Source organism: Pseudarthrobacter sp. MDT1-22, from assembly GCF_054511035.1.
The window spans coordinates 1-47422 of record NZ_JBTNDK010000027.1 but is presented as its reverse complement, the minus strand read 5'-3'; the positions used below and the strand labels follow the sequence as shown (position 1 = coordinate 47422).

The 47422-nt window shown below is 64.1% G+C and carries 47 protein-coding genes and 4 pseudogenes; 36 read left to right on the top strand and 15 right to left on the bottom strand.

The features are described from left to right. Positions 1-540: 540 nt before the first annotated feature. The 3 genes from ACX80M_RS17595 to ACX80M_RS17585 all read left to right on the top strand — a co-directional run bounded on the left by ACX80M_RS17595 (position 541) and on the right by ACX80M_RS17585 (position 2271). Positions 541-669: a glycosyltransferase family 2 protein gene (locus ACX80M_RS17595; protein WP_459310079.1), complete on the top strand. Its 129-nt coding sequence runs from the start codon at positions 541-543 to the stop codon at positions 667-669. A gap of 43 nt (positions 670-712) precedes the next feature. Next, positions 713-1324, top strand: a complete 612-nt coding sequence (locus tag ACX80M_RS17590) for a glycosyltransferase family 2 protein (protein ID WP_459310078.1) — start codon at positions 713-715, stop codon at positions 1322-1324. Between the two features lie 422 nt (positions 1325-1746). Further along, positions 1747-2271: a universal stress protein gene (locus ACX80M_RS17585; RefSeq protein ID WP_459310077.1), complete on the top strand. Its 525-nt coding sequence runs from the start codon at positions 1747-1749 to the stop codon at positions 2269-2271. Between the two features lie 3 nt (positions 2272-2274). On the opposite strand, the gene ACX80M_RS17580 is transcribed toward ACX80M_RS17585, so the two are convergent. Further along, complete coding sequence (locus ACX80M_RS17580; protein ID WP_459310076.1) at positions 2275-3030, bottom strand: hypothetical protein; 756 nt, start codon at positions 3028-3030, stop codon at positions 2275-2277. Positions 3031-3480: 450 nt separating this feature from the next. Between ACX80M_RS17580 and ACX80M_RS17575 the strand changes: the two are divergent. Then, a pseudogene (locus ACX80M_RS17575) lies at positions 3481-4277 on the top strand (dioxygenase family protein). A gap of 14 nt (positions 4278-4291) precedes the next feature. On the opposite strand, the gene ACX80M_RS17570 reads toward ACX80M_RS17575, so the two are convergent. After that, positions 4292-4966: an acVLRF1 family peptidyl-tRNA hydrolase gene (locus ACX80M_RS17570; RefSeq protein WP_459310075.1), complete on the bottom strand. Its 675-nt coding sequence runs from the start codon at positions 4964-4966 to the stop codon at positions 4292-4294. 75 nt (positions 4967-5041) lie between these two features. On the opposite strand from ACX80M_RS17570, the gene ACX80M_RS17565 reads away from it, so the two are divergent. From ACX80M_RS17565 to ACX80M_RS17460, 22 genes and pseudogenes are all read left to right on the top strand, one after another. Beyond that, positions 5042-6457 (top strand): replication-associated recombination protein A, encoded by a 1416-nt coding sequence (locus ACX80M_RS17565; RefSeq protein ID WP_459310074.1) that lies wholly within the window; start codon positions 5042-5044, stop codon positions 6455-6457. Between the two features lie 265 nt (positions 6458-6722). Further along, positions 6723-7349 carry a 30S ribosomal protein S4 gene (gene rpsD / locus ACX80M_RS17560; protein ID WP_058932352.1) on the top strand — a complete coding sequence of 209 codons (627 nt, stop codon included), beginning with the start codon at positions 6723-6725 and terminating at the stop codon, positions 7347-7349. A gap of 145 nt (positions 7350-7494) precedes the next feature. After that, entirely contained in the window at positions 7495-7869 is a 375-nt protein-coding gene (locus tag ACX80M_RS17555) for a DUF948 domain-containing protein (protein ID WP_111907697.1), read from the top strand. A 17-nt stretch (positions 7870-7886) separates the two neighbouring features. Next, positions 7887-8144 (top strand): hypothetical protein, encoded by a 258-nt coding sequence (locus ACX80M_RS17550; RefSeq protein WP_459310073.1) that lies wholly within the window; start codon positions 7887-7889, stop codon positions 8142-8144. 115 nt (positions 8145-8259) lie between these two features. Beyond that, positions 8260-10938 carry an alanine--tRNA ligase gene (alaS, locus tag ACX80M_RS17545; protein WP_459310072.1) on the top strand — a complete coding sequence of 893 codons (2679 nt, stop codon included), beginning with the start codon at positions 8260-8262 and terminating at the stop codon, positions 10936-10938. Between the two features lie 7 nt (positions 10939-10945). After that, on the top strand, positions 10946-11557 hold the full coding sequence (gene ruvX, locus ACX80M_RS17540; RefSeq protein ID WP_459310071.1) for a Holliday junction resolvase RuvX: 612 nt from the start codon (positions 10946-10948) through the stop codon (positions 11555-11557). Next, on the top strand, positions 11541-13097 hold the full coding sequence (gene mltG / locus ACX80M_RS17535) for an endolytic transglycosylase MltG (protein WP_459310070.1): 1557 nt from the start codon (positions 11541-11543) through the stop codon (positions 13095-13097). The genes ruvX and mltG overlap by 17 nt, the downstream gene beginning before the upstream one ends. Continuing rightward, positions 13094-13954, top strand: coding sequence for a shikimate dehydrogenase family protein (locus tag ACX80M_RS17530; RefSeq protein ID WP_459310069.1), 861 nt, complete (start codon positions 13094-13096; stop codon positions 13952-13954). The genes mltG and ACX80M_RS17530 overlap by 4 nt, the downstream gene beginning before the upstream one ends. A gap of 26 nt (positions 13955-13980) precedes the next feature. Beyond that, a complete protein-coding gene (gene aroC, locus ACX80M_RS17525; RefSeq protein ID WP_459310068.1) occupies positions 13981-15180 on the top strand; it encodes a chorismate synthase in 1200 nt (399 codons plus the stop codon). Between the two features lie 23 nt (positions 15181-15203). Further along, on the top strand, positions 15204-15749 hold the full coding sequence (locus ACX80M_RS17520; protein ID WP_459310067.1) for a shikimate kinase: 546 nt from the start codon (positions 15204-15206) through the stop codon (positions 15747-15749). Then, the gene (gene aroB, locus ACX80M_RS17515; RefSeq protein WP_459310066.1) at positions 15746-16837 is read left to right on the top strand and encodes a 3-dehydroquinate synthase; all 1092 of its coding nucleotides are present in this window, start codon (positions 15746-15748) and stop codon (positions 16835-16837) included. Before ACX80M_RS17520 ends, aroB begins: the two co-directional genes overlap by 4 nt. Continuing rightward, the gene (locus ACX80M_RS17510; RefSeq protein WP_459310065.1) at positions 16837-17355 is read left to right on the top strand and encodes a tetratricopeptide repeat protein; all 519 of its coding nucleotides are present in this window, start codon (positions 16837-16839) and stop codon (positions 17353-17355) included. The genes aroB and ACX80M_RS17510 overlap by 1 nt, the downstream gene beginning before the upstream one ends. A 178-nt stretch (positions 17356-17533) precedes the next feature. After that, positions 17534-18097: an elongation factor P gene (gene efp / locus ACX80M_RS17505; protein WP_459310064.1), complete on the top strand. Its 564-nt coding sequence runs from the start codon at positions 17534-17536 to the stop codon at positions 18095-18097. Beyond that, the gene (gene nusB, locus ACX80M_RS17500) at positions 18097-18507 is read left to right on the top strand and encodes a transcription antitermination factor NusB (RefSeq protein WP_056340263.1); all 411 of its coding nucleotides are present in this window, start codon (positions 18097-18099) and stop codon (positions 18505-18507) included. Before efp ends, nusB begins: the two co-directional genes overlap by 1 nt. Positions 18508-18632: 125 nt before the next feature. Next, on the top strand, positions 18633-19367 hold the full coding sequence (locus ACX80M_RS17495) for a GntR family transcriptional regulator (protein ID WP_459310063.1): 735 nt from the start codon (positions 18633-18635) through the stop codon (positions 19365-19367). A gap of 159 nt (positions 19368-19526) precedes the next feature. Further along, positions 19527-20528, top strand: a complete 1002-nt coding sequence (locus ACX80M_RS17490; protein ID WP_459310062.1) for a sugar phosphate isomerase/epimerase family protein — start codon at positions 19527-19529, stop codon at positions 20526-20528. 9 nt (positions 20529-20537) lie between these two features. Continuing rightward, entirely contained in the window at positions 20538-22328 is a 1791-nt protein-coding gene (locus ACX80M_RS17485; RefSeq protein WP_459310061.1) for a dihydroxyacetone kinase family protein, read from the top strand. Next, positions 22325-22807 (top strand): ribose-5-phosphate isomerase, encoded by a 483-nt coding sequence (locus ACX80M_RS17480; RefSeq protein ID WP_459310060.1) that lies wholly within the window; start codon positions 22325-22327, stop codon positions 22805-22807. Before ACX80M_RS17485 ends, ACX80M_RS17480 begins: the two co-directional genes overlap by 4 nt. 2 nt (positions 22808-22809) lie before the next feature. Next, positions 22810-23778 (top strand): 3-hydroxyacyl-CoA dehydrogenase family protein, encoded by a 969-nt coding sequence (locus ACX80M_RS17475; protein WP_459310059.1) that lies wholly within the window; start codon positions 22810-22812, stop codon positions 23776-23778. A gap of 11 nt (positions 23779-23789) precedes the next feature. Then, positions 23790-24554 carry an SDR family NAD(P)-dependent oxidoreductase gene (locus tag ACX80M_RS17470; RefSeq protein WP_459310058.1) on the top strand — a complete coding sequence of 255 codons (765 nt, stop codon included), beginning with the start codon at positions 23790-23792 and terminating at the stop codon, positions 24552-24554. Positions 24555-24710: 156 nt separating this feature from the next. Further along, the gene (locus tag ACX80M_RS17465; protein WP_459310057.1) at positions 24711-26069 is read left to right on the top strand and encodes an MFS transporter; all 1359 of its coding nucleotides are present in this window, start codon (positions 24711-24713) and stop codon (positions 26067-26069) included. A 78-nt stretch (positions 26070-26147) separates the two neighbouring features. Continuing rightward, positions 26148-26722 (top strand): annotated as a pseudogene (locus ACX80M_RS17460) (triose-phosphate isomerase). A 25-nt stretch (positions 26723-26747) separates the two neighbouring features. Here the strand turns inward: ACX80M_RS17460 and ACX80M_RS17455 are convergent. After that, a complete protein-coding gene (locus tag ACX80M_RS17455; protein ID WP_459310056.1) occupies positions 26748-26870 on the bottom strand; it encodes a hypothetical protein in 123 nt (40 codons plus the stop codon). A gap of 158 nt (positions 26871-27028) precedes the next feature. On the opposite strand from ACX80M_RS17455, the gene ACX80M_RS17450 reads away from it, so the two are divergent. Beyond that, complete coding sequence (locus tag ACX80M_RS17450) at positions 27029-27247, top strand: IS3 family transposase (RefSeq protein WP_459310055.1); 219 nt, start codon at positions 27029-27031, stop codon at positions 27245-27247. Positions 27248-27310: 63 nt separating this feature from the next. Here the strand turns inward: ACX80M_RS17450 and ACX80M_RS17445 are convergent, their stop codons facing one another. The 8 genes from ACX80M_RS17445 to ACX80M_RS17410 form a co-directional block, all read right to left on the bottom strand. Beyond that, positions 27311-28165 (bottom strand): aldo/keto reductase, encoded by an 855-nt coding sequence (locus ACX80M_RS17445; RefSeq protein WP_459310054.1) that lies wholly within the window; start codon positions 28163-28165, stop codon positions 27311-27313. A gap of 512 nt (positions 28166-28677) precedes the next feature. Continuing rightward, the gene (locus tag ACX80M_RS17440; RefSeq protein WP_459310053.1) at positions 28678-29838 is read right to left on the bottom strand and encodes a Gfo/Idh/MocA family protein; all 1161 of its coding nucleotides are present in this window, start codon (positions 29836-29838) and stop codon (positions 28678-28680) included. Then, positions 29823-30521 carry a ThuA domain-containing protein gene (locus ACX80M_RS17435; RefSeq protein ID WP_459310052.1) on the bottom strand — a complete coding sequence of 233 codons (699 nt, stop codon included), beginning with the start codon at positions 30519-30521 and terminating at the stop codon, positions 29823-29825. Before ACX80M_RS17435 ends, ACX80M_RS17440 begins: the two co-directional genes overlap by 16 nt. A 56-nt stretch (positions 30522-30577) precedes the next feature. After that, on the bottom strand, positions 30578-31582 hold the full coding sequence (locus tag ACX80M_RS17430; protein WP_459310051.1) for a sugar phosphate isomerase/epimerase family protein: 1005 nt from the start codon (positions 31580-31582) through the stop codon (positions 30578-30580). Between the two features lie 38 nt (positions 31583-31620). Beyond that, positions 31621-32799 (bottom strand): Gfo/Idh/MocA family protein, encoded by a 1179-nt coding sequence (locus tag ACX80M_RS17425; protein WP_459310050.1) that lies wholly within the window; start codon positions 32797-32799, stop codon positions 31621-31623. Positions 32800-32827: 28 nt separating this feature from the next. Continuing rightward, positions 32828-33733 (bottom strand): carbohydrate ABC transporter permease, encoded by a 906-nt coding sequence (locus tag ACX80M_RS17420; RefSeq protein WP_459310049.1) that lies wholly within the window; start codon positions 33731-33733, stop codon positions 32828-32830. Position 33734: 1 nt separating this feature from the next. Further along, positions 33735-34673: a carbohydrate ABC transporter permease gene (locus ACX80M_RS17415; RefSeq protein WP_459310048.1), complete on the bottom strand. Its 939-nt coding sequence runs from the start codon at positions 34671-34673 to the stop codon at positions 33735-33737. Further along, positions 34670-36001 carry an extracellular solute-binding protein gene (locus tag ACX80M_RS17410; protein WP_459310047.1) on the bottom strand — a complete coding sequence of 444 codons (1332 nt, stop codon included), beginning with the start codon at positions 35999-36001 and terminating at the stop codon, positions 34670-34672. Before ACX80M_RS17410 ends, ACX80M_RS17415 begins: the two co-directional genes overlap by 4 nt. A 234-nt stretch (positions 36002-36235) precedes the next feature. Here ACX80M_RS17410 and ACX80M_RS17405 point away from each other — a divergent pair, with 234 nt between their 5' ends. After that, positions 36236-37285 carry a LacI family DNA-binding transcriptional regulator gene (locus ACX80M_RS17405; RefSeq protein WP_459310081.1) on the top strand — a complete coding sequence of 350 codons (1050 nt, stop codon included), beginning with the start codon at positions 36236-36238 and terminating at the stop codon, positions 37283-37285. 165 nt (positions 37286-37450) lie between these two features. On the opposite strand, the gene ACX80M_RS17400 is transcribed toward ACX80M_RS17405, so the two are convergent. Together ACX80M_RS17400 and ACX80M_RS17395 are read right to left on the bottom strand one after the other, a co-directional pair. Further along, positions 37451-38047, bottom strand: a complete 597-nt coding sequence (locus tag ACX80M_RS17400) for a glycoside hydrolase family 3 protein (protein ID WP_459310080.1) — start codon at positions 38045-38047, stop codon at positions 37451-37453. Beyond that, on the bottom strand, positions 37942-38847 hold the full coding sequence (locus ACX80M_RS17395; RefSeq protein WP_459310046.1) for a glycoside hydrolase family 3 N-terminal domain-containing protein: 906 nt from the start codon (positions 38845-38847) through the stop codon (positions 37942-37944). Before ACX80M_RS17395 ends, ACX80M_RS17400 begins: the two co-directional genes overlap by 106 nt. A gap of 102 nt (positions 38848-38949) precedes the next feature. On the opposite strand from ACX80M_RS17395, the gene ACX80M_RS17390 reads away from it, so the two are divergent. Together ACX80M_RS17390 and ACX80M_RS17385 are read left to right on the top strand one after the other, a co-directional pair. Next, the gene (locus ACX80M_RS17390; RefSeq protein ID WP_459310045.1) at positions 38950-39174 is read left to right on the top strand and encodes a hypothetical protein; all 225 of its coding nucleotides are present in this window, start codon (positions 38950-38952) and stop codon (positions 39172-39174) included. A 24-nt stretch (positions 39175-39198) separates the two neighbouring features. Next, entirely contained in the window at positions 39199-39321 is a 123-nt protein-coding gene (locus ACX80M_RS17385) for a hypothetical protein (RefSeq protein ID WP_459310044.1), read from the top strand. 154 nt (positions 39322-39475) lie between these two features. On the opposite strand, the gene ACX80M_RS17380 is transcribed toward ACX80M_RS17385, so the two are convergent. Further along, positions 39476-40567, bottom strand: coding sequence for an ROK family protein (locus ACX80M_RS17380; protein WP_459310043.1), 1092 nt, complete (start codon positions 40565-40567; stop codon positions 39476-39478). A 49-nt stretch (positions 40568-40616) separates the two neighbouring features. Here ACX80M_RS17380 and ACX80M_RS17375 point away from each other — a divergent pair, with 49 nt between their 5' ends. After that, complete coding sequence (locus ACX80M_RS17375; RefSeq protein ID WP_459310042.1) at positions 40617-40769, top strand: hypothetical protein; 153 nt, start codon at positions 40617-40619, stop codon at positions 40767-40769. Here ACX80M_RS17375 and ACX80M_RS17370 read toward each other — a convergent pair. Next, the gene (locus tag ACX80M_RS17370; RefSeq protein WP_459310041.1) at positions 40743-41999 is read right to left on the bottom strand and encodes an FAD-binding protein; all 1257 of its coding nucleotides are present in this window, start codon (positions 41997-41999) and stop codon (positions 40743-40745) included. The genes ACX80M_RS17375 and ACX80M_RS17370 overlap by 27 nt on opposite strands. Before the next feature lie 258 nt (positions 42000-42257). Between ACX80M_RS17370 and xylA the strand changes: the two genes are divergently transcribed. From xylA to ACX80M_RS17345, 5 genes and pseudogenes are all read left to right on the top strand, one after another. Continuing rightward, a complete protein-coding gene (gene xylA, locus ACX80M_RS17365) occupies positions 42258-43448 on the top strand; it encodes a xylose isomerase (RefSeq protein WP_459310040.1) in 1191 nt (396 codons plus the stop codon). Between the two features lie 4 nt (positions 43449-43452). Next, positions 43453-44973 (top strand): xylulokinase, encoded by a 1521-nt coding sequence (locus tag ACX80M_RS17360; RefSeq protein WP_459310039.1) that lies wholly within the window; start codon positions 43453-43455, stop codon positions 44971-44973. Then, positions 44957-46033, top strand: coding sequence for a Gfo/Idh/MocA family protein (locus ACX80M_RS17355; protein ID WP_459310038.1), 1077 nt, complete (start codon positions 44957-44959; stop codon positions 46031-46033). Before ACX80M_RS17360 ends, ACX80M_RS17355 begins: the two co-directional genes overlap by 17 nt. Positions 46034-46327: 294 nt before the next feature. Continuing rightward, a pseudogene (locus ACX80M_RS17350) lies at positions 46328-46573 on the top strand (aldo/keto reductase); the annotation flags it as partial. 110 nt (positions 46574-46683) lie between these two features. Then, positions 46684-47316 (top strand): annotated as a pseudogene (locus ACX80M_RS17345) (aldo/keto reductase); the annotation flags it as partial. Positions 47317-47422: the final 106 nt, after the last annotated feature.

Genomic DNA, 47422 nt, shown 5'->3' with positions numbered 1-47422 from the left:
AACCGTGGATTCCGACGCGGAAATACACCTATGTCGAGATCACGCCGACACGCATTAGTGGTCGCCATTTTGAACTGGGAGACGAACCTGAGCGGTACTGAGCGCTGCGGCCCGTCGATGCCTCGGCCGAGCTTCGGTCCCGTGCCCGCCGCCGCCTCAACGTTGTCTGGGCCCGCCGGACAGCCGGCTGCATGGCAGACGCCTAGAATGCCATCTGGGCTGGATCCGACGCTCGACGGCGGCTGGTCGGCCGTGCTGACAATGACGGCGCAAGTGATCGTTGCCTTCCTCGTGATCCCGCTCCTCGTGCATTTAGTGGGCAACGAGTGCCGCTTCGCTGGCAGTGGGGCGGGCTCTCGCTGTTGGACATTGTCGAGTTCCTGATCGAACGGATCGAGGAGGACGAGGCGGCTCCCCGGAAGCTGCTGGAGGACATTCCAGGAATACCCGATCGCCCTGACGTACCCCGACCCCGACCATCGGGATTTCCAGGCCGGCCGGCGCCCGGCTTGCCGGTTGACCGCCAAAGGAGGCCGCGCCATGCCCACCGTCTCGGATATCATCCCCACCCGCAATGACGCTCCAAAGCTGAAAACGTGCCTCGCCCTGCTGTCCCAACAGAGCAGGCCTGCCGATGAAATCATCGTGGTGGACAACGCAAGCAGCTGACACATCTGCCATCTGCGCCACGGCCGGCGTGAGGCGCATACCTGTGGACCTGCCAGGCATTCCGGCAACGGCTGCTGCCGGTTTTGATGCCGCAGCGGGGGAGATCATCGCCAGGCTGGACACCGACTCCAGGCCGCCCCAAGACTGGCTTGAGCACGTGGAGCGGATCCTTCAGGCATCCGGGCCGCTCACGGCTGTCACTGGACCCGCTGATTTTTACGGCGGGAACCTCTTGGTCCGCTGGACGGGCCGGTACCTGTTCCTGGGAGGCTATTTCACTGTCGTTGGCTTCCTGATGGGCCATCCGCCGGTGTTTGGTTCCAACTTTGCGCTGCGGCGGGGTGTCTGGGCGGCAATCCGCACCATCGTGGTCCGGGACAACGCCGATGTCCATGATGACTTCGATATTTCCTACCGCCTGCGACCGGACATGACGGTTATCTACGACCCCACCTTGCGGGTCGGGGTTTCCGCGCGGCCCTTCGCCAGCTGGTCATCGTTTCGACGCCGCGTTGCAATGTCCCTGGTGACGTTCCGCGTCGAGTTCGCGCATGAACCGCCCCTCCGGCGCCGCTTGGACCGCTTCCGGTGGGGGTACTGGCAACGGCACCAAAACGGTCCCCACCGGGACGAAAGCCCGGTTGAAGACAGGTAGAGCACGACGCTGGTCAGTCGGCTTAGGGGCAGGGCACTTTGCAGAGTCGGCAGGGCGGCCATGCGCCGGCTGGTTCCGGCGCCGAACGGCGCCTGGCCATGGATCGGGCCCGAACAGAGACCGCGACCCAATCGCTTTCATTTCTGTCCGGCACTCTGCGGGCTCGGTAACGTGTCAACACCCCTGCCGACGGCTGCGGGAATACGGTCCCGGCCCGACTCCTGCAGCGCAGCGGCCTCACGGCTTGCCTGTTCCAACAACCGTGTGTCCTGGTCGCAGGCTTCCTGCTCAACCCGGGCTGCGGACCTCGCGCGCTCCACACGTGCGTCGTGCCGGCCTGAGGCAGGATCGCAGCCGCCTGCGAAAGCGCGTCCATGGTGGTCATCGGATCACACACTCGGAACTGGGCAGACGGAGGACCCATGACGGACCGCGCGCTGCAGGTGGTCATGCTATCGGATAGCCCGGTAGCCGTCATTCCGCAAGGCCAGGGCCCGGAGGGTCGGGGAGTTGTGGTCGGCGTGGACGGCTCTGAGGAATCACTCCAGGCTGTTGCACTGGCAGCGGCAGAAGCGGACCGCGAGGGGGACGAGCTCACCGCGGTGCTGGCTTTCCGGCGCCCCGCCTGGTGGATTCAGCGTGGGATGCCTGGCAGAGGCCTGGCCGAGGCGATTCAAGAAGAGGACAAGATCGTCCTGGCTGAATCAGTCGCGGGCCTCACGGACAAGTATCCGGACCTCGTAGTACATCAGCGGCTCGAAAATGACGAGGATCCCGCGAAGGCGCTAGTGGATGCGGCAGCCAGCGCACGGTTGCTGGTCCTAGGCAGCCGTGGACGCGGCGGGTTCAGCAGGCTCTTGCTGGGTTCCACCGCTCATGCGGTCCTGCAGCGGGTACCCTGCCCCACCGTTGTTACCCGCGTTCACAAGGTTAAGCACGAGGAATAACCGCTACCGGTGCGGAGGGAACCCTCCTAGGGATTGCCTTTTCGCTCTTTGCGGTCCCGGGCCGTCCATCCTCGCGGCTTTGCGCAGGGCAGTTCTTGCGCGGCGCCGGCTCAGGGCTGCGGCATGCGGCCGAGTGTCCGGCACACGGCCAGAGTGAACCACAGTTGTAAGTCGTGGTAACGGGTCCCGCAACAGATGTCCCGTGAACAATCCATTAGGCTCCTGGTGGTCGATCAACCAGGTCTGAGCCTGGCTGATCTTCTCTCCGCGTAGATACCCCCAGAGGGCGTTGCCGAGGAGACCCACACCCGAGCTGTCCGGTGTGGCATTCTGCCAACTATTCCCGCCGTCGGTGGAGGAGAAGGCGCGTGAAAATGGTGGACGGCTGGGATCGTTTTCCTGCCCCACGAGAAGCACGGCTGCTGGGCCCGCGGCCATGTTCAGGGGATGGAAGGTGCAGTGCGGACGGGGCAGCCCGGCAGCTGTCCCGTCCCGGGCGGTCCAAGCTGATCCGTCGCTGCTCTGATAGAGCGTAATGGCCGTGCCGCCGGATTCGCGGTCGGGTGTTGTGGCGAGGAGCCAGCCCTGGGCCATGCCCACGGCTGCGTTCAGGCTGGTGGCGGAGGTTTCAAGAATTGGTTCCGGCTGAAGGCTAAAGTCCGTGCCGTTACTGCTGGTGAAGGCGAAGACCTCTCCATTGCGGTGCCCGAGCAGGAGCCATTGGCCCTGGCGGGCGGTGGGCTTGTTGGCCAGCGCCATGCCGGGATCTGTCTGGCCATCAAACAAGACTGGTTGCCAGGAGGCGCCGTTGTCTGGGGAGTAGGCAGCGCGGTGGCCGTCGAAGTTGACGTGGTGATGTCCAGGACGGCGAGGACTTCTTGCCCCCGGCTAGCCATTGCTGTCAGTGAATTCCTGGTGCGGTCTTCGCTGGCCAGTGCGGTGTCGATGCCCCCGGTGTGGAACGACAGGCGGGTCCGGTCCAGCCAGCTGCCGTCGGTGCAGGCGGTGCAAAACAGTGTCAGCGCTGCCACAACGGCAGCCAGTCTCATTCGTAAGTTCATATCTTCCCCGGCAGCTGACCCGGGCCGCGGCAGCGGCCCCTTGCTGGGGAGTCTAGGCAGGAAGGGGTGGCCGGCGCTTGTCACCGCCGGCCGGTTGTGGATAACTATTAATGCTTTAAGATTCAATAAAAAAAGGTAGCATGGTTCCGTGACACAAACACTTGGCCTGTCTCCGGTTCTCTTTCTCAGCCACGGTGCTCCGCCGCTTGCCGACGACGCTACCTGGACACGGCAGCTTCACGACTGGTCCGGCACCTTTAACAAGCCCAAGGACATCCTGATGGTGTCAGCGCACGGGAACACGCCCCCGTTACGCTGAGCGCCACCCAGCGGGATCCAGGCCTTGTTTATGACTTTGGCGGCTTCGCGCAGAAGTACTACGACGTCACGTACGACGCACCGCAGGCTCCGGGGCTCGCTACGGAGGTGGAACGGCTGGTGGCCGGGCATGGCCATCATGTCGAACGCGATGAGAGCCGTGGGCTGGACCACGGAGCCTACGTGCCTCTCAAGGAGATGTTCCCCGAAGCAGATGTTCCGGTGGTCCAGATGTCCATACCCACCCTCGATCCGCAGGGTCTGTTTAACCTCGGCATGTCGCTGGCACCGCTGCGCGAACGCGGCACCCTCATTGTCGGTTCCGGGTTCACCACTCACAATCTCCGCTGGTTCAGCCCGTCCGGAGGGCCAGACGTTGCGCCGCCGGCAGCCTCGAGCGAGTTTGACCACTGGGCCGAAGAGGCCATGGCGCGCGGCGACGTCGACGCCATCCTCGATTTCCTGAACAAGGCCCCAGCCGCCCGGCAGGCTCACCCGCGCAGCGAGCACTGGGCGCCGCTCTATGTTGGGCTCGGCGCAGCCTATGGCTCCGGTGAACTGCACGCGAAGACTGCAATCGACGGGTTCTGGTACGGGTTGTCGAAACGCTCCTGGACCCTGACCTAGGAAGCAGGCCCGTTTCAATCCGGCGCGTCCGCTACCTGGATCCGCGCGGCACAGACATCCGCTGCTGCCTTCCGCATCACCGCGCCGTTGGGATCAGGCACGTCCAGGAAGTCCAGCCGGGGGACTGAGGCATAGAGCCTCAGGGCCGGGTGGTCCATGACCAGCCCGGCCAGGGTCCGGTCTCCGCCGGGAGCAAGGTACTCGACGGAGTGGCCGCCGAAGATCGCTGCTGCGTGGCCTGCCACCTTCTCCACCAGTTCATCTGCCTGGTTGGCCCGACGGCGCGCGAACCGCTGCTGGGACTGGCCTCCCGCAGCAGTCCGGGACTGCACGTAGCGGGATCCGGTCTTGGACGCCGTCAAGGTGCCTTCCCTGGCCACGGCCACCGCATAGCCTCCGCGCCGCACGAGCACCAGGCCCGCGGTCCGGGGCTGGGCTGCAACAGACGCCAGGCGTTCCAGGGGATCGGCACCACGTCCGGGCCGCCCGTCGGGTGGCCACGGCGCCTGGAGCAGCGCGATGGTGCCGTCGGCTGCGACAAGCCGCACGCCGTCGTCGTCATCGCTGAGCCGGAAGCCGCCGTGCGCGGCCCCGAAGCGGTCCGCCCATCCGGCCAGGCGTTCGCCGGACACAAACGCGGTCCTGACGGACCCCGGACGGCCGGCGCCGGGGGTGCTGCGTGCGCTCATGGCGGGATCCCTTAGGTGGCGGGCGGAAAATGGAGGGCGGAAGTGGGGCGGTGAACTAATGAGTAGCCTATCTATGTGGATGATCTCTTCGCCCAAGGGCATGGCAATGACGACGACGACAGTGACGAACCGTCGTCGGCTGGCCCCGCCGGGACCGGCCGTACCGCCGCGCCGCGCAGCCCCTTGGCCGTCCGGATGCGGCCGCGCACCTTGGATGATGTGGTGGGACAGCAGCACCTGCTGGGGCAGGGATCGCCGTTGCGGCAGTTGGCGGCCGGCACCGACGCCCTGGGTCCAGCAGGCCCCAGCTCGCTGATCCTCTGGGGACCGCCCGGGACCGGAAAAACCACGCTCGCCCATGTGATCGCGAAGGGCAAGGGGCGGAAGTTCGTGGAGTTGTCCGCCATCACCGCGGGCGTCAAGGACGTTCGGCGGGTCATGGACGAAGCCCTCACGGCGCGGGATCTGTACAAAACCACCACGGTGCTTTTCCTCGACGAGATCCACCGCTTCAATAAGGCACAGCAGGATGCCCTGCTGCCCGGCGTGGAGAACCGCTGGGTGGTACTCGTGGCGGCAACCACGGAAAACCCGTCCTTTTCGGTGGTCTCGCCACTGCTGTCCCGTTCCCTCCTGCTCACCCTGAAACCGCTGACGGAGGCGGACATTGAAGGGCTCCTGCAGCGCGCCGTGTCGGACGATCGCGGCCTGAACGGGAAAGTGGAGCTCAGTGCCGAGGCCCTGGCGCACCTCGTCAGGCTCGCCGGCGGCGACGCGCGGCGCGCACTGACGGCCCTCGAGGCCGCATCGGGTGTGGCCTTCGGCGATGCAGACGACGCCGATGCCGACTCGCTGGTCACCGTCGAGCTGAAACACACCGAGCGCGCCCTGGATGTGGCCGCCGTGCGCTACGACCGGGCCGGCGACCAGCACTACGACGTAGTCAGTGCCTTCATAAAATCGGTCCGCGGCTCTGATGTGGACGCAGCACTGCACTACCTCGCCAGGATGCTGGAAGCTGGGGAGGACCCGAAGTTCATTGCCCGGCGGATTGTGATTTCTGCAGCGGAGGACGTGGGAATGGCGGACCCTACAGCGCTGCAGACGGCGGTTGCCGCCGCGCAGGCGGTACAGCTGATCGGCATGCCCGAGGGGCGGATCGTCCTGGCCGAGGCCGTGGTGCATCTGGCCACCGCACCGAAATCCAATGCCGCGTACATGGGAATCAACAAGGCCGTCGCGGATGTCCGTGCCGGTCTGGGCAACGGGATACCGGCGCACCTGCGCGATGCGCACTACCCGGGGTCCAAGCAGCTGGGCCACGGGCTCGGCTACAAGTACGCCCACGATGCCCCCCATTCCGTGGCCAGCCAGCAGTACCCGCCGGATGACCTCGTGGGTCGGGACTACTACGAGCCCACCGCTAACGGCGCGGAACGGGACATCGCCGTGCGCCTCGAACGGCTGCGGAAGATCATCCGCGGCAACTGACCGGCGTCGGCGGTGGAGTGACCCCGGCAGCTATGCCATCGGAGTGACGCGGGGGAGCGGCGGCCGGAGTGTGGGATTGCAGGCGAATCCTGCTATGATTGTTCGTTGTCTGGCAAGGCGCGGACGCAATCTCCCCATCCTTCAGTATTTTCTGCTGTTTCGTTGGGGTAGCCCTGTGCCCAGTAGCAAAAGGCAGCGGTTGGCCGATGCTCTCCATCGTGGAGGCCAGTAACACTGACACACCGCAGATATTGGAAGGACACAAGTGGCTAACAACACTCGTGCTCGCCGTACAGCACGCCTCTCGCGTGCACTCGGCATTGCTCTGACCCCCAAGGCCGCCAAGTACATGGAGCGCCGCCCGTACGGCCCCGGTGAGCATGGCCGTGCCCGCAAGAAGCAGGACTCCGACTACGCCGTACGTCTGCGCGAAAAGCAGCGTCTGCGCGCCCAGTACGGCATCCGCGAAGCCCAGATGACCCGCGCCTTCGAAGAAGCCCGCCGCACCAAGGGCCTGACTGGTGAAAACCTGATCGAACTGCTCGAAATGCGTCTTGACGCCCTCGTGCTGCGTGCCGGCTTCGCCCGCACCATCGCCCAGGCCCGCCAGCTCGTTGTGCACCGCCACATCATGGTTGACGGCATCCGCGTTGACCGCCCGTCCTTCCGCGTCAGCGAAGGCCAGCTTGTCCACGTCCACACCCGCAGCGAAACCATGGTTCCGCTCCAGGTTGCAGCAGCCGGCGCACACCGCGACGTCCTGCCCCAGGTTCCGGCCTACCTGGACGTCAAGCTTGACGCCCTGCAGGCCCGCCTGGTCCGTCGCCCGAAGCGCTCCGAGGTTCCCGTAACCTGCGAAGAGCAGCTCGTCGTCGAATTCTACGCACGCTAAATCCCAGCAGCGTATCCAAAGAAGCCCGTGGCAAGCGCCACGGGCTTCTTTGTATGTAAGGTACTTGGGGGACATCTGTGGAACGCATCAAGGCAGCGTGCGCGCAGGTAACGGATCCACGTCAGTTTCAAGGAGATGAACGTCTATGTCTGGTGGCGATATTGCCGGCCTGATCGCAGCCGGGGTGTTCGCGCTGCTGGTGCTGCTGCTCGCCGTGCCCATCCTGAAGCTCGGCAGTGTGCTGGAGGAAATCCGGACCTCCATCCGCTCCCTCAGCGACGGGGCCACGCCCCTGATGGACGAAGTCACCGCGACTGTGTCCACCACCAACCAGCAGTTGAAGAAGGTGGATGGCATCGCCTCCAACGTTTCAGATGCGTCGGCAAACCTCTCAGCGCTGTCATCACTCGTTGCAGCGACCGTCGGTTCACCGCTGATCAAGGTGGCAGCCTTCAGCTACGGCGTGCGCTCCGCCCTCGCCAACCGCAAGAAGCCGGCCCCCGGCCGCCGCAGCCGCTAAGCCACCGGAGAACTGAAATGAAACGATTTGTCTGGATGGGAATCGGCGTGGCCATCGGAGTCATCGCGTTCCGCAAGATCAGCGAAGCGCAGTCTAATATGCAGGCGAACCTGGGGCCGGAAGGCCTGAACCGCGCCGTGGGCCGGTTGGCTGACGGCGTGTACGACTTCGCCGATGCCGTGCGTGCCGGAATGCATGAGCGGGAGACGGACCTCCGGGCCGCCCTCGGGATCGACTCCCCGGCCGTCCCATCGCGGGATCCAGCCCGCCGCTGAACGCGCGGGAAAACGCGCGAGAATTAAACCAGCAGCCGCTTGCCGGCACTGCCGTCTGAATCAATAAGTCATGCGTGGCACAACGCGTGAACCGAGAAGGGTATGTAATCAGCTCATGAAGTCGCAGGAGATCACAAAGCGCTGGGTGGACTTTTTTGTCAGCAAAGGGCACACCGCGGTTCCCTCCGCCTCGCTGGTCTCCAGCGACCCCTCCCTCCTGTTCACCGTGGCCGGCATGGTCCCGTTTATCCCCTACCTGACTGCCCGTGAAGAAGCCCCTTTCGACCGGGCCACCAGCGTTCAGAAGTGCATCCGCACCGGTGACATCGAAGAGGTGGGCAAAACCGCCCGCCACGGCACCTTCTTCCAGATGTGCGGCAACTTCTCCTTCGGCGATTACTTCAAGGAAGACGCCATCAAGTACGCCTGGGAGCTGCTCACCAAGAGCGTGGACGACGGCGGCTACGGCCTTCCGCCGGAACTGCTGTGGGTGACGGTTTACGAAGAGGACGACGAAGCCAAGGAGCTGTGGCTGACGCACACCGGCGTTCCGTCCGAGCGCATCCAGCGTATGGGCAAGGCCGACAACTACTGGCACACCGGCCAGCCGGGCCCCGCAGGCCCGTGCTCGGAGATCTACTACGACCGGGGCCCTGCCTACGGCGTCGAGGGCGGTCCCATCGCCGACGAAAACCGGTACGTTGAAATCTGGAACCTGGTATTCATGCAGTACCAGATCGACAACGTCCGGTCCAAGGACGACTTCGACGTCGTCGGCGAGCTGCCCAAAAAGAACATCGATACCGGCCTCGGCATGGAGCGCCTCGCGATGATCCTGCAGGGCGTCGAGAACATGTACGAGACCGACCAGGTCCGGCCTGTGATCGACAGGGCTGCCGAGCTGTCGGGCCGGGAGTACACGTCGGCCGAAACACCTGAGGATCCGCACCACACGGACGACGTCCGCATGCGGGTTGTGGGTGACCACATCCGTTCGGCTCTTATGCTGATCGCCGACGGCGTGACGCCGTCCAACGAGGGCCGCGGCTACGTCCTGCGCCGGCTGATCCGCCGCGCCGTGCGTTCCATGCGCCTGCTCGGCGTCGAAAAGGCCTGCCTGCCGGACCTGCTCCCCGCCTCACGCGATGCCATGAAGGGTGTCTACCCCATCGTGGCGACGGACTTTGACCGCATCAGCAGGATCGCCTATGCCGAAGAGCGGGCCTTCCTGCGCACCATCGCGTCAGGTACCGCCCGGCTTGAAGACGCCGTAATTGATTCCAAGGCCGCAGGCACGCCGCTGTCCGGCGCCGACGCCTTCGCCCTTCACGACACTTACGGTTTCCCGATCGACCTCACCCTGGAAATGGCCGAGGAAGCCGGACTCAAGGTCGATGAACCGGAATTCCGCCGCTTGATGCTCGAACAGCGCCAGCGCGCGCAGGCCGACGCCAAGGGCAAGAAGGGTGGCCACGCCGATCTAAGTGCCTTCCAGGAACTTCTGGCCCAGGGCGAGACTGTCTTCACCGGATACACCGAGCTGGATGGTGAGTCCCGGGTCCGGGGCATCCTCAACCGCGGACAGAATGTGGGGCACGCCGCCACCGGCGACGAAATTGAACTCGTCCTGGCGGAGACGCCGTTCTACGCTGAAGCCGGCGGGCAGTCGGCTGACACGGGCCTCATCACCGGTGACGGATTCGTCGTCGAAGTCCTGGACGTCCAGCGCCCCATCAAGGGACTGAGCGTCCACAAGGCAATCGTCCGCGAAGGCGAGATCGGTTCCGACTCACTGGTCCGCGCAGCCGTGGACCGCGAGCGGCGTCACGCCGCCGAGCAGGCCCACACCGGCACGCACATCGTCCACGCCGCCCTGCACCAGATCCTTGGCCTCGAAGCCACCCAGCGCGGTTCCTACAACAAGGCCGGCTACCTGCGCTTCGACTTCGCCTGGGGCGAAGGCCTCAGCACCGCCACGCGTTCGGAAATCGAGGAAGTTTCCAACCTCGCCATCCGCAACAACTTCCGCGTGGACACCAAGGTCATGGGCCTGGCAGAGGCCAAGGCGCTGGGTGCCATGGCGCTCTTCGGCGAAAACTACGGCAGCGAAGTCCGAGTTGTGGAGATCGACGGCGCGTGGTCCCGGGAACTCTGCGGCGGCACGCACGTAGCAAACACGTCCCTGATCGGCAGCCTGTCGCTGCTCGGTGAGCAGTCAGTCGGCTCAGGCAACCGCCGTGTTGAGGCGTTTGTGGGCATGGATGCCTTCCGCCACCTGGCCGCCGAACGCGCCCTCGTGACCGAACTGACTGAGATGCTCAAAGTGCCTTCCGGCCAGCTCGCCGACAGGATCGCCAGCACGCTGAACAAGCTCAAGGCAACGGAGAAGGAACTCGACCGGCTGCGCAAGGAACAGATGGCCGCAGCGGCCGGAAACCTTGTGGGCACCGCCCGGGACACAGCCGGCATCCAGGTCATCGCCCACGACGCCGGCCAGATCGGCGGGGCCGACGACATCCGCAACCTTGCCCTTGACTTGCGCAACCGCCTCGGTTCGGGCGCGTCCACCGTGGCGGTTGCCGGCGTCAGCAATGACCGGCCCATGATCCTCGTGGCCACCAACGAGGCAGCCCGGGAAGCCGGCGTGAAAGCCGGCGCCCTGGTCCGGCTCGCGGCGGGAATCCTCGGCGGTGGCGGCGGCGGCAAGGACGACGTCGCCCAGGGTGGCGGCACGGACGCCGCCAAGGTCGCACCGGCGCTGGCCGCCGTTGTGGACGCCATCTCCCGGCGCTAGGGAACCCGTGACAGAATCCGCTGGCGCCGCCGTCTACCCCCAGGGCATCAAACTGGGGGTAGACGTCGGCACCGTCCGCGTGGGCGTCGCCATCTGCGACCGGGACGAAATCCTGGCCACTCCGTACAAGACCCTGGACCGCAACGCCAAGAAGAATTCCGACGTGCGTGTCATCGCGTCGCTCGCTGGGGAACTTGGCGCCGTCCAGGTTTTTGTGGGGCTTCCCCGCACCATGAAGGGCGAGGAGCACGCCTCTGCCAGGATGGCAACCGACTACGCCGAACTGCTGGCTGCGGAGCTCGCTGCCCGCGGAATGGATGTTCCGGTCAATCTGGTAGACGAACGCCTGAGCAGTGTTACGGCGCACCGTAACCTGCACGAAGCTGGCATGAGCAGCCGGAACCACCGTAAAGTGGTGGATCAGGTCGCGGCGGCAGGCATCCTCCAGCACGCCATCGACATGCAAAAAGCCAGGGGAACGGACGTTGGCAGCCGCGTGACTGCGCCGCCCCGTACTCGGCCATCCGGAGCAGGTTCGGCAGTCCAGCCCGACCATGCGGCCCCGGAAGGCACGACTCGATCTCAGAACACGGAAGGCTACAGTGAGCCCGTCCAATAACGACGACGCCTCAGGCGCCACGAGCAACGATGGCGCCAGGCCGCTGACCCGCAAAGAGCTCCGCGCCCGGGAGAAGCACACGGGAAGCAGCGATGTGGTTCCCGAACAGGCCTATGAGACTGGGCAGGATGCGCCTGTTCCTGCTCCTGCTCCTGTTCCGGAGCCGCAGCCGGTTATTCCCACAGCGCCGGACACCCCGCCTTCCATCCAGGACGCTGGTCCGGCCGCAGCCCAACATCCGGATGACGCCCTGGTCCAGGAATACCTCCCCGATGACGAGCACTTTTATGAAGCGCACGACGCCGGCCACCACCATCCGGACGAAGCCTTCCACGACGCCGGGCACCACTATCCGGACGAAGCACACCACGATGCAGGCCACCATGATGATCACCACCCCGATGATGAACACGTCGATGATGACCACCGCGACGCCGGCCTGTTCGCCGGTGCAGCCGCGGTTTCGGTAGTGGCGAAGCCGTCAAAAAAGGTACGGCGCCGGCGGCGCCTCCTCGCCCTGTTCCTGACTCTCGTGGTCTTCGTGGCTGCCATTGCCGTGGGTGCGCAGTTCATCAAACCACTGCTTGGAAACGACAAAGCGGCCGACTACCCCGGTCCCGGCACGGGCGAAGTCGTGGTTTCAGTCCAGCCCGGTGAAGGTACGCGTTCCGTGGCCACCAAACTCGAGAGCGGCAAAGTCGTGGCCAACGCTGACACTTTCCTGCAGGCATTTGCGTCTTCCGGCGGAACGTTGTCGCCGGGGGATTACACATTCAAGATGGAGATGAAGAACTCCGACGCCGTCAGCCTCCTGCTCGGCACCGATAAGAGCAAGGTCATCTACTTCGCCTTGAGTGCCGGTCTCAGGGTCGGCGAGTCGCTGCAGGCCATCTCCGAGGGCTCCGGTGTATCGCTGCAGCAACTGAAGGCATTCAGCGACGCCCCCGCACAGTTTGGCCTTCCGGCCAACGCCAAAAACCTTGAGGGCTACCTCGCTCCGGGGGAGTACCGCTTCCCGCTCGGCACACCGGCCAAGGACATCCTCCAGTCGCTGGTCAAGGGAACCACCGACGAACTTGTGGCACAGGGCATCACCGATCCGGCGAAGCAGTATGAAGCTGTGATCGTGGCGAGCATTGTGCAGGCCGAAGGCGGCCAGGCTGAGTACGGCGACGTTGCCGGAGCCATCTACAACCGCCTCAAGCCGAATGACCAGACCTCCGGTTACCTGCAGGTCGATTCGGCCGTGACGTACGGACTGGGCACCAAGAGCTTCAACTTCACCGATGAAGAGCGCCAGGACAAGTCCAACCTGTACAACACCTACGCCAACCCTGGCCTGCCGCCGGGCCCCATCGGCTCTCCGGGCAAGACCGCCATTGATGCGGCCGCGAAGCCCAAAACCAACAACTACCTGTACTGGGTAACCATCAACCTGGACACGAAGGAGACAAAGTTCTCCAAGACGCTCGACGAGCACAACGTCTACGTCGACCAGTACAACACCTGGTGCCAGGCCAACGTGGGCCGCTGCACATGAGACTCCGGGCTGCGGTCCTGGGCCATCCGATCAGCCACTCCAAGTCACCGGCCCTGCACCTGGCGGCCTACGGCAAACTCGGGGTGGATATTGGCTACACGGCCCTGGACCTGACCGAGCAGGCGCTGCCCGCCTTTATGGAACAGGTCAGGACGCAGCAGGGCTGGCGTGGACTCTCAGTCACCATGCCCCTGAAATCTGGCATGGTTGCCCAAGTGGACGAAGTCCGCGGCGTGGCACGGACATTGGGTGTGGTCAACACAGTGGCTTTCGAAGAAGACCTCGGTTCCGTCAGGCGCATCGGCTACAACACCGACGTCGCCGGCATCGTCAACGCTGTCCTGAACGCCGGAGTGGCGGCCAGCCCGGCCGCCGTCGTCCTGGGCGGAGGCGGAACAGCTGCTGCCGCTGTGGCCGCGCTGAAGGATCTGGGCACGCAGCACGCCCAGGTGTTCGTCCGGGATACGTCCCGGGCTGACGAAGCGCACGCCGCCGCGGCCGGAGTTGGCCTTTCCATCGTCGTCCGGCCGCTGACCGAAGCCGCCGTTCCGACGGCAAGTGCCGACGTCGTGATTTCCACGCTCCCGCCGCGCGCAGCGGACGGCCTGGCAGCGGAGATCGCTGTGTTGGGAACCGGAACGCCCGGTGTCCTCCTGGATGTGGCCTACGATCCCTGGCCCAGCCGGATTGCGTCGGTATGGCAGTCTGGCGGCGGCGCCGTGGTGCCCGGACTTGAAATGTTGATGTACCAGGCGGTGGAGCAGGTACGCCTGTTCACCCGTCGCGGTGACGACGTTAATGCAGCTGTCATAGATGTGATGTGTGACGCAGTCGGCCTTCCCCGACGGGCGTTCTGACCGCCATACGTGGCAGGATGGAAATTATGTTGCGTTGGTTGACTGCCGGTGAATCCCATGGTCCGGCCCTGATGGGAATTATTGAAGGCGTCCCCGCCGGTGTTGAACTCACCAGCGGGCAGATCGCCGAATCATTGGCTCGCCGCCGCCTTGGCTATGGCCGGGGCGCACGTATGAAGTTCGAGCAGGACGTAGTCACCATTCTCGGCGGCGTCCGCCACGGCCTGACCCAGGGCGGTCCGGTGGCCGTCCAGGTCGCCAACTCCGAATGGCCAAAGTGGGAGCAGATCATGGCTGCCGATCCGGTGGATCCGGAAATCCTGGCCGACCAGGCCCGCAATGCGCCCCTGACCCGGCCCCGTCCGGGACACGCAGATTTCACCGGGATGCAGAAGTACGGGTTCTCCGAAGCCCGGCCCGTCCTGGAACGCGCCAGCGCGCGGGAGACCGCCACCCGTGTTGCCATGGGCACCGTCGCGTCCCAGTTCCTCAAAGCGCTCGGCATCGAACTGGTCAGCCACACAGTCTCCATTGCCAGCGTGACGGTGCCCGAGGGCCGTCCGTTGCCCGTTCCCGCCAATGTGATCGCGCTCGACGCCGATCCCTTGCGCTGCTTTGACCGCGAGACGTCCGACGCCATGGTGGCCGAGGTTGACGCCGCACACAAAGAAGGCGAAACCCTGGGCGGTGTGGTGGAAGTCCTCGCATACGGACTGCCGCCCGGACTGGGCAGTTACGTCCACTGGGACCGCAGGCTCGACTCCCGGCTCGCCGCCGCCCTGATGGGCATTCAGGCCATCAAGGGCGTCGAAGTCGGCGACGGATTCCTCACCGCCGCACGCCGCGGCTCCGCTGCCCACGACGAAATCGTCAAGGACGCCGACGGCAAGATCATCCGTACCAGCAATCGGGCCGGCGGCATTGAAGGCGGCATGAGCATTGGCGATGTGCTGCGCGTGCGTGCGGCCATGAAGCCCATCGCCACGGTGCCCCGCGCCCTGCGCACGGTTGACGTCAGCACGGGGGAGCCTGCGAAGGCGCACCACCAGCGCTCGGACGTCTGTGCCGTGCCGGCCGCCGGTGTTGTGGCGGAGGCGATGGTGGCGCTGGTCCTGGCGGAAGCCGTCACGGAGAAGTTCGGCGGTGACTCCGTGGCGGAGACCGCCCGCAACATCAAGGGTTACCTGGACAACATTCCGGCATCCCTGGACTCGATCGGCCACTAGTGCCCGGGAGCCGCAAGGCCGGTGTGCCTGGCAACCGGCCCATTGTCCTCATCGGGCCCATGGCGGTGGGAAAGTCCGCCATCGGCCACGAGCTGGCCAAGGTGTTGGACGTGCCGTTCGTCGATACGGACAATCTGATCGTGGACGCCAACGGCAGTATCGCTTCGATCTTTGCTGGACGCGGCGAGCACGCGTTCCGGGAGATTGAGGCCCGGACCGTGGCCAGCGCTGTGGAGCATGCAGAAGGCTCGGCCAGCGTGATTTCCCTGGGCGGCGGTGCAGTGCTGGATTCCGGAACGCAGCAGCTCCTGGGCCGCTGCACTGTGGTGTACCTCGAATGTGATGAGGAAACCGTGGCCGTCCGCATTGCCCGGAACTCGGGCCGGCCGCTGCTCGCCGGCGATGCCATGGCCCGATGGTCCGCTCTGTTTATTACCAGGAAACCCGTTTACGAACGGCTGGCCGACCTTGTGGTGGATGTCCGCCATGGCTCGGTCAGCGAGCTGGGACACCGGCTCGAAGTTGCGCTGCGTGACTACGCGGCCGCCAAACAGGAAGTTGAAAATTGAGCGTTGATTCAACAGTCATCAAGGTCACCGGCGAATCCGCAGGGCAGAACTACGACGTCGTAGTCGGCCGCGGTCTGCTGGGGAACCTTCCCGCGTTGCTGGGGGAGCGGGTCCGGCGTGTGCTGGTCATCCATCCCCGTGCGCTGCGGCTCACGGGTGACACCGTCCGCGACGAGCTGGCTGCTGCTGGGTTCACCTCGCTGACCGCGGAAATCCCGGACGCCGAAGAAGGCAAGCACATCCAGGTCGCCGCTTTCTGTTGGCAGGTCCTGGGCCAAAACGACTTCACACGCTCCGACGCCATCGTGGCAGTGGGCGGCGGGGCCGTCACCGACCTCGCCGGTTTTGTCGCGGCCACCTGGCTCCGCGGTGTCAAGGTCATCCACATGCCCACCAGCCTGCTGGGCATGGTGGATGCTTCCGTGGGTGGAAAGACCGGCATCAACACGGCTGAGGGCAAGAACCTGGTGGGCTCCTTCCACCCGCCCGCGGGAGTGCTGGTGGACCTGGACACCCTGAACACGTTGCCCAGGAACGAAATCATTTCCGGCATGGCTGAAGTTATCAAGTGCGGCTTCATCTCAGATCCGGCCATCCTTGACCTGATCGAAAAGGACCCGGCTGCGGCCACCGACCCCGGATCCGACGCCCTGCGCGAACTCATTGAACGCGCCATCGCGGTCAAAGCAAAAGTGGTCTCGGAAGACCTCAAGGAATCCGGGCTGCGCGAAATCCTGAACTACGGCCACACTTTGGCCCACGCCATTGAACTGGTGGAGCGGTACTCCTGGCGCCACGGCGCGGCGGTATCTGTGGGCATGATGTTCGCCGCTGAACTTGCCCGCAGCGTTGGCCGGCTCAGCGACGCCGACGCCGACCGCCACCGCAGCATCCTGGAAACACTGGGCCTCCCGGTCACATACCGGCGGGACCGCTGGCAGGGGCTGCTGGACGGCATGCGGCGCGACAAGAAATCACGCGGGGACCTCCTGCGCTTTGTGATTCTGGACGGCATCGCCAAGCCGGGCATCCTGGATGTCCCGGACACGTCGCTGCTCTTCGCCGCTTACCAGGAAATCGCCTCCTGATGCAGGGCGACGTGGCAGGTACCAGCGACTGGCCCGAGGCTGGCTTCCCCGGAATCCGGATCAACCCGGAGTCCCTGCTGCCGGAGATCGTCAACGAGGATGCCTGCCGCGAGGCCCTGGCGGCCTCCGCGGATCCGTCAGACCAGATCTTCGTCCTGATCGTGGAGGGACATGCTGCGGAGGCGGCCGAACTGCTTGCGGAGGCCCGCTTCAAGGACCCTGAGTCCTTCCGCCTCCGCACGTTCGAGGCCGAGGTGCTGCGTGTCTCACACCGTACGGACCGTGCCCTTGAGCTGTTCCGGCAGCTGCTCGCGGAGTTCCAGGGCACTGACCGTGAAGCCTTGATCCTGCAATACCTGGGCAAGACCCAATACGCCGCCGGACACACGTCCGCGGCGGTGGAAGCCTTTGCCCGTGCACTGGATCTGCGGGTTGCGCAATCGGCTGATGCCGCACAGATTTACTCGTCCACCGTGGCGCTTCAGCGGGCCCGCGACGTCCTGGATCTTGCCTGCTGACAGGCCTGTCGCGTTCCGGGGTGGGTGGCCGGTAAAGCGCGGACACAAGCAGCTCTGGTTTTACCGGTAGAATGGTTCTTGGATTTTTGATAAACACGCGCTGGCGGGCCGTTCGGCATGCCTGGCCGGCATAGAACGTCTGACAACTGACCAGACAGATAGAAACCAGAGGATACCAGTGGCAACCACTAACGACATCAAGAACGGAACGGTCCTTAAGCTCGAGGGCCAGCTCTGGAACATCATTGAATTCCAGCACGTCAAGCCCGGCAAAGGTGGCGCGTTTGTGCGGACCAAGATGCGGAACGTGATGTCCGGCAAAGTTGTAGACAAGACGTTCAACGCCGGCCTTAAGATCGAGACCGCCACGGTTGACCGCCGCGACTACCAGTACCTGTACCAGGACGGTGCCGACTTTGTGTTTATGGACACCTCGGACTTCGACCAGCTCACCGTCTCCAGTGCCACTGTTGGCGACGCCACCAACTTCATGCTGGAGAACCAGATGGTGAACATCGCCATCCACGAAGGCAACCCGCTGTACATCGAACTTCCGCCCAGCGTTGTCCTGGAGATCACCTACACCGAGCCTGGCCTGCAGGGTGACCGCTCCTCTGCCGGCACCAAGCCCGCAACCCTGGAAACCGGCTATGAGATCCAGGTTCCGTTGTTCGTCGAGAACAACACCAAGGTCAAGGTCGATACTCGCGACGGCAGCTACCTCGGCCGGGTCAGCGAGTAGTGAGCGCACGCGGTAAGGCCCGTAACAGGGCACTGGATGTCCTCTTCGAAGCTGAGCAGCGCTCGGTTTCCGCTTTTGATGTACTCAGGTCCCGGCGCGAACTGACCGACCAGATCGTGAACCCGTACACCCTGGAAATCGTGGAAGGTGTCGTCTCACAGCAGACTGCCATCGACGAATTCCTCGAGACCTATTCCCAGGGCTGGACCTTGGAACGGATGCCTTCGGTGGACCGCATCATCCTTCGGATCGGCACGTGGGAACTGCTCTACAACGACGACGTTCCCGACGGTGTCGCGGTCAGTGAGGCAGTGGCACTGTCCAAGACGCTCTCAACGGATGAATCGCCGTCGTTCATTAACGGCCTCCTCGGCCGCCTGCAGCAGCTGAAGCCCTCCCTCTTGGCCTGAGCTGTTTCGGTACGGGCCAACAGTCCGTGCACAGCGTCACGAAGAGCCCCGACCAGGTCCGCCTGGCCGGGGCTTTTGGCGTTCCGGAAACGGTCGCCGACCAGTGCTTCCTATAGGATCTGACTATGCAAAACGCGTCCAAAGGCCCCCGCGCCGGCAGCAGGCCAGATGTCCAGAACGGCCCCGGCAGGACTGGCCGCGCGGTCAGCCGCGAGGTGCTGGCGGACCACGTTTATGCGGAGCTCCTGGCCTCCCTTATGGATGGCCGGCTGTCACCCGGCGCGGTGGTCAGCATTGACGGGACGGCCCGCGAGCTGGACGTTTCGCCCACCCCCGTCCGCGAGGCCCTGGCCCGGCTTGAGCACACAGGTATGGTCCGGAGGGTGGCGCTGAAAGGCTACCGCGTGGCTCCCGTTTTTACGCAGGAGGATTTTGCGGAACTGATGGAGGCGCGGCTGGCAATCGAGCCTGTCAACGCCCGGCTGGCCTGTGAGCGCATCAACCAGCATGGCCTCGCCGAGCTCGAGCAGGCCGTCGAGGACTTGAAATCCGCACCGCGGGGACCTTCGTTTGCCGAGTTCAAAGACTATCTCGAAGCTGACGAGCGGTTTCACCAGCTGATTGCGCGGCAGACCGGAAATCAGTTTATGGAGGCCGCATACGCAGCCCTCGGGGGACAAGTCCAACGGTTCCGCCTCTTCGGCGGCGTGGGCATTACGGATGCCGAGCACGCCATCGCGGAACACCAGGGAGTTCTGGATGCCGTTACCACCGGCGATCCGGACAAAGCAGCGGCAGCTATGGCGGACCATATCCGCAAGGTCCGTTCCCGGGCCATTGCCGACGCCCCGGAAAGCTAGGCCCGGCCCCATCTGAGTAGCAGTAAGTGTCGTTATGAGCCCTCAAAACGACACTTACTGCTACTCAGTTTGGAAGGAACCCTCCGAGGATGTGATCTTGACAACCCCTTTTTGATAGTAGATCCTATAGGAAAGAGGATTATAAAGGAGTGAAGCATCGTGGCTTACACAGCTGAGAATTGGCCCATCACCGCAGCGCTGCTGCAGTTTCCGGGGACCGACGCCCAGGGCACGCAGATCAACGACGCCGATGCGTCCAGTTGGGCGGAAGTCCTGACCGAGGTCAAGGAAGCCGGCTTTACCAACGCTGACCTGACAGACAGCTGGGTCCGTCCCGGCGATCTGAGCAAGGAGCGGCTCGCTGAGTTCAAGCAGACTGCAGAGAATGTGGGCATCGGGATCCCGGTCATTTCCGCGATCCGCCGCAGCGTGATCCACGAGACGGACTGGGCAGACAACCTCGCCTACAGCCACCGGACCATCGACGCGGCGGCCGAGCTTGGCTGCGAAGTTGTCTCCGTCGGACTGCACCAGGCCATTACCCCGGAGCAGCAGAAGCAGCTGTGGTTCTGGACCGTTGAGGGATACAAGGACCCAGTGGGGGACCAGGAAAGCTGGGCCAACGCTGTCACCCGCCTGCGGGAACTGGGCCGTCACGCCGCAGAGGTGGGCATCCTGCTGTCCCTCGAAATGTACGAGGATACGTACCTCGGCACGGCGGACTCCTCGGTACAGCTGGTGCAGGACATCGGCCTGGCCAATGTCGGGCTCAACCCGGACCTCGGCAACCTGATCCGCTTGCACCGGCCCGTCGAGGACTGGCGCGAAATGGTCGCCAAGACCATGCCGTACTCCAACTACTGGCACATGAAGAACTACATCCGGGACGAGGACGTGGCGCGTGACAGCTACATCACCATGCCCGCCCCGATGGAGAGCGGCCTCATCAATTACCGCGAAGCCTTCAAGGTGGCACTCGCCTCCGGCTACCAGGGCATCATCTGTGCCGAGCACTACGGCGGTGACGGCCTGAGCGTCACGGCGCGCAACCAGGAATACCTCCGCCGGCATGTCCTGCCAAAGCAGGACGGCTACGCCATGGGCCGGAGCCAGGTGTCCCAGGGGCGGCAACAGCCCGCCGCGGAACTCGCAGGAGTTTAGGGAAGAGCCATGACCCAGATCTTCGACAATCCCGCTGATTTTGCGGATGAGGCGCTGGACGGCTTTGTCGCAGCCAACCGCGGTTACGTCGCCCGCGTGAACGGCGGTGTAGTCCGCTCGACTGAGGTACCCGCCGGTCAGGTTGCACTGGTCGTCGGCGGCGGATCCGGACACTACCCGGCTTTCGCCGGCCTGGTGGGGCCGGGGCTGGCAACCGCCTCCGCCTGCGGAAACATGTTCGCTTCACCGGCTGCCGGGCAGATTTACCGCGTGGCCAAAGCTTCAAACGCCGGCGGGGGAGTGCTGCTGAGCTACGGCAACTACGCGGGCGACGTCCTTCATTTCGGCCAGGCTCAACTGCGCCTGAACGCCGAGGGCATCGAAACCCGTACGGTGGTGGTCACCGACGACATCGCCAGTGCGCCATTGGACCAGATCGGAAAGCGCCGCGGCATCGCCGGCGACCTCACGGTGTTCAAGATTGCCGGTGCCGCGGCTGAAGCGGGCCTGAGCCTGGACGACGTGGAACGGCTCGCCATCAAGGCCAATCACCGCACGCGTTCCCTGGGCGTGGCCTTCGACGGCTGCACCCTCCCGGGCGCAGAGGCGCCTCTGTTCCGCGTCCCCGCAGGCCAAATGTCCCTGGGCCTGGGCATCCACGGGGAACCGGGCATATCGGAACATCCCATGCCGACGGCCTCTGAACTCGCCGAACTGTTGGTCTCGCGGCTCCTCGCGGACACCCCGGATCACCGCGGAAACCGTGTGGTGGCCATCGTCAACGGCCTGGGTACCGTCAAGTACGACGAACTCTTCCTCCTGTTCGGCAAGATCGAAAAGCTGCTCACTGCGGCCGGCCTGACCGTGGTTGAACCGGAATGCGGCGAGCTGGTCACGAGCCTGGACATGTCCGGGCTTTCCCTCACGCTGCTCTGGCTGGATGACGAACTCGAACAGTACTGGGCCGCCCCTGCAGACTCACCGGCATACCGCAAGGGCAACCTGGACCCGCGTGCCCTCCGCGAGCTGGCCGGACCGGAGGACGCCATGGTCGGCGAAGTGGAAGAAACGACGGCGGCCTCCGCCGACCTGGGCCGGAAGTCAGCCGCCGCCCTCGCGCAGGTTCGGGACGTCGTCGTCGAACATGAAGAAGAACTCGGCAACCTGGACGCCATCGCGGGCGACGGCGACCACGGCATCGGCATGCGCCGGGGTGTGGAAGCAGCAGTCGACGCTGCCGCGCAGGCCGCAACGGCCGGCGCTTCGGTGGGGCGGGTGCTTGAAGCCGCCGGCGAGGCCTGGAGCGAACGGGCCGGCGGAACTTCAGGCGCACTGTATGGATCTGCGGTCATCGCGTCAGGACTGGCTATGGGCAACCGGGAAACCTACGGCGACGAGGACGCGGTTGCCGCCGTGACCGCGTTTGTGGGCGCCATTACGGAGCTTGGCAAGGCCGAGCCGGGCGACAAGACCATGGTGGACGCGCTCCTGCCGTTCAGGGATGCCTTTCTCCGGGAGTTCGACGGCGGCACCTCCCTGGCAGGGTCTCTCACCGCGGCCGCCGTCGCTGCCCGGGCGGCGGCCGCGAAGACAGCGGAACTGCGCCCGCTCAAGGGCCGCGCCCGTCCGTTGGCCGAAAAGAGCCTGGGGCACCCCGACCCCGGCGCGGTCTCCTTTGGACTGATCGCCGAACGGATTGCCGCATACGTCCACGCCGGGCCTGCTGAGCCAGGCTTCACGCAATCAGAGCTGACCCATTCTGAACTGGCCTACGCAGCCGGAAAAGGAGCAACGACATGAATACCCACGCAGGTTGGCGCATCGTCATCGGCAACGATGAAGCCGGCGTCGAATACAAGGAAGCCCTGAAAGCGCTACTCACGGCCGACAGCCGCGTCGCTTCGGTCCTGGACATCGGCGTCGGGGCCAACGATTCCACCGCCTACCCGCACGTCGCGGTCAATGCCGCCCGTAAAGTGGCGGACGGCGACGCCGACCGTGCGCTCCTTATCTGCGGAACTGGACTGGGCGTGGCCATCGCGGCCAACAAGGTCCCCGGAATCCGGGCCGTGACGGCCCACGACAGCTACTCCGTGGAACGCTCTGTCCTCAGCAACAACGCCCAGGTCCTCACTCTTGGCCAGCGGGTCATCGGCCTGGAGCTCGCCAAGAAGCTCGTGGGCGAGTGGCTTGAGTACCGCTTTGACGAAAGCTCAGCGTCCGCCGGCAAGGTTGACGCCATCTGCTCCTATGAGCCCGAATACACGAAGGCAGTCTGATCATGACCACAACACCTAACAGCTCACGCAAGATCGCCGTCGTCGGATCCGGCTACATGGGCGGCGGCATTGCCCAGGTCCTGGCGCTGGGCGGAGCCCGCGTTGCCCTGGCCGATGTCTCCGCCGAGGTGGCCCAGAAGAACTACGACCGTCTGCTGGCCGAATCCGACCAGTTCGTCGCCGACGGTCTGTTCCCCGAGGGTTCCACCGCCATCCTCAAGCTCAATCTGTGGCCGGCCAAGGACATCGAGGAAGCCGTGGCGGATGCCGATTTCATCGAAGAAGCCGTTCCCGAAGTCATCGCCATCAAGCACCAGACGCTGGCACGGATCAGCGCAGCTGCCCGGGCCGATGCCATCATCGGCTCGAACACATCAACGATCTCCATCGCGGAGCTGTCCGAGCCGGTCGCCAACCCGGAGCGGTTCCTGGGCGTGCACTTCTCGAACCCGTCCCCGTTTATCCCGGGCGTGGAGATCATCCCGCATGCAGGCACTTCAGCCGCCACCATCGGTGCCGTCCGCGATCTGGTCCATGCCGCCAACAAGCAGACCGCGGTGGTCAAGGACGTCACCGGATTCGTCCTGAACCGCCTGCAGTACGCCCTCTTCCACGAGGCAGCGCAGCTTGTGGAGCAGGGAATCGCGACCGCTGAGGACGTGGACACCCTGGTCCGCACCACCTTCGGTTTCCGCCTGCCGTTCTTCGGTCCGTTTGCCATCGCAGACATGGCCGGCCTGGACGTCTACAACTTTTGCTACAAGTCCCTGCAGACCGAACTCCCGGAACGCTTCGCCACGCCCAAGATCCTGAGTGACCTGGTGGAGGCAGGCAAACTCGGCACCAAGTCCGGCGCGGGCTTCCTCAACGTCCCCGCCGAACGCACGCCGGAACTCATCGCCTACCGCAACAGGGCCTACGTGGCGATGCAGAAGCTCATCGACGAGCTCGGCCCGGCCCCCATCAACTAAGGAGCATTTTCATGACTTTCCCCACTGAACGCACCGCAATTATCACCGGCGCCGTCTCCGAACGCGGTATCGGCCGCGCCACGGCCGGCTACCTTGCCGCCCAGGGCTGGAACATCGGCATCATCGACCTGGATGACGCCCAGTCCCGGGCCACCGCCAAGGAAATCGCCGCCCGGTACGGAGTGAAAGCCCACGGCGTCGGCGCCAACATCGGCGACGAAGCCTCCGTTCGCGCAGCCATCGACTCTATCGAGGCAGAGCTGCCGCAGGTCGTAGCACTGGCGAACGTTGCCGGCGTCAGCTCACCCGTTCCGTACCTTGAACTGGACGCCGCTGAATGGGACCGCGTCATGAGCATCAACCTCAACGGTGTCCATTACGCCACCCGCCGCGTCGCCGAATCCATGGCGAAGAACCGGATCGGACGCATCGTGAACATCTCTTCTGTCTCCGCGCAGCGCGGCGGCGGCACTTTCTCCAAGACGCCGTACTCGGCGGCCAAGGCAGGGGTCATCGGCCTGACCCGCGCCACCGCCCGCGAACTGGGGGAGTACGACATCACGGTCAACGCCATTTCCCCCGGCCCCATCGACACGGACATCATGGGCGGCACCCTCAGCCAGGAACGCAAAGACGAACTCACCAAGGACCTCGTGGTCAACCGCGTCGGTTCCACCCGCGACATCGCAGCAGCCATCGCCTTCCTCATCAGCGAGGACGCCGGATACATCTCCGGCCAGACGCTGAACGTGGATGGCGGACTCTACATGCACTAGGAAGGACCACCATGGGCTCCTGGACCAAGGAACGCAGGATTTACCTGGCCGTGGGCGTGTTCGCCTGCCTGGTCGGCGCAGCACTCATCGCCTTCTCGCTCTAATCGCTCCACCTTCCACTGATTTGCTCACCTACTTACTCAACGAGGAGTTTGAATGACTGTCACCACTGGAACAAACGCCACCAAGGAGTTACTGGATTCACCGGTTCTCAAATCGGCGATCTCCAAGGCCTCCTTCCGGCTGATGCCGATGCTCGTCATCCTCTATGTGGTCGCTTTCCTGGACCGCACCAACGTGGGCTTCGCCGAGGCCGCCCTTGAGGTGGACCGCGGAATCACAGCCGGTGCCTACGCACTGGGTGCCGGTATCTTCTTCATCGGCTACGCATTGTTCGAGATCCCCTCCAACCTGTTGCTGACCAAGTTCGGTGCCAAGGTGTGGCTCGCCCGCATCGCCATCACGTGGGGCATCGTCTCCGCCTGCTTCGCTTTTGTCCAGGGCGAGACATCCTTCATCATCCTGCGTTTCCTGCTGGGTGTGACCGAGGCCGGCCTGTTCCCGGGCGTCATCATGTTCCTGGCCGCCTGGTTCCCCAACAAGGTCCGTGTGAAGATGTTCGCCATCTTCTACCTGGCGCAGCCGTTCTCCCAGATGATGGGCGCCCCGCTGTCGGGGTGGCTCATCAACATCGGCGACCAGGTTCCCGGCGTTGCCGGCTGGCAGGTTATGTTCTTCATTGAAGGCATGCTCGCGGTACTCGCCGGTATTGCCGCCTACTTTTTCCTCATCAACTCCCCGCAGGACGCGAAATTCCTGGACAAGGACGAGAAGAAGGCGCTTCTGGAAGTTATGGCCCTGGAAGACGGTGTCAAGGAAAAGGACGGCCCCCGCGGTGTCCTCGCCGCCATGAAGAACCGCAAGGTCTGGTACTTCACCGCCATCTATTTCTGCCTCCAGATTGCGGTCTACGGCGTGACGTTCTACCTGCCGCAGCAGGTGGCACAGCTCACCGGGCAGAAGGTGGGCATCGAAGTGGGCCTGCTGGCCGCCATCCCATGGTTCTTCGGTATCTTCGCGTGCTACTTCATCGGCAAGGCGGCCAACACCATCGTCCGCCGCCGGGTCTGGGGCACCGGCCTGTTTGTCTCCACCGGCCTGTGCATCTTCGGCTCCGCCTGGGCGGGCTCCAACCACCTCCCGGTGCTGGGCATCATTTTCATCACCCTCGCGGTGTGCAGCTTCCTCTCGATCGGTCCCATCGCATGGTCCTACCCGACGGCGTTCCTCACCGGAACGGCGGCCGCTGCGGGCATCGGCCTGATCAACTCGCTGGGTAACCTGGGCGGCTTCGTGGCCCCCATCCTGCGGACCACAGTCAACCAGGTCACCGCGTCGGACACCGGCACCATGGGCGTGTACGCCTTGGGCGTGCTTCCGTTCGTTGCGGCCATCATGATGTACGCCACCAAGAGGTTCCGCAACAAGGCGGACGATCTGCTCGACAACAAGTGACCGGACACCGTGACTGAACGCGGCAGCGCTGACCACAGCGGCATCGCGGAGATCCGCTATGTCGGCGTCAGCACCAAAATGTATATGGGGTACCGGGACTGCCTGGACTGGCTTGCCCGCATACAGCACGAAGTGGACTCCCGTCCGGCCCTTGTGGCCGGGCGGGTAGTCCCGTTTGTGATCCCTTCGTTCCCGGTTCTTCCGGCCGCCGGCAGCGTCCTCGCAGGATCACCGCTTCTGCTTGGCGCTCAAAACTGCGGCTGGGCGGACGGCCCGTGGACGGGTGAGGTGTCGCCGTCGCTCCTGGCGGAGCTGGGGGTAGCCCNGACTGGGCCCTGGCGTCCCGGCTCGTGATCGCCTACGAACCGGTCTGGGCCATTGGCGCAGCGGAGCCCGCCGGCGCAGGCTACGTCGCCGCCGTCGTGCGTTCACTCCGAACGCTGCTGGCTGCCCATTCGCACGAGGCAGGCAGCGCGGTGGGGGAGCTGCCGGTCATCTATGGCGGGTCCGCCAAGCCAGGGCTGCTGCCCGCGCTCGACGGCGTCTCCGGACTCTTCCTGGGCCGGTTCGCCCACGATGCGGCGAACTTCGGCAAAGTCCTCGACGAGGCACTATCAATGACGGCACTGCCGAAAGCCCTCCAAGGAACGTAGCCGGAGGAACCGCGTAGCGCCAAGGTCAGCCCGCGACGGCGCCGCGCAGGGACAGAATCCGCTGCAGCTGCTGCCGGTTCCTCGACCTGATGGAGCCGGACGCCGAGTCCGCTGAGGAGCCGCCCGATGTTGCCAAGAGTACCGCCACCTCAGGAAGTCCTTTGTGTGCCGTTTCCGGCAGTAGCCGCCGGCCCAGTTCCATGCCGTGTGCGGGCCTCTCAGGGTCATCGGGCACATCCGAGAATCGGAAAGGCAGCAGGCAGGTGTGGCGCTCTCTCCTGAAGGAAGCCGGCGCGGTCAATCAATGTGCCGCAAGGGCAACTGCTTCGGCTAGGCCGTGGTCGAAAGTCCCTTCGGTCACCTCAAGGAAGCCCTTTTCCGCCACGTCCACTTCCTGAGCATCGACGTTCTGGCAGCGCAGCTGAAAAGTATGTCCTCTGGTACAACACCGAACGCATCTTCACAAAGCTCGAGGGCCTGAGCCCGGCGCAATACCGGACCCAGACCCTCGCCGCCCAGGTCTAGTTAGCCAGTCGAATTTCCGGGGACCACTTCGGGGAGCGGTCCCTTAATTCGAGACGGTGTGGCTTAAGCGAAGTCCGCCGTCGCGGGATCTGCGCCGATGCGGCCTTCGGCTCCCTTGTCGAGGGCCTTAATCGCCTCGATGTCCTCGGCCTCAAGGGTCACATTCAGGGCTTCCCAGTTATCCACGATCCGGGATTCAGTCACGGACTTCGGGATCACCACGTTGCCCAGAGCCAGGTGCCAGGCCAGAACCACCTGGGCCGGCGTTGCACCGCGCTTAGCGGCGATGTCCTGAAGGACAGGGTCCTCGAGGAGGCCCTGGCCCTGGCCCAGCGGCGACCAGGACTCATGCAGGATACCGTTGTCGGCTTCAAAGGCCCGCAGGCCGGCCTGGTTGAAGTAGGGGTGGGTCTCCACCTGGTTGATGGCCGGAACCACGCCGGTTGCTTCGATAATTTCCTGCAGCGCCTTAATGGTGAAGTTGGAGACGCCAATGCTTTTGACCCGGCCCTGCTTCTGCAACTCAACCAGGGCCTTCCAAGTGTCAACGTACTTGCCCTGCTTTGGCTGGAGCCAGTGGATGAGGAAGAGGTCCAGAGTTTCCAGGCCCAGCCGTTCCATCGAGCCTTCGAAGGCTGCCAGAGTGCTCTCGTAGCCCTGGTCTGCGTTCCACAGCTTGGTGGTGATGAACAGGTCGTCCCGGTCAAGGCCGGAGGCCGCGATGGCCCGCCCCACGCCTGCTTCATTGCCGTAGATCTTCGCGGTATCGATGTGCCGGTAGCCGGCCTCGAAGGCCTGCCCGACCACTACTTCGGCGACGTCGTCTTCCACCTGCCACACCCCGTAGCCAAGCTGCGGGATGGTGAAGCCGTCGTTAAAGGTCAATTCGGGGGACGCAGTCTTCTGCTGTGTAGTCATAAGGTCGGTAACTTTCTGTGCTGTTGAAGTATTCCATCGGACGGGATGTGATTATGATTTATCGGCGCTATCGTCCGGTGCTTGGGCTGTCGACGGGCCGTCGCGGCAACTGCCAACAGGGCCGGGTTCGCGGGCAGTTCTATTCCAACGGCGAGAACCCGATTCCTTGCCGCCGCCTGTTCTGAGGTCCGACGGATGCCGGTGTAAGGGGCGAACTGCTCCTCGTCGTCTGGATCTGTACATCTACCAGAACCACGGACTCCAGCGGCCTGAGTGGCGCCCGGAGCGCTTGACGCCGGAGACAGCCACGGTGTCCGCAATCTGCTCGGGTCGCGAGGTTCCCGGCACACGGAGCAGCTGGGGGACATAACACTCAGACCGAAACCGGCGAGCAGCGCGACCGGGTATATCCGCTGCTTGCCGATTGCGCGGAGCAGGACAGCAGCGGAAAGGTCGGGAGGCAGGTAGGTGATGCCCCCCGCCTGGTACCAGCTGGCCTTATCTCCGCGATCTTATGAAATTACGGGCTGAATTTCCTCCTGCCGGATCCCTTCGGGTGGCAGTGTCTGCTCAGCCGTGGCTGGCCGGTTGAGGTTGGTCAAGGGCAACGGATCGGGCCTCGCTGCGGTGCTGCCGATGGCCACTGCGGTGCCCCTGCGGGCTGATTCGAGGATCGATTCCATGACCTCCAGTACGTGGTAGGCCAGGGTCCCGCCCGCGCGGGGCTCGGCACCCGGTGCGGTGGAGGCCAGGTCGGCGATTCCAAAGCCACGTCCGGAGTAAACGTAACCGGCGGACACCGGAAGAGTCTCCCAGGCTTCAGCGCCTAGGGAGAACAGCTGGACCTCGCCATCAAAGTAATTCGGGTCCGGCACAACCAGCGATCCTCGTTCGCCGTGAATCTCGATGTTAGGCGACTTGGACTTTACGGCGTCGAAGCTCATAAAAAGCGTGGAGAGCGCACCCGAGGAGTGGACCAGGACGCCGGTGACGTGAGAATCGATGTCAACGGGGACCTTCTCGCCTTGGCGGGGTCCGGAGCCGATGATGCGCTCATTGCGGGTATGGCTTGCGGCGCCCACCACCGAGACGACGGGGCCTAGCAGGGTTACGAGGGCGGTCACGTAGTAAGGGCCCATGTCGAGGAGGGGACCACCGCCGGGCTGGTAATAAAAGTCCGGGTTCGGGTGCCAGCGCTCATGGCCGGGTGTCACCATCGTGGCGGAGGCCGAGATTGGTGCGCCGATCAGTCCGTCATCGATTGCTTTGCGGGCCGTCTGAATGCCGGTGCCCAGTACGGTGTCGGGGGCGCAGCCGACGGCGACGCCTGCCTCGCGCGCCGCGTCCAGCACCTGGCGGGCCTCGGCAGTGGTTGCGGCAAGGGGCTTCTCGCCGTACACGCTCTTGCCTGCGGCGATGGCCTTCAGGGCAACCTCGGCGTGTGCGGCCGGGATGGTCAGGTTCAGGACAAGTTCGACGTCGTCGGCGGCGAGCAGTTCTTCCACCGAGAGGGCGCGGACGCCCTCATAGTCATCGGCCACCGCTCGGGCACGTGCCGGGTCGAGGTCCGCCACCGCCACCAGCTCGATGTCGTTGAGCTTGCGGAAATTGGTGAGGTACTGCGCGATGATGGCTCCGCAGCCAACGATTCCTACTTTCAACGGCTTGCCCACAGCAGGCCCCTTTCGATAATGGTGCGGACGTTGGCGTCCTGAAGGATTTCGACTCGGTGGCCGGGGGTGGCAACGAAGATGCGGCCTTTGCCCCATTGGCGGGTCCAGATGGCCGGCGATGTGACTTCGCGGTTCCAGGCGTCCCACTCCCGGACTTTTTGGGTGGTGTTGGCAAGGACGTCAATGTAGTCGTCCGATAGGACCCAGTACTGCTCGGTCACCAGGTCGAAGTCCTTAATGCCTTTGGTGATGGGGTGCTCCTCGGCTGCGGGAAGCATGTTGACCGTGTAGGGCACGTAATTGTCGGACTGCTCGCCGATGCACTCGTCCGGGTGCTTGCCGGGGTGGCAGGCGAACTGGCCGCCGATCAGGTGCAGGTAGTCGGAGTTGTTCCGGTACGAGTCAGCGATACCGCCGTGCCACCCAGCGAGGCCAGTGCCATTCTCCACGGCTGCGCGCAGCCCGGCGAACTCGTCCTTTTCGATGGTGGTCATGGTCATGCACTGCATGATCAGGTCCACCCCTGCCATGTATTCGGCGTCGGCGTAGACCTTGGGGGATTCCTCGACGCGGACGTCGTAGCCGTTGTTTTTGAGGTAGGGGATGAAGAGCTCGGTGGCTTCGTAGGGCTGGTGGCCGTCCCAGCCGCCGCGGACCACCAGGGCGTTCTTGCGATCTGTCATTTCGGGGGTTTCCTTTGTTTGGCTACCGGCCCCGCTGGGACCGGGAAAGAGTCGGGTCAGCGGCTCGCGAAGGCGGCGTCGAAGGCGGCTGCGGGCGGGGCGATCCGGGCAAGTTCCTTGACCATGGCCAGCGCCTGCGGCGCGCCGATCAGCCGGTCCATGCCGGCGTCCTCCCATTCGATGCTGGTGGGGCCGTCGTAGCCGATGGCGTTCAGGGTCCGGAAGATCCGGTTCCACTGCACGTCGCCGTGCCCTGCAGTGACGAAGTCCCAGCCGCGCCGGGGATCGGCCCAGGCCAGGTGGGAGCCGAGGCGCCCGTTGCGGCCGTCAAGCTGGCGGACGGATTCCTTCACGTGGACGTGGAGGATGTGTTCTGCGAAGTCTTGCAGGAACATCACCGGGTCCAGGTCCTGCCAGATGAAGTGGGACGGGTCGAAGTTCAGCCCGAAGCTCTGGCGGTGCCCGATGGCCTCGAGCGTCCGCTTGGCGGTCCAGTAGTCGTAGGCGATCTCGGATGGGTGGACCTCCAGGGCGAAACGGACGTCCACCTCGTCAAAGACGTCCAGGATCGGGTTCCAGCGGTTCGCGAAGTCCTGGTAGCCGGCGTCGATCATTGCCTCGGAGGCGGGCGGGAACATGGCCACGGCCTTCCAGATGGATGAGCCGGTGAACCCTGTCACGGTCTTCACCCCGAGGCGGGCAGCCGCCCGCGCGGTGTCCTTCATCGATTCTGCGGCCCTGAGGCGGACTCCTTCTGGTTTGCCGTCGCCCCAGATTTCCGCGGATAGGATGCCCTGGTGGCGTTCATCGATGGGGTCGTCGCACACGGCCTGGCCGGTGAGGTGGTTGGCGATGGCGAAGACTTTCAGGTTGTTCTTCTCCAGGATGTCCAGCCGGCTTTGGAGGTAGTTGTCGTCCTCCGCCGCGCGGAGGGGGTCCAAGTGGTCACCCCAGCAGGCGATCTCGAGCCCGTCAAAGCCCCACTCACCGGCAAGCCGGGCCACCTCCTCAAAGGGCAGGTCGGCCCATTGGCCGGTAAAAAGCGTGATTGGTCGTGTCATTGGGGTTCCTTGGTTGTGCTGAAGCTGTGAGGCGTTGCTCAGACTTTTTGCCACTGGCTGGAGTTCGCGGCACTGGACTCCACGGCCGCGAGGACACGCTGAACCTGCAGGGCGTCGGCAAAGGACGGCTCCGGCTGGCGGCCTTCACCGATGGCGGTTACGAGGTCCACCACCTGGTGCGTGAAGCCATGTTCGTAGCCCAGGCCGTGGCCGGTGGGCCACCAGTTGCCGACGTACGGGTGCTCCGGCTCGGTGACGAAAATCCGGCGGAAACCGGCGTCGGGAGACTCGGCGGCGTCGTAAAAGGACAGAACGTTCATGTCCTCGAAATCAAAGGCGAGGGAGCCCTTGGTGCCGTTGATTTCCAGGCGCATGGCGTTCTTCCTGCCCAGCGCGTAACGCGTCGCTTCGAACACCCCGATGGGGCCGCCGTCGAATTTTGCGCTGAAGACGGCGGCGTCATCCACGGTGACCGTCCCGCGCGGTGCCTCGCTGCTGAGGTCGCCGTGGCCGCCCAAGCCGACGAGGTCACCTGCCAGCGGGCGTTCCGGGACGAAAGTTTCCAGTAGCGCCGAGACGCCGGTGATGCTTTGGCCGGTGACCCACTGGGCTGCGTCGATGCTGTGTGCTCCGATGTCGCCGAGGGAACCGGACCCGGACTTGCTCTTGTCCAGCCGCCAGGTCATGGGAGCGGTGGCGTCCGAGAGCCAGTCCTGCAGGTACTGCGCCCGGACGTGCCTGAGGTCACCGAGCCTGCCCTGCTCCACGAACCGTTTGGCCAGCGCCAGGGCGGGTGTCCGGCGGTAGGTGAAGCCGCACATCGAGATGATGCCCTGCTTGGCCGCAGCCTCCGCCGCGAGAGTCATCCGCTCCGCTTCCTCCACGGAGTTCGCCAGCGGCTTCTCGCACAACACATGCTTGCCGGCCTCAAGCGCGGCGATCGCAATCTCGGCATGGGTGTCGCCGGGGGTGCAGATGTCGATCAGGTCGATGTCGTCACGCTCGACCAGACGGCGCCAGTCCGTCTCAACCGATTCCCAGCCCAGCTTGTCCGCTGCTGCCTTAGCAGCGTCGGCGTTCCGGCCTGCAACAGCGGTGAGCTGGGGCTGCAGCGGCAAATCAAAAAACCGTGGTGCTGTCCGCCAGGCGTGGGAGTGGGCTGCACCCATGAAGGCGTAGCCGACCATGCCGACCCGCAGGGGCTTTGCGATGGTCATGAAAATGTCCTTTCGTAGGATCCTGGTCCTATTTGCTGAAACCGGCGGTCAGACCGCTGAGCAGTTGGCGGCGGCCAACAATATAGATCACGAGGATTGGCAAGGTGCTGAGCACCACCGATGCGAGCACGGCCGGGATGTTGACGCTGTACTCGCCCTGGAATGTCCACAAAGCCAGGGGAAGGACGCGCAGCCCGGGGCTCTGGGTAAGGATCAGCGGGAGCAGGAATCCGTTCCAGACGTGCAGTCCGTTATAGATGGCGACAGTCACGATCGCAGGGCGGGTCAGTGGCAAGGCCAGGCGCCACATGGTCTGCCATTCACTGCAGCCGTCCAGCCGCATCGACTCGAACAATTCGTTCGGCACATCACGGATGAAGTTGGACAGAATCAGTACCGTCAACGGGATGGCAAAAGCAATGGATGGAAGCATGAGCGCGAGCAGGCTGTCGTACAGGTTGAGCCGGATGATCATCAGGTAGATCGGGATGATCGTCGCCTGGAGCGGGATCGCCAGTCCCATCAGGAACATGCCGTTGACCAGCTTGAGGAACCTGCCCCTGCCCCGAACAATGGCGAAGGCGGCCATGAAGGATATAAGCACCGTTGGGATGACGGCACCGAGTGTGACGATCGTGCTGTTCATGAAGTACTTCGCGAAGTCTGCTTCAAGAACCAGCTGGTAGTTTTCGAGGGTGGGCGAGGTGGGAAGTGCCAGTGGGTTCTGCCCGAAGTAGCCTGCCTGCGTCTTCAGGCTGGTGATGACCACGTAATAGACCGGGACGATGATGATGGCGAGCCAGATCCAGCCGCCGAGGCCCGCAGGGACATTCAGCCGCCTCATCCGGGAACCGAACCCCCGCTTGACGGCGGCGGAGTTGGCCGGGGCGCCGGTGGGAGTTTCCTCCGTGCTGCTTTTCAGGACGGTGCTCACCTTACATACCTTCCAATTGGCTGCCCTGCTTGTCCTTGCCTCCAAGGCGCTGGAGGAACAAGGCAAGAGCAAGGCCGATGAGTACGAGAATAACGGCGACGACGCTTGCCGGGCCCATAAGGTTCGCCCGGAAACCCCGCAGGTACATGTCCAGGGCCAGGATCCGGGTGGAGTTACCCGGCCCGCCGCCGGTGAGGACGAAGATCAGGTCGAAGTACGTCAGCGACCCTACGACCATCAACGTGGACGATGTGATGATGGTGTATTTCAACTGGGGCAGGGTGATGTGGAAGAACTTCTTGATTGTTCCCGCCCCGTCGATTTCGGCTGCTTCGTAAAGTGATTTGGGAATCTGGCGCACGCCGCCTTGGTAAATGAGCGTGTGGAACGGCACGAACTGCCAGGCGATCACAAAGATCACCAGACCCACGGCCAGATGCGGGACTCCCAGCCAGTCCTGGGCCAGGAAAGGCAGTCCCAGGCCCGTGGCCAGGCCGAAGTTCGGATCCAGCAAGGCCTTGAAGGCGATGGCGACTGCTGCCGATGAGAGCAGCAAAGGCAGGAAGTACAGCACTGCTAGGGCGGCCCGGTAGCGCTGGCTTCCTGCGGTGAAGACACCCAAAAGGAGGCTGATTGGCGTCTGGACCAGCCAGGAGGCGATCATGATCAGGAATGTCAGTCCCAGGGAGCTGTACAGCCCCGGGTCCGCGAGCACCGAGAACCAGTTGCCCAAGCCCGCTGACCCGATGGCACCGATGCCGTCCCAGCTGCTGAAGCTCAGGATGAGGACACCGACCAGCGGCACGACGGCGAACGCCAGGAAGAAGAACAAAGCGGGCACTGTCAGCCACGCGAGTGCAGCATTACGCTGCCCGCTTTGCCCCCCGTCAGTCCTGCCCGGGACGGCAGTCTTTCGAGCGGTGGAGACGGCGTTACTCATTTTCCGAGGGTGGCATTCATGTTCTGGGCGAACTGCTGGGGCGTAATCGACTTCAAGAACAGCTGGTCGATGTTGTTCAGCAGGGCTTCCGCGGCGGTGGGGCTCAGTGCCTGGTCCCACGACTGCTGGAAGTTCGGGGCGTTCTTGGCCAGATCGTAGACGAAATTCAGGAAGTCCTTGTCCGGAGACGTGTTGAGCTTGTCTTCGATGCCGTTAACAATGGGGACGGATCCGGAATTGATGTACGTGGCAATGACCGTTTCGGTCAGGATGCCGTCTTTGAAGAATTTCTTCGCCGAATCCTTTTCCTTATCTGTGGCCTTGGAGGAGATCGACATGTACTGGGCAGGGTTTCCCACCCCGTTCTTTGGGTCGCCCTTACCGCCGGCAACGGTCGGGAACTGGACGAAGCCCAGCTTCCCCTCCTGGACGAAGTTCTGGCCGCCCTTTTTCATGGCGCCATAAGTCCAGGAACCGTGCAGCATCATGGCTGCCTTGCCCGTGAACAGAAGAGCCTGGTCCGCGTTGGAGTCTGCAGCGATGGAGGAGAAACCCTTGATGAAGCCTTCCGCCGAGACGAGCTCCTGGATCTTAGTGCCGGTCTCGATCACGGCGGGATCCATCCAGGCATTGGGCTTGCCTTGGAAGATGGCAGTGAATACCTCGGCGCCTCCGATGCGGTCGAGCAGGTATTCAAGCCACATCATGGAGGTCCAGCGCGACTGTCCGCCGAGTGAAAAGGGAGCCACGCCCATGTCGTTGAAGGTTTTGACCAGAGACATGACGTCGTCCCAGGTCTTCGGCGGCTGGACGCCGGCCTTATCGAACACTTCCTTGTTGTAGAACAGTACGATCGGGGCGACGTACTGGTTGGGCAGCGCGTAGATCTTCCCGTTGACGGTGGCTGCGCCGAATGAGGCGGGGAAGAACTTTTTCTTCAGGTCCTGGTTCTCGTCAAACCAGCTGGTCAGGTCGTCTACCTGGTTAGCCTCGGCGTATGTCTTCAGGGTGCCGCCGCCCCAGCCGTAGATGATGGTGGGGGCCTGGCCGGCGCCGATGGCCGTTTTGATCTTGGTTTTGTATGCGTCGTTCTGGAAGTACGTGGCCGTGATCTTGCTGTCAGGGTTCGCCGAACTGAAGGCGTCCACGGCCTTCTGCATGGTGGTCTGGTTCGGCTCACCGGACAGGTACCACATGCTGCCGCCGCCGCCGCCAGCACTGGAGGTACCCGGTCCCGACGTCCCGCATGCAGTGGCCGTCATGGCGGCGAAGGGAGTGAGGGCAGCGAGGGCGAGGAAAGAGCGGCGGGAGGTCTGGGATTGCTTCATTGCTTCTCCATCTGAAATTGCTTCTTTGCAAATGTTTGGGGCGTGAGCTCTGAGTACAGCTTTCGAAATATTTCGAAAGAGTGGTTTAGGTCACGGTCTAAAGTAGAGGCCGACACGGGCAGACGTCAAGAGTAATACAGGACTTTTTTGCCCGCGAAGGTTCCTGCCCTTGACCACGGCGCCCTTATTCTGAAGAATGAAACTCACGAAATATTTCGAAAGGTCGCAAACATTATGGCAACAAAGATGCCGGAGCGTGCAAAACCGACGCTGGCAACCGTGGCGCTGCAAGCCGGTGTCTCAGCGCCGACCGTCTCGAAGGTGGTAAACGGCCGTGAAGATGTAGCGCCGGAGACCCGCGCCCGCATATTAGCGGCACTGGAGCAAGCCGGGTACCAGTCTCCCCTGCAGCGCCGTTCTGCCGCGGACGCCGGGACTGTCGTTGAGGTGGTCATCGACGTACTTGACTCCGCGTACACCATTGAGGTCCTGAATGGGATACTGCAGTTCGCGGCGGGCGCCGACGTTGAGATTTTGGTCAGCGTCACCGGTCCGGAATCGTCCAGCAGGCGCAGCCCGGAGCGCCGCGCCCAGCGCATGCTGGACGAGGGCAGAGCAGGAATGATTGTGGTGACGTCTGCTTTCAGTGAAGCGCAACTTCATGCGTTTAGGCGCCGCAATATTCCCGTCGTCGTCATCGACCCGCTCAACCCGCCCTCAGCAGATGTGATCAGCGTAGGAGCCACCAACTGGGCCGGAGGCAAGTCCGCAACAGAATATTTGCTGGAGCTGGGTCATCGGCGCATCGCCTATATAGGCGGCATAGAGAGGGCTGAATGCAACCAGGCGCGACTGCACGGCTATATGGCCGCTCTTACGGCTCAGGGCGTTCCGGTGGACGCTCAGTACATCATTTCCGGCGGCAGGTTCCGCTGGGAGAGCGGGGTTGCCGGGCTCCAGGCGCTGCTCAAACTTGACCAGCGCCCCACAGCTATCTTTGCCGGAAGCGACAGCATCGCATTGGGTGTTCTCGGCGAAGCAGGCCGTCACGGTGTCAGGGTCCCCGAAGACATTAGTCTTATCGGCTTTGACGGGACGAACCAAGGCGAGGAATCGGTCCCGGCGCTAAGCTCCGTAGCTCAGCCGCTGGAGGAGATGGGGCGTGCAGCGCTGCGGACACTGTTGCGCCAGGCGCGGGGGGAAGTGCTGGATTCCCACCGGGTCGAACTTGCCACCCAGTTGATTGTCCGCAAGTCCACAGCCCCTCCCACGCCGGCGCTGTAAAGGGATGACATTCCAAAGGTCTTATGGCTCACCGCAGCACCCGTCTTCACATGGGTCAGGCGGGCTTGCGTCTAGTGCTGCGGAATTTGTTACCAAAAGATACCGAAACCTGCAGCTTGACACACGAATGGCTAGGCTGGTTGTTAGGGCCCCTCCGAACCGTTGTCAGCGTTGGGTTTCGTCGGCTAAACCCGTATCAATGTTCTTGCGGACTTCCTCGACGGTGACATTCCCGGTCACGCTGTCCATGTCCAAGCTGACCGGTTCGACGGCGGGCACTGTGCTCGCCTTCCCTGTGCCATCCACCGCCACCGTTGAGGGACCGTCCAGCACCAGGCCGCTCCATTCGAAGGTGGTGTAGCTGAGGCCATAGCCGAAGGGGTAGGCAGCGGAAGGATCGATGTTGGAGACACCGCTGGCCTTGGCAAGACGGGACGCGAGGTATGTCGAGGGCTGCGCACCGGGCTTGGCGGGAATGCTCACCCGCAGTCGTCCGCTGGGGTTGATGCGGCCGCTGAGGATCCCCGCGACGGCTGGGCCCCCCTCCTCGCCGGGGAAGAAGCCCTGCACGATCGCGGCGGCGTCCTCGACGGCGGATCCCACGGCGTAGGGGCGGACGGTGAGGAGCACCACCACCACCGGTACGCCGGTTTGGATCAGCCGGTCCAGCAGTTGCTGCTGGACTCCCGGAAGCACCAGGGATTCCGCGTCGCAGCCTTCACCGCTGGTTCCCCGTCCGAAGAGCCCGGCGCGGTCGCCCACGACAGCGATGACCACGTCGGCCTCGGAGGCGGCGGCAACGGCACCGTCGAATCCCTCAGTGGAGGCGCCGTCAATGGAGCAGCGGCGGTTACGCTGATACGGCTGTCTGGGAATTCAGCGCGCAGGGCCTGGGCTACTGTGGGCAGTTCGATTCCGACCGGGACGCCCGGGTGCTGCCCGCCGACGTGTGCCGGGAAGGAGTAGCAGCCAAGGAACGCCTGGGCAGTGTCCGCGTTGGGTCCCACGACGGCGATGCGTCCCGGATGGTGCAGCGGCAGGATGCCGTTGTTGCTGGCCAGGACGATGGATTCTTCGGCAATCCGGGCGGCGAGCTTCCTGTTTGCTTCGGTGTCCAGGGTGATGCTGCCCTCCAGCCCGGCGGTGTCCTGCTGGTCCGCGTTCTGCAGGGCAGCGGGAACTGCTGACCAGTCCGGATCCAGCAGACCCAGTTCGATTTTTTGTACAAGCACCCGGTGGAGGGCGAGGTCCACCATGCTGACAGGGAGGCGGCCGGCTTCGATTTCGGTGATGAGGTGCTCGCCGAAGGCGTGCACGGTGTGAAGTTCGACGTCGACACCAGCGGTCAGGGCGGCTGCTGCGGCTTCCCCCAGGGATCCGGTGACGCCATGCAGGTTCTTCAGGAAGGCAACGCCGAAGTCGTCGGCCACGACCGTACCGCTGAATCCCCAAGTGTTGCGCAGGAGCTCGGTGAGCAGTGATGCGTCGGCAGCGGTGGGGACCCCGTCCATATCCGTGTAGGCATGCATAACGGAGCGGACTCCGGATTCCCGGACGGCCATCTCGAAGGGGCGAAGCAGGACATCTGCCAGCTCGCGCGGGCACCCACCGAAACGGGGGCCAGGTTCCGGCCCGCTTTGGAGGCCGAGTAGCCTACGAAGTGCTTGAGCGTGCATGCCACTGGCTGGTCTCCGGCGATCGGCGACTGGGAACCGCCGGGAACGCCCGAGCTGGTTCGCCGCCTGAAGGAAGGCACCATTCCCGGAGGAGTTGTCCTCATGCATGACGGCGGCGGTAACCGGAGCCAGACGGTGGAAGCAGTCGACCAAATCATCCCGGAACTCAAATCTGAGGGGTGGCGCTTCGACAAGCCCGCCCGCCGCGGCTGATTCCTCGGTGGGGCCAGAAATAGCATGCTCGGCTTTGTTGAGAAGGTGGAATGCGCCGCGTTCGCCGGACGGATCGGGTCCTCGATGATCCGACACCCAGGGTCCACGGCCAAGGTCGTTAACGGCGACGACATTGCCGGCCGTTGAACACGGACGTCGCAGATCGATGGAAGACTGGAGCAGCACCTGGATGCCGGGACTCACGGTGTGCGGCGATACGGTCGGAGACCGGCGGCCACCTTGTTTTACCGCGTGTTGGCTGTTCCGCTGATCATCCGGGAGGCGCCCTGCCGGGAATTTGTCAGGCTTTCTGTTTGCTGGGAACAGGAAGGGTGCCGAGGCCGGCAGGGTTTGCCAGAAACTGTGTGAAGGCCAGCTCGGCAGCCCCGATCATCATCAGGTCCGTGCCCAGTTCTGCCCGGTAGATACTTACCTGGCTGGCTGGCCCGTCCAGGGCCTGGGTCAGCAGCTGGTTCTCCAATGCGCCGGGGCAGAGGGTGTGCAGGACACCGAGAAATCCATCGAGCACGATCGCTTCGGGGTTGAAGGTGTTGACAGCGTTACGCAAGGCTATCCCGAGGTAGTCCAGTTGCCGCACCACTTCTTCTGTCACTGCAGTGCTACTGCTGTTTCGGAGGGCCTCTTCCAGTTGGGATGCGTCGCCGCCGGACAGGCCCGCGAGTTCGAAGAGCCGTGACTGCGAGACTTCGGTTTCCAGGCATCCGGTGGCGCCGCAGTGGCAGGTGCTCCCGGCTGTCCGGACGAAGGTGTGGCCAAGTTCCCCGGCGTAGCCGGAGGCGCCGCGCAGCAGTGCGCCGTTGGAGATCACGCCGCCGCCGACGCCACTGGCACCGCCGTTGAGATAAATCAGGTTTTCCCGCCCGGCGCCGGCGCCGAAGATGAGCTCAGCCTCTGCCGCCAAGGAAGCGTCGTTGGCGGCCTGACAGGGGTAGCCGGATGCCTGACTGAGCATGCTGGCAACCGGTTCATCGTGCCAACCCAGATGCGGGGCATGCCGGACGACGCCGTCGGCCTGGTTGACCAGCCCGGGCACGGCCACCCCAATCCCCGTTATCCGGTAGGACGCGTCAAGCTCGGTGCGCATGCCCTCGATGACGGCTGCGGCGATGTTAACGGCCTCTCTGGCTGTGGGAATCCGGTCCGTGGCGAAGCGAATCTTCTTTTGAACTTTGCCTCCAAGGCTCACAAGTCCGATGGTCACGGCGTCGATCTCGGGATTGACGGCGAGGGCGGCTGTGGAGGGGCTCGGGTGCACCTCGGGGCTGGGCCTGCCTACTTGGGCTCCGCCGGAGGGCGGGGTCTCATAGACGTGCCCCAAGGCACCGAGCTGGCCGATCAGGGCTCCCACGGTTGACCGATTCAATCCGGTCATCCTGGTCAGTTGCGCCCTGCTGAGGACCCCGTGGTGATGGACAAGAGACGTGATCAGGGCAAGGTTGTTCCGCCTCGAAGGATCCGCTTCGCTGTACGACGGCGTCGGCGCCGAAACGGTCGAAAACGTGGATGTGGCAGACGGGCGGATCAGGGAGGGCATCATCGAGACACTATCAGTTGCCGAATACCGTGCGGTGTAGGAAGCTGTTGCGGAACTTGCCGGTGGGATCCAGGCCCTCCGCCAGGGCAATGAAGTCGCCTAAGCGCGGATACATTGGCCTAATGGCGGCGGCACGGGCATCGAACAGCTTCCCCCAGTGGGGCCGGGCGGCGAAGGGGGCGAGCTCCGCTTCGAGCAGCGGAAGCACGGCCGTGACGGCGGGCTGGTCCTGGCGCCACGTGAAGTGCAGGCCGATGCCGTCCCGGCCGTAGTTCGGGCTCAGCCAGAGCTGGTCTGCCGCGACTGTGCGGATTTCGCCGATGAGCAGCAGAGGGGTGACGACGTCCGAGAGCTTCCTCATGGTGCGGAGGGCGTCCGTGGCATGCTCGCGCGGGATCAGGTATTCACTTTGCAGCTCATCTCCCTTGCTTGGGGTGAATTCCATCCGGAAGTGGGCCAACCTGTCGGCCCAGGGGCCCGGTACGCCGAGCTGTTGCGTGCAGTTGCTGCCGGATACGCCGGGAAGTGGATGCCTTGCCTCGGCCGCGGGTCCCGCCCCGAAGAATCCGGATGTGCCGCCTCCGTGCCGCTGATCCTCGGCGCGGCTCTTGAGCCAGGCCTGCTGCACTGTCGGTCCAGTCCAGTCGGTGAACAGGCTCACGCTGTACGCGGAGGACGTTACCTCATCGAAGTTCTCCAGGATCTGATTCCAGTCGAGGCCCTCGTAGACCCTTTGGCTGACCTGGAATGTGGGTTCGATATCCAGTGTCAGGCGGGTGACGATGCCCAGGGCTCCCAGTCCCACAACCATGCCCTCGAAGTAGGTGTCCCCGCGGCGGGCAGAGAAGACGCTGCCGTCAGCGGTGATCATCTCCAGGCCTGCGACAGCGGTGGCCAAATTGCCGTTGGCATCCCCCGAGCCATGGGTTGCCGTTGCTACGGCCCCAGCAACCGAAATATGAGGTAGGGAAGCCAGGTTGTGCAGCGCAAAGCCGTGCTGGTGAAGTTCAGCGGCCAGAGTCCCGTAACGCGTTCCGCCGCTGACCGTAACTGTCATGTTCGAAGGGTCCACACTGATGGTCCCGTCCAGACGGTCGAGGACCGCCAGCGTTCCCGCGGTGTCCGCGATGTCGTTGAACGAATGGCGGGATCCCAGCGCCCGTACATGGTCTGCATCGGCGACCAGCTCCTGCAGTTCCTGCAGGGTGGACGGATGGGCGATCACTGGAGCGCGGTAGGTGTGGTTGCCGGCCCAGTTACGTTCTGTCACGAGCTGATCCATCGGGGCTGTCCTCCTTCGTTTCGGCCGTCACGGCGCAATTTGGTGTACTGCCTAACATAACAGCCGAAGCGGATGGGCGCCATGGAGACGTTACGCTGTGGGGGAGACTGCAAACAGGGTCGGCGGGGCGGCGGTGCTTGACATCACAAAAATAACGAATATGTTTGTTATCGAAACATATTAACTCGGGGTGCTTGGAGGCGTTCCTGCCCCCAAGTGCCAGCCACCTACCATCGGAGCATTTCAATGGCGATTCAGCCCACGCGTGAAGATAAATTTTCCTTCGGTCTCTGGACCGTGGGCTGGGAGGCCCAGGACCAGTTCGGGTCCGCGACCCGTCCGCCGCTGGATACCGTCGAGGCCGTCAATCGGCTCAGCGACCTCGGCGCCTACGGACTGACCTTTCACGATAACGATCTGTTCCCCTTCGGGTGCTCGGCGGCAGAGCGTCAGCGGGAAATTGACCGTCTGACTGGTGCCCTGAAATCCACCGGCATGGTTGTCCCGATGGTCACCACCAACCTGTTCAGCCACCCTGTCTTCAAGGACGGCGGCTTCACCAGCAACGACCGCGGCGTACGCCGCTTCGCCCTGCGCAAGGTCTTGGAGAACATCGACCTTGCAGCCGAGCTGGGTGCCGAAACGTTCGTCATGTGGGGCGGGCGCGAAGGCAGTGAGTACGACGCCGCGAAGGACATCCGCGGCGCCCTCGAGCGTTACCGCGAAGCCGTGAACCTGCTCGGCGACTACGTCACGGACAAGGGCTACAACATCCGGTTCGCCATCGAGCCCAAGCCCAACGAACCCCGTGGCGACATTCTCCTGCCGACCCTTGGCCACGCGCTTGCGTTCATTGAAACGCTGGAGCGCCCGGAGCTCGTCGGCATCAACCCCGAAACCGGCCATGAGCAGATGGCGGGCCTGAACTTCACCCACGGCGTCGCCCAGGCGCTGTACCAGGGCAAGCTGTTCCACATCGACCTCAATGGCCAGCGGAGCATCAAGTTCGACCAGGACCTCGTGTTCGGTCACGGCGACCTGCAGAACGCCTTCTCCCTCGTTGACCTGCTGGAAAACGGCGGCCCAAACGGCGGCCCCGCCTATGACGGTCCCCGGCACTTCGACTACAAGCCCAGCCGGACCGAAGACATCAACGGCGTGTGGGACTCCGCCGCGGCTAACATGCAGACCTACCTGCTGCTGAAGGAGCGCGCCAAGGCCTTCCGTGCAGATCCCGAGGTGCAGGCGGCACTTGAGGCTTCCCGGGTTTCCGAAATTAATGAGCCCACCCTCAATCCGGGCGAAGGTTACGAGCGGCTGCTTGCGGACAGGTCCGCTTACGAGGAGTTCGACGCCGACGCTTACTTCGGCGGCAAGGGCTTCGGTTTCGTGAAGCTCCAGCAGCTCTTCATCGAGCACCTGCTCGGCGCCCGCTGATCCCATGACACAGGTTGCCGGGGTGGATTCGTCGACTCAAAGCTGCAAGGTTCTCATCCTGGATGCCGACACCGGTGCTCCCGTCCGTGAAGGCCGCGCCGGCCATCCGGACGGCACCGAGGTCCATCCGGACCATTGGTGGCAGGCATTGGCTGAGGCCATTGACGACGCCGGCGGACTGGGGGACGTCAGCGCCCTCTCCATCGCGGGCCAGCAGCACGGAATGGTGCTTCTGGACCGAGAGGGTAATGTTCTGCGCCCGGCACTGTTGTGGAACGACACCAGATCTGCCGGCGCGGCGGCAGATCTGACTGCCGAGGTGGGCGCGAAGGAGTACGCCGTGCGGACCGGCCTGGTTCCTGTGGCGTCCTTTACCTCGACCAAGGTCAGGTGGGTCACGGACCATGAGCCGGAAATCGCGGCCAAGGTTGCCGCCGTCGCGTTGCCGCATGACTGGCTGACGTGGCGCCTGCGCGGTTTTGGTCCTTCGGGTTCCGGTCCTCTGGGCCCTGACCTTGAGCAGCTGACCACCGACCGGTCCGATGCCAGCGGCACCGGCTACTGGAGCCCGGAATCGGGCGCCTATGACTTTGAACTGTTCAAGCTGGCCTTTGGACGGGACGCGCGTGAAGCGGGGGACTCTGCAGGGCCGGGCGGCGCCGTCGTCTTGCCCCGGGTCCTTAACCCCGGAGCTACGGCGGGGCAGGTACATCCTGCGTGCTTCTCCGCCGACGGCAGGGGCGCGTCGGGGCCCGGCCTGGGCGCCGGTTCCGCAAACGGTGGAATCGCCATCGGGGTCGGTGCCGGCGACAACGCGGGAGCTGCGCTGGGCCTGGGCATCAGCCCCGGCGATGTTGTGGTGTCCGTAGGGACCAGCGGCACAGTGTTCGCCGTCACGGCCGATCCTTGCACGGACGTCACTGGCACCGTTGCGGGGTTCGCCGACGCAGGCGGCGGCTACCTTCCCATTGCCGTGACCTTAAACGCGGCAAGGGTCCTTAGTTCCATCGCCGACGTACTGGACGTCGATTTCGACGGACTGGCACGACTCGCGCTGGACGCGGAGCCCGGCGCGGGGGGAGTGGTGCTGGTGCCCTATTTTGAGGGTGAGCGCACGCCCAACCTGCCGGACGCGAAGGCAAGCCTGCACGGCCTCAGCATCGCGTCGTCAACGCGCAGCAACATCGCCCGGGCAGCTGTCGAAGGCATGCTGTGTGGACTGTCCGGCGGGATCGATGCGCTGCGTGAACTGGGAGTGCCGGCCCGGCGCCTGCTGCTGATCGGCGGCGCAGTGCAAAACCCGGCGGTGCAGAAGATTGCAGCGCAGGTCTTCGACCTTCCCGTGGTGATCCCCAGCCCGGGTGAGTACGTCGCCCGCGGCGCGGGCGTCCAGGCGGCCTGGGCCCTCACCGGTACGCGCCCGGAATGGCCCGTCGGCGTGGACAGCACACCGGAGGCGGACTTCCAGCCGCTCATCAGCCGGAACTACAAGAGCGCGAGCGGCCGCATTGACTCCGGCAACTGAGCCTGCTCTTGCCACAACGCCGCTGCTTGCCACCAGCGATCTGGACCCACTCCGAGCCTCCGGCGATCCAGTGCGCTGGGGCGTAGTTTCTACGGGCAGGATCGCGTCCGTAGTTGTCGGCGACTTGGCACTGCTGCCCGACGCCGTCCTGCAGGCTGTCAGCTCACGGAACCAGGGCGGTGCGGACGCCTTCGCCACCCGGCACGGCTTCCGCCGGGCGTACGGTGAGGCTGGCGGGGTCCCCGGCTACGTGCGCCTGCTTCAGGATCAGGAGGTGGACGTGGTCTACATTGCGACGCCCCACGCCCGCCACTACGCCGTGGCCAAAGCGGCGCTCGAGGCCGGCAAGCACGTGCTGTGCGAGAAACCGATGACCATCAATGCGCGGGAAGCGTCCTCGCTGGTCAGTCTGGCACGGGAGAAGGGCCTGTTCCTCATGGAAGCTGTCTGGTCCAGGTTCCTCCCCAGCATCCAGCGGGCGGCGCATATCATCGCTTCGGGCGAGCTCGGTGAGATCAGGTGGATGCAGGCGGACCTAGGCTTCCCGGCGCCGTACCACCCCGACGCCCGGCTGTGGAGGCGAGAGGAGGGGGGAGGTGCATTAATGGACGTCGGCGTGTACTTGCTGACGTGGGCGCTGGCCGTGTTGGGCCAGCCCCAGAGCCTCACGGCGACCTCTCACCGGAACAGGGACGGCGTCGATGCCGAGACCGCCATGACGCTTCAGTACGCCTCGGGTGCCCAGGCGCAACTGATGATGTCCCTGACCACGGTGTCCACACAGACAGCCACAGTGTCAGGCACCAAAGGAATGTTGCGGTGCAATGCACCCTTGTTCAATCCGACGGAACTGACCATCGCCACGGGTTCGGGAGAGTCCCGCGTGGAGAAGTTCACTCCTGCCGGCCGCGGCTACACCTATCAGCTGCGCGAGGTGGTCCGCTGCGTCCAGCAAGGCCTGACGGAGAGCCCCACCATGCCGCTGGCTGAAACGCTGATCACCATGTCCCTGCTGGATGAGGCTCGCCGCCAGACTGGAATCCGGTACCCCGCCGACTAGCCGAGGATAGCGGTCAGCCAGCACCGAAGGCATCTGACCGAATCTCGCTTCGCGGAGTGGGTTCCTGGGATGAACAAGGCCGATGCCATAGCGCGAGGAATCGCGAGGCTAGGGTGCGATCTCAAGTTTCAGGAGGAGAACGCCAACGCCGCCCAGACGGACAAATCGACTAACGCGAACACCAAGAGCAGAATAAGACCCGAAGGAAACTTGTCCCATGATCTACCTTCCCGACCATGACCGTTACGATTCCATGCCGTACCGCAGGGTCGGGCGCAGCGGGCTGAAACTTTCCGCCGTTTCACTGCGGCACAGCGTGGTCAGACCCTCGCTCAAATGGCCATCACCTGGGTGCTGCGCCGGCAGAATAAGGGAATATTGGTCACATCGGCACTGATCGGCGCCAGCAGCGTCCGGCAACTGGAAGATAACCTGGCCGCAGTTTCGGGTGCCGAGTTGACGGACGATGAGCTTCAACAGATCGACGAATTCGCGGTTGAGTCCGACATCAACCTCTGGGCTGAAGGTCTTCAAACCTAGACGCGGTCCCGCCGAGGTTGTGCACAGGGTGGAGAGACTTCAAGGTGAGATCCCGCGGTTCGGCGGCTGGTGGATGGGCAACGTCAAACAATAGAAAGTATTGAACAAAAATGGAATACAGATACCTCGGTAACAGTGGCTTCAAGATCTCGGAGATCACGTTCGGCAACTGGCTGACGCACGGCTCCCAGGTGGAGAACGGCGTCGCCACCCAGTGCGTCAGGGCAGCGCTCGACGCCGGCATCAGCACCTTTGACACCGCGGACGTCTACGCCAACACCGCCGCGGAGACTGTCCTCGGCGAGGCACTGAAGGGCGAACGGCGCGAGTCGCTGGAAATCTTCACCAAGGTCTACGGTCCCACCGGGCCCAAGGGCAAAAACGATCTGGGCCTGTCCCGCAAGCACATCATGGAGTCGATCAACGGCTCGCTCGGCCGGCTCCAGACGGACTACGTGGATCTTTACCAGGCCCACCGCTATGATTTCGAAACGCCGCTGGAAGAGACCATGCAGGCGTTCGCAGACATCGTGCGGCAGGGAAAGGCGCTCTACATCGGCGTCAGCGAATGGACCGCCGAGCAGCTCCGCGAAGGCCACGCGCTGTCCAAGGAATTGGGCTTCCGACTGATCTCCAACCAGCCGCAGTACTCCATGCTGTGGCGGGTCATCGAGGCTGAGGTTGTGCCGGCGTCGGAAGAACTGGGTGTGTCCCAGATCGTCTGGTCCCCGATGGCACAGGGCTGACTAAGGACCCGTCAGTATTCAACACGCGGCTATTGTGATTTGTCGGGTTTGAGAGTGTAGTTCCATTCGCCGTGCCATTGATGGCGGGTGATGGGAAGGGCCG

Coding starts and splice junctions, on each gene's coding strand:
- ACX80M_RS17405 (WP_459310081.1), top strand. CDS start 36,236: ATGGCAACAAAGATGCCGGAGCGTGCAAAACCGACGCTGGCAACCGTG.
- ACX80M_RS17385 (WP_459310044.1), top strand. CDS start 39,199: ATGCTCGGCTTTGTTGAGAAGGTGGAATGCGCCGCGTTCGCCGGACGG.
- ACX80M_RS17555 (WP_111907697.1), top strand. CDS start 7,495: ATGTCTGGTGGCGATATTGCCGGCCTGATCGCAGCCGGGGTGTTCGCG.
- ACX80M_RS17445 (WP_459310054.1), bottom strand. CDS start 28,165: ATGACTACACAGCAGAAGACTGCGTCCCCCGAATTGACCTTTAACGAC.
- ACX80M_RS17415 (WP_459310048.1), bottom strand. CDS start 34,673: ATGAGTAACGCCGTCTCCACCGCTCGAAAGACTGCCGTCCCGGGCAGG.
- ACX80M_RS17585 (WP_459310077.1), top strand. CDS start 1,747: ATGACGGACCGCGCGCTGCAGGTGGTCATGCTATCGGATAGCCCGGTA.
- ACX80M_RS17595 (WP_459310079.1), top strand. CDS start 541: ATGCCCACCGTCTCGGATATCATCCCCACCCGCAATGACGCTCCAAAG.
- ACX80M_RS17580 (WP_459310076.1), bottom strand. CDS start 3,030: ATGGCGCTGGCCAACAAGCCCACCGCCCGCCAGGGCCAATGGCTCCTG.
- aroC (WP_459310068.1), top strand. CDS start 13,981: ATGTTGCGTTGGTTGACTGCCGGTGAATCCCATGGTCCGGCCCTGATG.
- ACX80M_RS17510 (WP_459310065.1), top strand. CDS start 16,837: ATGCAGGGCGACGTGGCAGGTACCAGCGACTGGCCCGAGGCTGGCTTC.
- ACX80M_RS17435 (WP_459310052.1), bottom strand. CDS start 30,521: ATGACAGATCGCAAGAACGCCCTGGTGGTCCGCGGCGGCTGGGACGGC.
- ACX80M_RS17475 (WP_459310059.1), top strand. CDS start 22,810: ATGACCACAACACCTAACAGCTCACGCAAGATCGCCGTCGTCGGATCC.
- ACX80M_RS17550 (WP_459310073.1), top strand. CDS start 7,887: ATGAAACGATTTGTCTGGATGGGAATCGGCGTGGCCATCGGAGTCATC.
- xylA (WP_459310040.1), top strand. CDS start 42,258: ATGGCGATTCAGCCCACGCGTGAAGATAAATTTTCCTTCGGTCTCTGG.
- alaS (WP_459310072.1), top strand. CDS start 8,260: ATGAAGTCGCAGGAGATCACAAAGCGCTGGGTGGACTTTTTTGTCAGC.
- ACX80M_RS17430 (WP_459310051.1), bottom strand. CDS start 31,582: ATGACACGACCAATCACGCTTTTTACCGGCCAATGGGCCGACCTGCCC.
- ACX80M_RS17360 (WP_459310039.1), top strand. CDS start 43,453: ATGACACAGGTTGCCGGGGTGGATTCGTCGACTCAAAGCTGCAAGGTT.
- ACX80M_RS17530 (WP_459310069.1), top strand. CDS start 13,094: ATGAGACTCCGGGCTGCGGTCCTGGGCCATCCGATCAGCCACTCCAAG.
- ACX80M_RS17570 (WP_459310075.1), bottom strand. CDS start 4,966: ATGAGCGCACGCAGCACCCCCGGCGCCGGCCGTCCGGGGTCCGTCAGG.
- ACX80M_RS17470 (WP_459310058.1), top strand. CDS start 23,790: ATGACTTTCCCCACTGAACGCACCGCAATTATCACCGGCGCCGTCTCC.
- ACX80M_RS17465 (WP_459310057.1), top strand. CDS start 24,711: ATGACTGTCACCACTGGAACAAACGCCACCAAGGAGTTACTGGATTCA.
- ACX80M_RS17380 (WP_459310043.1), bottom strand. CDS start 40,567: ATGACCGGATTGAATCGGTCAACCGTGGGAGCCCTGATCGGCCAGCTC.
- ACX80M_RS17395 (WP_459310046.1), bottom strand. CDS start 38,847: ATGGCCGTCCGGGAATCCGGAGTCCGCTCCGTTATGCATGCCTACACG.
- ACX80M_RS17485 (WP_459310061.1), top strand. CDS start 20,538: ATGACCCAGATCTTCGACAATCCCGCTGATTTTGCGGATGAGGCGCTG.
- ACX80M_RS17495 (WP_459310063.1), top strand. CDS start 18,633: ATGCAAAACGCGTCCAAAGGCCCCCGCGCCGGCAGCAGGCCAGATGTC.
- ACX80M_RS17480 (WP_459310060.1), top strand. CDS start 22,325: ATGAATACCCACGCAGGTTGGCGCATCGTCATCGGCAACGATGAAGCC.
- ACX80M_RS17425 (WP_459310050.1), bottom strand. CDS start 32,799: ATGACCATCGCAAAGCCCCTGCGGGTCGGCATGGTCGGCTACGCCTTC.
- ACX80M_RS17410 (WP_459310047.1), bottom strand. CDS start 36,001: ATGAAGCAATCCCAGACCTCCCGCCGCTCTTTCCTCGCCCTCGCTGCC.